The 55,190-nt window shown below is 62.7% G+C and carries 55 protein-coding genes (2 of these 55 running past the window's edge); 34 read left to right on the top strand and 21 right to left on the bottom strand.

Annotation, left to right across the window (positions count from 1 at the left end; translation table 11 throughout):
* The 4 genes in view from KUW17_RS11935 to KUW17_RS11920 are tightly spaced (each overlapping or abutting the next) and all read right to left on the bottom strand, a layout consistent with a single transcriptional unit that may run on beyond the window.
* Positions 1-367, bottom strand: the 5' end (the start) of a protein-coding gene (locus KUW17_RS11935; RefSeq protein ID WP_222479308.1) for a phospholipase D family protein. It extends 1,118 nt beyond the left edge of the window; only the first 367 of its 1,485 coding nucleotides appear in the window; its start codon is at positions 365-367; its stop codon lies beyond the left edge, outside the window.
* Complete coding sequence (locus KUW17_RS11930; protein ID WP_261397168.1) at positions 345-2,117, bottom strand: sensor histidine kinase; 1,773 nt, start codon at positions 2,115-2,117, stop codon at positions 345-347. The genes KUW17_RS11935 and KUW17_RS11930 overlap by 23 nt, the downstream gene beginning before the upstream one ends.
* Positions 2,114-2,671, bottom strand: coding sequence for an RNA polymerase sigma factor (locus tag KUW17_RS11925; RefSeq protein ID WP_222479306.1), 558 nt, complete (start codon positions 2,669-2,671; stop codon positions 2,114-2,116). The genes KUW17_RS11930 and KUW17_RS11925 overlap by 4 nt, the downstream gene beginning before the upstream one ends.
* Entirely contained in the window at positions 2,664-2,921 is a 258-nt protein-coding gene (locus KUW17_RS11920; protein ID WP_226428886.1) for a NepR family anti-sigma factor, read from the bottom strand. The genes KUW17_RS11925 and KUW17_RS11920 overlap by 8 nt, the downstream gene beginning before the upstream one ends.
* 28 nt (positions 2,922-2,949) lie before the next feature.
* Between KUW17_RS11920 and KUW17_RS11915 the strand changes: the two genes are divergently transcribed.
* Complete coding sequence (locus KUW17_RS11915; protein ID WP_222479304.1) at positions 2,950-3,765, top strand: response regulator; 816 nt, start codon at positions 2,950-2,952, stop codon at positions 3,763-3,765.
* A gap of 192 nt (positions 3,766-3,957) precedes the next feature.
* On the opposite strand, the gene KUW17_RS11910 is transcribed toward KUW17_RS11915, so the two are convergent.
* From KUW17_RS11910 to KUW17_RS11900, 3 genes are all read right to left on the bottom strand, one after another.
* The gene (locus tag KUW17_RS11910; RefSeq protein WP_222479302.1) at positions 3,958-4,455 is read right to left on the bottom strand and encodes a Dps family protein; all 498 of its coding nucleotides are present in this window, start codon (positions 4,453-4,455) and stop codon (positions 3,958-3,960) included.
* Between the two features lie 126 nt (positions 4,456-4,581).
* The gene (locus KUW17_RS11905; RefSeq protein WP_222479751.1) at positions 4,582-4,752 is read right to left on the bottom strand and encodes a DUF1328 family protein; all 171 of its coding nucleotides are present in this window, start codon (positions 4,750-4,752) and stop codon (positions 4,582-4,584) included.
* Between the two features lie 190 nt (positions 4,753-4,942).
* Entirely contained in the window at positions 4,943-5,674 is a 732-nt protein-coding gene (locus tag KUW17_RS11900) for a Crp/Fnr family transcriptional regulator (RefSeq protein ID WP_222479300.1), read from the bottom strand.
* 88 nt (positions 5,675-5,762) lie between these two features.
* Between KUW17_RS11900 and KUW17_RS11895 the strand changes: the two genes are divergently transcribed.
* The 3 genes from KUW17_RS11895 (at position 5,763) to KUW17_RS11885 (ending at position 7,863) form a co-directional block, all read left to right on the top strand.
* Complete coding sequence (locus KUW17_RS11895) at positions 5,763-6,182, top strand: hypothetical protein (RefSeq protein WP_222479298.1); 420 nt, start codon at positions 5,763-5,765, stop codon at positions 6,180-6,182.
* Positions 6,183-6,218: 36 nt separating this feature from the next.
* Positions 6,219-6,392 carry a DUF1328 domain-containing protein gene (locus KUW17_RS11890; protein ID WP_222479296.1) on the top strand — a complete coding sequence of 58 codons (174 nt, stop codon included), beginning with the start codon at positions 6,219-6,221 and terminating at the stop codon, positions 6,390-6,392.
* A 526-nt stretch (positions 6,393-6,918) separates the two neighbouring features.
* Positions 6,919-7,863, top strand: coding sequence for a radical SAM/SPASM domain-containing protein (locus KUW17_RS11885; protein ID WP_226428891.1), 945 nt, complete (start codon positions 6,919-6,921; stop codon positions 7,861-7,863).
* A 79-nt stretch (positions 7,864-7,942) separates the two neighbouring features.
* Here the strand turns inward: KUW17_RS11885 and KUW17_RS11880 are convergent, their stop codons facing one another.
* Entirely contained in the window at positions 7,943-8,740 is a 798-nt protein-coding gene (locus KUW17_RS11880) for a phytanoyl-CoA dioxygenase family protein (protein WP_222479292.1), read from the bottom strand.
* Between the two features lie 99 nt (positions 8,741-8,839).
* Here KUW17_RS11880 and KUW17_RS11875 point away from each other — a divergent pair, with 99 nt between their 5' ends.
* Complete coding sequence (locus KUW17_RS11875; RefSeq protein ID WP_222479291.1) at positions 8,840-9,772, top strand: LysR family transcriptional regulator; 933 nt, start codon at positions 8,840-8,842, stop codon at positions 9,770-9,772.
* Here KUW17_RS11875 and irrA read toward each other — a convergent pair.
* Positions 9,737-10,153: an iron response transcriptional regulator IrrA gene (gene irrA / locus KUW17_RS11870; protein ID WP_222479289.1), complete on the bottom strand. Its 417-nt coding sequence runs from the start codon at positions 10,151-10,153 to the stop codon at positions 9,737-9,739. The two genes, KUW17_RS11875 and irrA, sit on opposite strands and share 36 nt — an antisense overlap.
* Positions 10,154-10,368: 215 nt before the next feature.
* Here irrA and fabA point away from each other — a divergent pair, with 215 nt between their 5' ends.
* The 5 genes from fabA (at position 10,369) to KUW17_RS11845 (ending at position 14,334) form a co-directional block, all read left to right on the top strand.
* Positions 10,369-10,878: a bifunctional 3-hydroxydecanoyl-ACP dehydratase/trans-2-decenoyl-ACP isomerase gene (gene fabA / locus KUW17_RS11865; RefSeq protein WP_039158860.1), complete on the top strand. Its 510-nt coding sequence runs from the start codon at positions 10,369-10,371 to the stop codon at positions 10,876-10,878.
* A 45-nt stretch (positions 10,879-10,923) separates the two neighbouring features.
* Positions 10,924-12,153, top strand: coding sequence for a beta-ketoacyl-ACP synthase I (fabB, locus tag KUW17_RS11860; protein WP_222479287.1), 1,230 nt, complete (start codon positions 10,924-10,926; stop codon positions 12,151-12,153).
* A gap of 6 nt (positions 12,154-12,159) precedes the next feature.
* Positions 12,160-12,951, top strand: a complete 792-nt coding sequence (locus KUW17_RS11855; RefSeq protein ID WP_222479285.1) for an enoyl-ACP reductase — start codon at positions 12,160-12,162, stop codon at positions 12,949-12,951.
* A 130-nt stretch (positions 12,952-13,081) separates the two neighbouring features.
* Complete coding sequence (locus tag KUW17_RS11850) at positions 13,082-13,714, top strand: HD domain-containing protein (protein ID WP_222479283.1); 633 nt, start codon at positions 13,082-13,084, stop codon at positions 13,712-13,714.
* Positions 13,711-14,334, top strand: coding sequence for a TetR/AcrR family transcriptional regulator (locus KUW17_RS11845; protein WP_222479281.1), 624 nt, complete (start codon positions 13,711-13,713; stop codon positions 14,332-14,334). The genes KUW17_RS11850 and KUW17_RS11845 overlap by 4 nt, the downstream gene beginning before the upstream one ends.
* 129 nt (positions 14,335-14,463) lie before the next feature.
* Here KUW17_RS11845 and KUW17_RS11840 read toward each other — a convergent pair whose 3' ends face one another.
* A complete protein-coding gene (locus KUW17_RS11840) occupies positions 14,464-14,892 on the bottom strand; it encodes a peptidylprolyl isomerase (RefSeq protein ID WP_222479279.1) in 429 nt (142 codons plus the stop codon).
* A gap of 137 nt (positions 14,893-15,029) precedes the next feature.
* Here KUW17_RS11840 and KUW17_RS11835 point away from each other — a divergent pair, with 137 nt between their 5' ends.
* From KUW17_RS11835 to KUW17_RS11795, 9 genes are all read left to right on the top strand, one after another.
* Positions 15,030-15,716: a haloacid dehalogenase type II gene (locus tag KUW17_RS11835; protein ID WP_222479276.1), complete on the top strand. Its 687-nt coding sequence runs from the start codon at positions 15,030-15,032 to the stop codon at positions 15,714-15,716.
* Between the two features lie 7 nt (positions 15,717-15,723).
* Positions 15,724-16,554 carry an alpha/beta fold hydrolase gene (locus tag KUW17_RS11830; RefSeq protein ID WP_222479274.1) on the top strand — a complete coding sequence of 277 codons (831 nt, stop codon included), beginning with the start codon at positions 15,724-15,726 and terminating at the stop codon, positions 16,552-16,554.
* Entirely contained in the window at positions 16,551-17,528 is a 978-nt protein-coding gene (locus KUW17_RS11825) for a threonine/serine dehydratase (RefSeq protein ID WP_222479272.1), read from the top strand. Before KUW17_RS11830 ends, KUW17_RS11825 begins: the two co-directional genes overlap by 4 nt.
* Before the next feature lie 45 nt (positions 17,529-17,573).
* A complete protein-coding gene (locus KUW17_RS11820; RefSeq protein ID WP_222479270.1) occupies positions 17,574-18,770 on the top strand; it encodes an endonuclease/exonuclease/phosphatase family protein in 1,197 nt (398 codons plus the stop codon).
* Positions 18,771-18,840: 70 nt separating this feature from the next.
* Entirely contained in the window at positions 18,841-19,632 is a 792-nt protein-coding gene (gene pcaD / locus KUW17_RS11815; RefSeq protein WP_222479268.1) for a 3-oxoadipate enol-lactonase, read from the top strand.
* Positions 19,625-20,335, top strand: coding sequence for an alpha/beta fold hydrolase (locus tag KUW17_RS11810; protein ID WP_222479266.1), 711 nt, complete (start codon positions 19,625-19,627; stop codon positions 20,333-20,335). The genes pcaD and KUW17_RS11810 overlap by 8 nt, the downstream gene beginning before the upstream one ends.
* A complete protein-coding gene (locus tag KUW17_RS11805; RefSeq protein ID WP_222479264.1) occupies positions 20,335-21,672 on the top strand; it encodes a lyase family protein in 1,338 nt (445 codons plus the stop codon). The genes KUW17_RS11810 and KUW17_RS11805 overlap by 1 nt, the downstream gene beginning before the upstream one ends.
* Before the next feature lie 124 nt (positions 21,673-21,796).
* The gene (locus KUW17_RS11800) at positions 21,797-22,903 is read left to right on the top strand and encodes a Zn-dependent alcohol dehydrogenase (protein WP_222479262.1); all 1,107 of its coding nucleotides are present in this window, start codon (positions 21,797-21,799) and stop codon (positions 22,901-22,903) included.
* Positions 22,904-23,265: 362 nt separating this feature from the next.
* Positions 23,266-23,550 carry an ArsR/SmtB family transcription factor gene (locus tag KUW17_RS11795; protein ID WP_222479260.1) on the top strand — a complete coding sequence of 95 codons (285 nt, stop codon included), beginning with the start codon at positions 23,266-23,268 and terminating at the stop codon, positions 23,548-23,550.
* 86 nt (positions 23,551-23,636) lie between these two features.
* Here the strand turns inward: KUW17_RS11795 and KUW17_RS11790 are convergent, their stop codons facing one another.
* Both KUW17_RS11790 and KUW17_RS11785 read right to left on the bottom strand, forming a co-directional pair.
* On the bottom strand, positions 23,637-24,488 hold the full coding sequence (locus tag KUW17_RS11790; protein ID WP_222479258.1) for a fumarylacetoacetate hydrolase family protein: 852 nt from the start codon (positions 24,486-24,488) through the stop codon (positions 23,637-23,639).
* A gap of 27 nt (positions 24,489-24,515) precedes the next feature.
* Positions 24,516-27,473: an ABC transporter transmembrane domain-containing protein gene (locus KUW17_RS11785; RefSeq protein ID WP_222479749.1), complete on the bottom strand. Its 2,958-nt coding sequence runs from the start codon at positions 27,471-27,473 to the stop codon at positions 24,516-24,518.
* A gap of 233 nt (positions 27,474-27,706) precedes the next feature.
* On the opposite strand from KUW17_RS11785, the gene KUW17_RS11780 reads away from it, so the two are divergent.
* The gene (locus KUW17_RS11780) at positions 27,707-28,099 is read left to right on the top strand and encodes a DUF3307 domain-containing protein (protein ID WP_222479747.1); all 393 of its coding nucleotides are present in this window, start codon (positions 27,707-27,709) and stop codon (positions 28,097-28,099) included.
* Positions 28,100-28,117: 18 nt separating this feature from the next.
* Here KUW17_RS11780 and KUW17_RS11775 read toward each other — a convergent pair whose 3' ends face one another.
* Positions 28,118-28,576, bottom strand: a complete 459-nt coding sequence (locus tag KUW17_RS11775) for an Lrp/AsnC family transcriptional regulator (RefSeq protein ID WP_222479256.1) — start codon at positions 28,574-28,576, stop codon at positions 28,118-28,120.
* Positions 28,577-28,722: 146 nt separating this feature from the next.
* Here KUW17_RS11775 and KUW17_RS11770 point away from each other — a divergent pair, with 146 nt between their 5' ends.
* Complete coding sequence (locus tag KUW17_RS11770) at positions 28,723-32,145, top strand: indolepyruvate ferredoxin oxidoreductase family protein (RefSeq protein WP_222479254.1); 3,423 nt, start codon at positions 28,723-28,725, stop codon at positions 32,143-32,145.
* A 30-nt stretch (positions 32,146-32,175) separates the two neighbouring features.
* On the opposite strand, the gene KUW17_RS11765 is transcribed toward KUW17_RS11770, so the two are convergent.
* A complete protein-coding gene (locus KUW17_RS11765) occupies positions 32,176-32,841 on the bottom strand; it encodes a TetR/AcrR family transcriptional regulator (RefSeq protein WP_222479252.1) in 666 nt (221 codons plus the stop codon).
* A gap of 426 nt (positions 32,842-33,267) precedes the next feature.
* Here KUW17_RS11765 and KUW17_RS11760 point away from each other — a divergent pair, with 426 nt between their 5' ends.
* From KUW17_RS11760 to KUW17_RS11740, 5 genes are read left to right on the top strand one after another with little or no spacing between them, the layout of a single operon-like run.
* Positions 33,268-35,049 (top strand): ABC transporter ATP-binding protein, encoded by a 1,782-nt coding sequence (locus KUW17_RS11760; protein WP_222479250.1) that lies wholly within the window; start codon positions 33,268-33,270, stop codon positions 35,047-35,049.
* Positions 35,042-36,955: an ABC transporter substrate-binding protein gene (locus tag KUW17_RS11755; protein WP_222479248.1), complete on the top strand. Its 1,914-nt coding sequence runs from the start codon at positions 35,042-35,044 to the stop codon at positions 36,953-36,955. The genes KUW17_RS11760 and KUW17_RS11755 overlap by 8 nt, the downstream gene beginning before the upstream one ends.
* On the top strand, positions 36,955-37,983 hold the full coding sequence (locus KUW17_RS11750) for an ABC transporter permease (RefSeq protein WP_222479246.1): 1,029 nt from the start codon (positions 36,955-36,957) through the stop codon (positions 37,981-37,983). The genes KUW17_RS11755 and KUW17_RS11750 overlap by 1 nt, the downstream gene beginning before the upstream one ends.
* Positions 37,980-39,134, top strand: a complete 1,155-nt coding sequence (locus KUW17_RS11745) for an ABC transporter permease (RefSeq protein ID WP_222479244.1) — start codon at positions 37,980-37,982, stop codon at positions 39,132-39,134. Before KUW17_RS11750 ends, KUW17_RS11745 begins: the two co-directional genes overlap by 4 nt.
* Entirely contained in the window at positions 39,131-40,477 is a 1,347-nt protein-coding gene (locus tag KUW17_RS11740) for a CoA transferase (protein WP_222479242.1), read from the top strand. Before KUW17_RS11745 ends, KUW17_RS11740 begins: the two co-directional genes overlap by 4 nt.
* Positions 40,478-40,685: 208 nt before the next feature.
* Here KUW17_RS11740 and KUW17_RS11735 read toward each other — a convergent pair whose 3' ends face one another.
* Entirely contained in the window at positions 40,686-43,073 is a 2,388-nt protein-coding gene (locus KUW17_RS11735; RefSeq protein WP_222479240.1) for a mechanosensitive ion channel family protein, read from the bottom strand.
* 394 nt (positions 43,074-43,467) lie between these two features.
* Between KUW17_RS11735 and KUW17_RS11730 the strand changes: the two genes are divergently transcribed.
* From KUW17_RS11730 to KUW17_RS11700, 7 genes are read left to right on the top strand one after another with little or no spacing between them, the layout of a single operon-like run.
* Positions 43,468-44,694, top strand: a complete 1,227-nt coding sequence (locus KUW17_RS11730; protein ID WP_261397167.1) for a glycosyltransferase family protein — start codon at positions 43,468-43,470, stop codon at positions 44,692-44,694.
* Positions 44,691-45,935, top strand: a complete 1,245-nt coding sequence (locus KUW17_RS11725) for a glycosyltransferase family 4 protein (protein ID WP_222479238.1) — start codon at positions 44,691-44,693, stop codon at positions 45,933-45,935. The genes KUW17_RS11730 and KUW17_RS11725 overlap by 4 nt, the downstream gene beginning before the upstream one ends.
* Positions 45,936-45,940: 5 nt before the next feature.
* Positions 45,941-47,029: a glycosyltransferase family 4 protein gene (locus KUW17_RS11720; RefSeq protein WP_222479235.1), complete on the top strand. Its 1,089-nt coding sequence runs from the start codon at positions 45,941-45,943 to the stop codon at positions 47,027-47,029.
* Positions 47,026-47,613, top strand: coding sequence for a histidine phosphatase family protein (locus KUW17_RS11715; RefSeq protein ID WP_222479233.1), 588 nt, complete (start codon positions 47,026-47,028; stop codon positions 47,611-47,613). Before KUW17_RS11720 ends, KUW17_RS11715 begins: the two co-directional genes overlap by 4 nt.
* Positions 47,610-48,746 (top strand): glycosyltransferase family protein, encoded by a 1,137-nt coding sequence (locus KUW17_RS11710; protein WP_222479231.1) that lies wholly within the window; start codon positions 47,610-47,612, stop codon positions 48,744-48,746. Before KUW17_RS11715 ends, KUW17_RS11710 begins: the two co-directional genes overlap by 4 nt.
* On the top strand, positions 48,743-49,501 hold the full coding sequence (locus KUW17_RS11705) for a polysaccharide deacetylase family protein (RefSeq protein WP_222479228.1): 759 nt from the start codon (positions 48,743-48,745) through the stop codon (positions 49,499-49,501). Before KUW17_RS11710 ends, KUW17_RS11705 begins: the two co-directional genes overlap by 4 nt.
* On the top strand, positions 49,502-49,981 hold the full coding sequence (locus tag KUW17_RS11700; RefSeq protein WP_222479226.1) for a class I SAM-dependent methyltransferase: 480 nt from the start codon (positions 49,502-49,504) through the stop codon (positions 49,979-49,981).
* Between the two features lie 83 nt (positions 49,982-50,064).
* Here KUW17_RS11700 and KUW17_RS11695 read toward each other — a convergent pair whose 3' ends face one another.
* On the bottom strand, positions 50,065-51,207 hold the full coding sequence (locus KUW17_RS11695; RefSeq protein ID WP_222479224.1) for an alpha-D-ribose 1-methylphosphonate 5-triphosphate diphosphatase: 1,143 nt from the start codon (positions 51,205-51,207) through the stop codon (positions 50,065-50,067).
* 50 nt (positions 51,208-51,257) lie between these two features.
* Between KUW17_RS11695 and KUW17_RS11690 the strand changes: the two genes are divergently transcribed.
* Complete coding sequence (locus KUW17_RS11690; protein WP_222479222.1) at positions 51,258-51,941, top strand: DUF1045 domain-containing protein; 684 nt, start codon at positions 51,258-51,260, stop codon at positions 51,939-51,941.
* On the opposite strand, the gene phnN is transcribed toward KUW17_RS11690, so the two are convergent.
* The 5 genes in view from phnN to KUW17_RS11665 are tightly spaced (at most 10 nt apart) and all read right to left on the bottom strand, a layout consistent with a single transcriptional unit that may run on beyond the window.
* The gene (gene phnN, locus KUW17_RS11685) at positions 51,923-52,483 is read right to left on the bottom strand and encodes a phosphonate metabolism protein/1,5-bisphosphokinase (PRPP-forming) PhnN (RefSeq protein WP_222479220.1); all 561 of its coding nucleotides are present in this window, start codon (positions 52,481-52,483) and stop codon (positions 51,923-51,925) included. The two genes, KUW17_RS11690 and phnN, sit on opposite strands and share 19 nt — an antisense overlap.
* Positions 52,480-53,163: a phosphonate C-P lyase system protein PhnL gene (gene phnL, locus KUW17_RS11680; protein ID WP_222479217.1), complete on the bottom strand. Its 684-nt coding sequence runs from the start codon at positions 53,161-53,163 to the stop codon at positions 52,480-52,482. The genes phnN and phnL overlap by 4 nt, the downstream gene beginning before the upstream one ends.
* Positions 53,164-53,173: 10 nt before the next feature.
* Positions 53,174-53,968, bottom strand: coding sequence for a phosphonate C-P lyase system protein PhnK (gene phnK / locus KUW17_RS11675; RefSeq protein WP_222479214.1), 795 nt, complete (start codon positions 53,966-53,968; stop codon positions 53,174-53,176).
* Positions 53,955-54,353, bottom strand: coding sequence for a VOC family protein (locus KUW17_RS11670; RefSeq protein ID WP_222479211.1), 399 nt, complete (start codon positions 54,351-54,353; stop codon positions 53,955-53,957). The genes phnK and KUW17_RS11670 overlap by 14 nt, the downstream gene beginning before the upstream one ends.
* Positions 54,350-55,190, bottom strand: partial view of an alpha-D-ribose 1-methylphosphonate 5-phosphate C-P-lyase PhnJ gene (locus KUW17_RS11665; RefSeq protein WP_222479209.1) — the 3' portion only. 17 nt of this gene lie beyond the right edge of the window; 841 of the gene's 858 nt are visible here — the last part of the coding sequence; its start codon lies off the right edge, out of view — the gene reads right to left on this strand; its stop codon occupies positions 54,350-54,352. The genes KUW17_RS11670 and KUW17_RS11665 overlap by 4 nt, the downstream gene beginning before the upstream one ends.

The raw sequence follows: 55,190 nt of genomic DNA, 5'->3' as shown, positions 1-55,190 counted from the left end.
CAGTTACGGAAAGCCGCGCGGCTTCCTCGGGCGCAAGCCCGTCGCGGATTTCCCGGGCCTGATCCAATGTCCTTTGCGCCGCGGCGTGCAGAGGCGCGGCCATCACCGGGTCGAAGTCGCTCACCACCAGGCGGACATTCACGCCGCGGCGCAAGGCGGCGGCAATCAGATCCGCCCAGGTGTCACCGGTTTCGCGCGCCTCAGCGCTGAGCAGGCCGGTGGACAAGTCAAAGAGGCGGAAGCTCGCTGTAATCTCCGTCCTGGCCTGCAGAACCGCACGTTCAAAGGCTGGCCAGGCCTGCTCGGCCGTAACCAGAACTGCAAACTCCGGGCAGCCAAGGTCGTCACGCTGCGGATTCTGCTGCATCCTCGTCCTGTTCTTTCTGGGTTTCGTCCGGCGGCGCAGCTCCTGCAACGGCAGGGAAGCCCAGCCGGTAGACAAAGCTGTCCTCGGTCTCCAGCGTCCTGGCGTCCCCTTCGAGCTGGGCAGCAAAAGCCATCATCAGCCGTGCGCCGATCCCGCCTCCCGCAATATGCTCTTCTGGATGCTGCAAGGGCCGGCCCCTGGTATTTATGATTTCAAGCTCAAGCCAGTTTTCAGCTGTTTCGCGCAGGTTGACCTGTATCTCAGGGCGCCCGCCCTCCGGGATGCCGAGATGCTTGACCGCGTTTGTCATCGCCTCGGACACCAGCATCGACAGGGTAACGCCCTGATCTTGGGACAGCGGGATTTCCGCCAGATCGGTCTGGATTGCCACTTCCTGCCCCGCCCTGACGTTCATTGCGCCGATTTCGGAGATCAGTTCGCGGATGAGCTCGCGGCTGTCCACGGTGGTGATGTCGGGGTTGGTGTTCAAATGGCGGTGGATCGTGGCCAGGCCGCGCACCCGCCGCTGCAGCTGCGACAGCATCCGCCGGGCTTCGGGCGTGTGGGCGCTGCGGGCCTGCATGTTCATGATCGAGGCCACAAGCTGCAGGTTGTTTTTGACCCGGTGATGAACCTCGCGCAGCAGAATGGTCTTTTCTTCCAGATCCAGTTCGCGCCGCCGCTCAGCTTCGCTGAGGATGGCGACCATCCGGTTGAAGGACTGCTGCGCTTCCTCGAACTCGCGCGGGGGGTTCTTCAATTCCAGCTTCGGGTCTTCCCGCTCTCCCAGCGCGTAGCGCCGCATGGCCTTGCGCAGTGCACTAAGGGGCCGGATCACCAACTGCTGAAGGCCGAGGATCGCAACACAGACGCCCGCCAGCCACATCAGGACAGGAAAAGCCACAGTCATCAGGGACGCCGGATTTCTGGCCGCCAGAATGGCATCCTCCACCGGCCAGCTCCCGACGACAACCACCTGACCAGGGAGGATTTCAGTCACTGCAAAGAAGCGCTCGCTGCCGGAGCGGGCGTCCTCGAAGAACGTGTCCCCTACGCGGTTCACCAGATCCCGACGCGGCACCGACACCGGCAGCACCTCCGGCGCTTCGGGACCGGGCAAAGTGGCGGACAGAATTTCCCCCTGCGCATCAACCGTAACGAATTCAATGCCTTCGCCCCGGATGTCTGTGCCCGGCTGAATTGGCGTAACCTTGTGCGGAATCGCGATCGCAATGTAGCCCAGCAGTATCCCATCGCGCTGGACCGGGCTGGCAGCCAGAAGATAGGAGCGGCCCTCACCCAGGAGATCGCGCCCCAGGGCGAAGGACAGCTGCGACGTCTGCCGGACCTTCAGGTACAGCCAGTTGCCCGACATGTCCCGGGCCTGGCCGTCTGAAGCGCAATCCACCTGGCCATTCGGGGTGACGAAGGCGGCGAAAGTAAAGGGGTTCGGGCCCTCGGTGAAGGCTCTGAGCAGCGCGCTGCAGCCGCGGCTGTCTTCGGCCACCGGCAAAATGGCCGCCGCCAGCCCCTCGGTTGCCCCGCCTGCCCGCTGCAGCAGTTTCCTTTCCCGCGCCGCCGCCCGTTCAGTGCGGTCCAGCAAAGATGCATGCGACAGCCGGGTGGCTTCGTCGACGACGGCATTTGTCTGGTAGAGCGCAATCAGGCCAAGCGGCAGCAGGGCAAAGGTCATCAGCGCCGCAAGACGCAGAAACAACCCGCCTGCCAGCCGCCGCGGCATTGCGATCATGCAGCGCCTTGCTGGGCAACAATCCCAGCAGTAACGCTATCTGTCAGTTCCATCTGGCTCTGCTCGTCCAGATCCATCAGTTCTGTCAGGCGGGCACGCGCGCGGTTGACCCGGCTTTTGATTGTGCCGGTCTTCACGCCGCACATCTCTGCCGCCTCCTCATAGGAAAATCCGCCCGCCCCAACCAGCACCAGCGCCTCGCGCTGCTCGTCGTTCAGCTGCGCAAACGCAGAGCCGAAATCCCGCATGTGAAGCCGCCCGTCGTGCTCGGGTTTCTGCGCCAGTTTCTCGGAGAGGACACCGTCCGCATCCTCGACCTCGCGCTTGCGCTTGCGGCGCAGCGAGTAGAAGGTGTTGCGCAATATCGTGAACAGCCAAGCGCGCATGTTTGAGCCGGGCTCGAATTTATCGATGTTGGTCCATGCCTTGACCAGGGTGTCCTGCACCAGATCGTCCGCCGTGGCGCTGTTGCGTGTCAGGCTGACCGCAAAAGCGCGCAGAGCGCCAAGGTGATTGACCAAGTCGTCTCTCGGGTCGGCCTGAACATCAGTCATCGGAGGCGGCCTCCTCAGACTGCCCGGACGGTTTTTGCGTTTCCTGCTTTCTCAACTGCTCAAGCAGTTCGGTAAACCGGTCCGGCACCTGCTGGCTGGCTACCTCATTGAACGCCCGCTTCAGGTTCTCATCGATTTCGCGGTCGGCCTGCTCCTTGCGCGGCCGGGCACGTGGGGGCTGTGTCATGCAATCCATCATTTTTTTGCGCAGTTTCTGGAACCAAACGTCCCGGGGCGCGTATAGTTCCATGTATATTGCAAAAAAGGAACGTCGCAAAATGACCTCTCAACCGGGAGAACTGATCGCCAGCCAGATTGGAGCCAACCTGCCCTATCTGCGCCGGTACGCGCGGGCGCTGACAGGCAGCCAAAGCAGCGGCGACAAATATGCCCTGGCAGCGCTGGAGGCGATCCTGGCGGGCGAAGCCGAATATGACAGCAGCCTGTCGCCCAAAGTGGCACTGTTCCGGGTTTTCCACGCGATCTGGGCCTCGTCGGGCGGACCGGCAGGTGACTATGAGACGGATACCGGGCTTGCGGCCAAGGCGCAGAAGCACCTGCGGCAACTGACGCCGAACACCCGTGAGGCGTTGCTTCTGCACACCATTGAAGATTTCAGCGCAGCCGACACCGGCACCATCATGGAAGTAAGCGAGAGCGAGGCTTCCGAGCTGATTTCAATCGCTTATGATGAAATGTCACGTTCGACCGCGGGCAACATCATGATCATCGAGGACGAGGCCATCATCGCGATGGACCTGGAGGCTATTGTCACCGGAATGGGCCACAGCGTGACCGGCATCGCCCGCACCGAAGCCCGCGCCAAGGACCTTGCAGCTGATGCGCCGGCCGATTTGATACTGTCGGACATCCAGCTGGCCGACAATTCCAGCGGCATCGATGCGGTGAACGGCATTCTTGCCGAACACGGCGACCGCCCGGTGATCTTCATTACGGCCTATCCTGAGCGCCTGCTGACCGGCGAAGGGCCAGAGCCTGCCTTCCTGATCTCCAAACCCTACACCGAAGAGCAGGTTCGTTCCGCCGTAAGCCAGGCAATGTTTTTTTCCTCAACCGAAACACTGAAGGCCTGACAGCTGATCGGGTGAGACCTGTTTGCACAGCCCGGGCTGCATCTGCGGCCCGGGCTTTTTCCGTTCTACGGCGTGCTGAACGATTGCACACCTAATGCAAATAAGGCGCAGCTTTGGCTGGCGTCCCTCCAGGCGCTTGGCTGTCTTCCTGCCAGCCGGGAGCCCGGGAAGGAAGACAGCCGGCTTGGGGCGTCACGACTTGGCGATTGCCCGCAGCATCCATGCCGCCTGCTCGTGGAAGGCCGAGCGCGCGGTTGCCAGATCCTCGGTAACGATATCGCGGCGGCGCCCGGCGACCTCCGCAAGGGCGTGCAGCCTGTGGGCATTACGCTCGTGGCTTGCAGCCAAATCCTGGGCCATCTGCCCGGCGTTGAGATCACCGTCCGGGTCCTCGATTTTCGAGCGGTTCAGCACCTCGTCCATCCGTGACGGGGCCAGATGCCCCAGCGCGCGGATACGCTCGGCCAGCAGGTCGGCCGCCGTGAACATGTTCTCGTACTGCTCCTCTGTCAGCTTGTGCATCGAGTAGAACGCCGGGCCTTCCACATTCCAGTGGCAGGCGTGGGTTTTGAAGACAAGCCGGTATGTATCTGCAAGCACATCCGCCAAGCCCTCGGCAATTGCGCCGGTGTCCTTCACACCGGTTTCAACTTTGTCGGGGCTTGGAACGGCGGAAAGCGCGCCAGTCATGGGAAACTCCTTTTCTGGTCCATGGTTTGATGACTGGGAGTAAACACATGAGCGGGAAGAAAGTTCCGCTTCGCCTCCGCCGGGCTTGCAGGGAGCCGCGCGCCCGCGCCCCCGGCGGCCTGGGTGTCAGGAAGTGCCTTTGAGCAGGAGGCGCGCAATCAGAACTGCCGCGAACAGCAGCAGGAAAACGAAGAACAGGATTTGTGCGATTCCTGCGGAGGCCGAGGCAAAGCCGCCGAACCCGAAGGCGCCGGCGATGACAGCAACGGCCAGGAAAACGAGTGCCCAGTAAAGCATGGCGTATCCTTTCAGTTGCGTGGTGTAAGTATTCAACCCGCAGCCCCGGAAAATGTTCCATAGCTGTGGACTGCCTTGCCCCTCACTTGCCAGGGGGCTCGCTGCCGTGTCTCGGCGAGCGGCTTGGGCCAATGGTTTCGCAGGTGCAATTGCAGCACCCGCAGGCAAAAGGGATTTGGCTGGCCGCCCGTCAGATCAGCGGCCGCAAATCGGGAGCATCCAGGTCCACCAAGGCCATTTCGGCAAGCGCCGGCAAATTCCTGATTTTCAGCATGCCATTGGTCCATTCCGCCAGTTTGCTGCTGCGAAGGATTTTCAGCATCTTGTTGGTGTGCACCAGCGACAGGCCCAGAGCATCCGCAAGGTCCTGCTGACGGTAGGGCAGCGGCACAGCGTTCTTGACCTCCATGCCGACGGCCTGCAGCCGCTGATACATCCGCACCAAGGCCCACGCGATGCGCTGCCGGGCATCGCGCTGCCCCAGCGAGGCGATGGTTTCACCGAGGAAATGCTCCTCGACGGCAGCAATCCAGGTCAGGTCGTACGCCCGCTCCGGGTGCCGCTCGAACAGTTCGAACAGCGCCGCCCTGCGGAACACGCACAATGTCATGCTGGTGGTGGCTTCGACGGAATGTTTCATTTCGCCCATCAGCCCGGCCTGAAGCCCGGCGAAATCGCCCGGGAACAGGAAATTGATTACCTGCCGCCGCCCGTTTTCCAGTGTTTTGTAGCGCGTTCCCATCCCCTTCAGAACCGTGAAGAGCTGCGGGCTGTTGGATCCCTCAAGGAGGATCGTGGTTCCGGCATCTACAACCATTTCCCCGGTCTTGAATTCCTGGGTAAAGCCGACTTCCTCGCGCGACATTGGCGTGAAAATGGCCCGTTTGCGCAATGGGCAGTTCTGACAGGCGGTCGCAGACATGATCTTCCCCCTCCTCGGCTATGTCGCAGTTTAATGCATGAGGACCGGAAAAGTTCCAAAATACCGGGGTGCAGGGGGAGCATGTTCAATGGATACGTCCAACCGCGGAAGCGCGCATATCTACCTGATCGCCTCCAGGGACTATCTGGTCACATGCGATATTTGCGATGCGATTATCGATTACGACCCGTCCGCTGAGATCAGTGTGCAACAGGGCCACAAGGTCGCGCTGTCAGTTCTTGACGGCTACCAGCGTATAGCCGTGGCCTTCGTGGAAGCAGGTACGGAACTTGTGGCGCGCCTGAAGATCGACAGGAGGGTCCAAAGCCGGGGCGGCAGGCTCGTTCTGATGGGGAGCATGGCCGAAAATGAACTGGACGCGCGGTCGCCGCGGCTGCGCTGGCCGGTGCTTGCCAGGCCGGTTTCCACCCGGATGATCCTGGCCCATCTGCCCCCCCGCAACCATGGCGCAGGGAACCAAACAGGTTTTCCCGGGTTGGTTTTCTGACTGCTGTTTCTGGCAGCCCTGTCAAAGGAGAAAGACATGCTTGGTTGGGCACTTACGTTTTTGGTAATCGCTCTGGTTGCAGCGCTGCTCGGGTTTGGCGGCATCGCCGGCGCCTCTGCGGGGATTGCTAAGATCCTCTTTGTTATCTTCTTGATCCTGTTTGTCATCGCGATGGTTGCGCGTGCGATGAAAGGTAAGCCGCCGGTCTAAGGCGGCGCACGTACCGCGTTCAGCCGGCCTGCCGGCTTGGGAATGCGGTACCGGATGGCGGCCGGTCCGGGGGGGAAGGCCGCCATCCGGCGTTTCCGGGTTGCGCGCTGTTATCCGCTGTTGCGGCAGTGCGTGTTTCCCGCGGCAGTCATGCTTTGAGGAAGCGGAAAGCTTCCTGAAACACCATGCGCTGCGCCGGCCGCGCTGTCCGAGTATCGCAAAGGGGGACAAGACTGACGCGCAAGCCCGGCAAACGGCCAGGCCTTGCCGGCGCAGGAAATCCACCCGGCAATGATCCCTTGCAGCGCCCCCCCACGCTTTGGCCGGGCGGCGATCACGCACAACTAACGGGTTGTGACCGGTCAAATGCTTGCCAGCCAGCCGTTAGCGATTAAGGTTGACGGTGCAAGCACCACACGGAGACAGCCAAATGCAGGATCTCGCCCCAGCCCCTGATCTGAAACCGGAGTCTGCGCAGCCTGATCTACCTGCAAATCCTCCCGGTCTGCATGAACGGGCGCTTCACATGCTGGCACGGCTGCTGCCGCTGTCTTTCTTCCGGCGCCCGCCGAAGATCATCATCATCGACGCCACCAACAGCTGCAACTTGCGCTGCCCGGTTTGCCCGGTGACATTTGCGATGCAGCGCAAGCGCGGCATGATGAAGCCAGCTGTGTTCCGCAAGATCATCGACGATTTCAAAGACCAGCCGGAGAAACCGGCGATCTACTTCAGTTTTTCGGGTGAGCCGACGCTGCACAAGGACCTGCCCGATTTCATCGCTTATGCGCATGAGAACGGCCACGACACTTACCTGTCGACCAATGCCACCCGCCTGACCCCTGAGATGAGCGAACGGCTGGTCCGCTCCGGACTGGCGCGTGTCAATCTCTGCATGGACGGGTTCTCCAAGGAGGCGCAGGAGATTTACCGGGTCAACTCCGACTTCGGCAAGGTCAAAGCCAGCATCGAGGAGTTCCTGAACATCAAGAAGGAGCTGGGTTTCAAAACCCCTGTTACGGTGCTGCAGACGCTGCTGACCAGCTATTCCGAACCGCAGATGGATGAGATGGAAGCCTGGGCGCGCGAGGCGGGTTTTGACAGGGTGCGGTTCAAGACCTTCTCGATCGGCTCCTACACCTCCGCCGATCAGAAGCGCGAGTTCGCCCATTTCCTGCCGCGCCAGAAAAAGCTCCGCCGCCACCCGCGGCACACCAGCCACGCGCTGTGCACGGTGCCGCTGTTCCAGTCGGTGGTGTTCTGGAACGGCGATCTGGGCCTGTGCTGCATCGACTACGACCAGGTAATCCAGCTGCCCAACGTTGAGAAGGACGGTTTCCTCGCCGCCTACCGCTCAGACGAGGCCGCCCGCGCCCGCAAGCGCGGCTTCCTCAAGCAATTCGGCATCTGCAAGACCTGCTCCTTCTCAAACGCCGAAAATATGGGCATCCGGCGCGACCTGAAGGCATAGCCTGCCCGGCCCTACTTCTTTGCAAAAATGCTCTGGGGGGTGAAGGCCAAAGGCCTGAGGGGGCAACGCCCCCTCCCCTTTACCGCTGCAGCAGGATCGGGAACCAATCCTCGCGCAGGCGCTGGCCGGGCTGCATCTCATGGCCCGGGAACGGCGGCGAGGTGCGGCCGGGGCGTTCCACATAACGCGCATCATCCCCCACCAGACGCAGCGAAAAGGCGCGCCGGCGCGCGGCGGAGGTATTACCGCGGGCGCCGTGCAGGATCTTGTAGTTAAAGGCCACCGCGTCGCCCGGTTGCATCGGATACTCCAGCACGGTCATGCCTTCGGCATCCGGGTCCGGGACCGGCATGTACTGGCCTTCATCCGGGAAGAAGTCCTCCTCAGATACCCAGCGGGTCGGCAGCACTTCCTTCTCCCATTTGTGCGAGCCGGCCACACAGCGCAGGGTGGCTTCCTTCACCTCATCCAGCGGCGACCAGAAGCTGATGGTCTGTTCGCCTTCGACAAAATAGTAGGGGCCGTCCTGATGCCAGGGGGTCGGCATCGAGGTGCCCGGCTCCTTGACCAGCACATGGTCATGGAACATCTGCACCGAAGTGGATTTCATCAAGTCGGCGGCGACTTCGGCGACTGGGGAGTCTTCAATCGCCTGCTGGAACTCAGGAATGCGGGTCCAGTTGCAGTAGTCGTCGAAGAACCGCCCGGTCTGGCCCGCTTTTTCATTGTTCGAGGCATACGGCCCGGGGTTTTCCATATTCGCAGCAACGCCTGCACGCAGCAGCTCAACCTGGTCCGCGAACAGCCCGCGGATCAGGACCACGCCGTCGCGCTGGTATTGTTCGACATGCTCCGGGGTGATGAGGGGGTGGACCATTGCTGCCTCCGCTGCTGAATGATGCAATTCTGATGCGCCATTCCTGCCGCGGCCCGGGCATAGTTTCAAATCATATCTTTTTAAGATACCCTTCCACAAATGTTATATCTCACCCTGCGCCACTACGAATATATCTGCGCTGTGGCCCGGCACGGCAGCCTGTCAGCCGCGGCGGATGCCGTTCATGTAAGCCAGCCCGCGCTCTCCGCCGCGCTGAGCCGGATTGAAGATCATCTAGGCCACACCCTTTTCCTGCGCCGCCGCGGGGCGGCGCTGGCAATGACGCCGCAGGGCAGGCTGTTTGCAGAAAAAGCCCAGGCGCTGCTGGAACAGGCTGCCCTTCTGGAGGATCCCAAGGCTGCGGGCGCCGGGCAAAAGAGACTGGTGCTGGTCTGCTTTTCCGACCTTGCCCCCTTCCTGCTGGCGCCTGCCCTGAAAGCGCTGCGTCTGGCCATTCCAGAGGTGGAGATCAGCCACCGGGCCTGCGGTTTTGAGCCTCTGATCACGGCCCTGTCAGAGGGCGAGGCCGATCTGGCGGTCACCTATGATCTGGGGCTGGACGCGGGCTTCAGCCGGGCACAGCTGGACCGGTTGTCGCCACACGCGCTGGTGCCGCCGGACCATCCGCTGGCCGGCCGCGGCGGCATATCTCTGGCTGAGCTGGCACAGCACCCGCTGGTGCTGTCGCAGGAGGGGCTGTCGGTGCAACATATGCTGGGACTGTTCAAGGCGCACGGGCTGGTGCCGCGGATCGCTCACAGGGCAGATTCGCTGGAGCTCCTGCGCAGCCTGGCAGCCAATGGCGAGGGAGTTGGCATCAGCTACAGCCTGCCGCCCGGCGGCATGAGCTATGACGGCAAACCTTTGCGGACGGTCCGGGTGACCGATCCGGGGGCAGAGGAACCGGTGATTCTGGCAGCACATGCAGAGCTGCCAGAGACCTCTGCAGCCCATCAGGCCTACCGCATTCTGCAAAGGGAACTGGGCGCCGCCGGGTCAGACCTTGCGCAGGCGGATCACCACGTCGACTGAGGCGATCTCCATCCCCTCGGGTGCTTCCGGCAGCTTGTGAATCACCAGTTCCTGTGCAGGCGCATCGCTGACGCGGCCCTCATCCTCCCAGAAGAAATGGGGGTGGTCGTGGGTGTTGGTGTCGAAATAGCTTTTGGAGCCGTCCAGCGGGATCTCCTGCAGCACGCCTGCATCGCAGAAGGCGCGCAGCGTGTTGTACACGGTGGCCAGCGAAACCGCGGCCCCCTTTTTCTTGGCCGACTCGAACAGGCTTTCCGCCGTGATATGGCGGTGCTTGCCGTCGCCCACCAGCAATTCGGCAAGCGCAACCCGCTGCCGGGTGGGTCTCAGCCCGGCATCTGTCAGCCAGCGTGTGGCCACTTCTTCGCTGTTTGGCGTCATGAGCAGGTCCTGCTTCGCGTTGCTGACCGTATATATAGGAGCAACACCCGGGGTTTTTCAAATGAAATTCATTCGCAGCTGGCAGGCCGTTTCCGGTGCGCCTGTGGCACAATCAGCGCAGGAAGTGACGCGGGGTACCCTTGCAGGACCCTTTGACCGGGTGTTACAGGGAGCCAGATAAATATACACGAACCTCATGCAGGAGATGCGCCCGGATGGCCGATTACCCCAGCAGCTTTGACAAGGACGATTTGCTGAAATGCGCGCGGGGCGAGCTGTTCGGGCCCGGCAATGCACAGCTGCCGGCGCCGCCGATGCTGATGATGGACCGTATCACCGAGATTTCCGGTGACGGTGGCGAACATGGCAAGGGCCATGTGATTGCAGAATTCGACATCACCCCGGATCTGTGGTTCTTTGACTGCCACTTCCCCGGCAACCCGATCATGCCCGGCTGCCTGGGCCTGGACGGCCTGTGGCAGCTGACCGGCTTCAACCTGGGCTGGCGCGGCTGGCAGGGCCGCGGCTATGCGCTGGGTGTGGGTGAGGTGAAGCTCACCGGCATGGTGCGCCCGGACCGCAAGATGCTGACCTACCGCGTCAACTTCACCAAGGCGGTGCAGACCCGCCGCCTGACCATGGGCGTTGCCGATGGCATCGTGGAAGCAGACGGTGAAGTGATCTATCAGGTCAAGGATATGAAAGTGGCCCTGTCCGAAAGCTGATACGCTTTCCGGCAGGACAAAAGTCACAGGAACAGGAGTACGCACATGCGCCGCGTCGTCGTCACCGGTTTGGGGATTGTCTCCTCCATCGGGAACAATGCCGAAGAGGTCACCGCCTCATTGAAGGCCGGGAAATCCGGCATCGTTGCCAGCCCGGAAATGGCTGAGCACGGCTTCCGCAGCCAGGTGGCCGGCACGCTGAAGATCGACGTCGCCGAGCATGTGGACAAGCGCGCCCTGCGTTTCATGGGCCCCGGCGCGGCCTATGCCCATATCGCCATGAGCCAGGCAATTGCCGACGCGGGGCTGTCCGAAGATCTGGTGGTGAACGAGCGCACCGGCCTAGTGGCAGGCTCCGGCGGCCCGTCGACCTCGGCCATGCTGACTGCGCATCAGACAGTGCTGAAAACCGGCGCCACTAAGCGCATCGGCCCCTTTGCGGTGCCGAAGTGCATGTCCTCGACGATCTCCGCGAACCTCGCGACCGCGTTCAAGATCAAGGGCATCAACTACTCGATCACCTCCGCCTGCTCGACCTCGCTGCACTGCATCGGCAATGCCGCTGAACAGATCATGATGGGCAAGCAGGACGTGATGTTCGCCGGCGGCGGCGAGGAGCTGGACTGGACCCTCAGCTGCCTGTTCGACGCCATGGGCGCGATGTCCTCCAAGAAGAACGACGAGCCGGAGAAAGCCTCGCGCGCGTTCGACCAGGACCGCGACGGGTTCGTGATCTCCGGCGGCGGCGGCATCGTGGTGCTGGAAGAGCTGGAGCACGCGCTGGCCCGCGGCGCCAAGATCTATGCCGAGGTGACCGGCTTTGCCGCAACTTCCGACGGCCACGACATGGTGGCCCCGTCCGGCGAAGGCGGCGAGCGAGCAATGCGCCTGGCGCTGTCGACCCTGCCCGAAGGGCGCAAGGTGGATTACATCAACGCACACGGCACCTCGACCCCGGTCGGCGATGTCGGCGAAGTCGAAGCTGCCCGCCGGGTGTTTGGCGAGGGCAACGTGCCGCCGATCTCTTCGACCAAATCGATGACCGGCCACGCCCAGGGCGCTGCCGGTGCGCTGGAGGCAATCTTCTGCCTCCTGATGCTGGACAACGACTTTATTACCCCGTCGATCAATGTCGACACCCTCGCCGAAGGCATCCTGCCGGGTGAGATTGCCACCAGCCTGGTGGAAAACGCCGGCCTCGACTCGGTGATGACCAACAGCTTCGGCTTTGGCGGCACCAACGGCTCGATGGTTCTGAGCAAGTACAAGGGATAAGTGACGATGGCGGGACTGCTGACAGGCAAACGCGGCCTGATTATGGGCGTGGCCAATGACCGCTCCATCGCCTGGGGTATTGCCAAGGCCATGGCGGAAGCCGGGGCCGAACTGGCCTTTACCTACCAGGGTGAAGCCTTTGGCAAGCGGCTGGAGCCGCTGGCGCAGAGCGTCGGTTCGGATTTCATGGTCGACGTCGACGTGACCGACGATGCGTCGCTGGACGCAGCTTTCGAGCAGCTGGCAGGCCGCTGGCCCGCGATTGACTTTGTGGTCCATGCAATTGCCTATTCGGACAAGAACGAGTTGACCGGGCGCTTCCTGGATACCACGCGGGCGAACTTCAAGAACTCGCTGGATATTTCAGCCTATTCCTTCATCGAAGTGGCGCGCCGTGCCCACCCGCTGATGAAGGAGAACGGCGGCACCCTGCTGACCCTGACGTACCAGGGCTCGAACCAGGTGGTTCCGAACTACAACGTGATGGGTGTGGCCAAGGCGGCGCTGGAATCCGCGACCCGCTATCTGGCCAATGATCTGGGCCCGGAAGGCATCCGCGTGAACGCGATCTCTCCCGGTCCGATGAAGACCCTGGCCGGGGCCGCAATCGGCGGCGCGCGCAAGACCTTCAAACACACCGCACAGAATGCGCCGCTGCGCGACAACGCGACGCTGGAGGCGGTCGGCGGCACTGCAGTCTACCTGGCATCGGATGCCGGCGCCTGCACCACCGGCGAAATCATCCGGGTCGATGGCGGGTTCCACATCCTGGGCATGCCGCAGCCGGATCACCTGTGATCGGCTGCTTGTAAATTCAGAAAGTTGAGGCGCCCTTGCGGCGCCTTTTCTTTTGTCTGCACTTTGGCTTCTGTATTTTTATACCGAATCGCATAATAATAGAAAACATCGCACACACAGGAGGACTCAGATGCCGCTGTCAAACCTCGTTCCCGCGCCGGATACCGCACTCTGCGCAGCTGCCGCAGAAATGGCCCGCATGGCCAGCGAGCCTTTCCTCTACAACCATGTGAGCCGCTCCCATGCGTTCGGCGCGCTGATGGCTCGGAAGATGGGTATGACCTACGACCCGGAGCTGTTCTACATCGCCGCCATGCTGCATGATTTGGGCCTGACAGAAGCCTACAAGGGCGATGACCGGTTTGAAGTGGATGCCGCGGATGCCGCCGCGCGCTTTCTTGCGGCGCAGAATGTGGAGCAATCCCGCATCGATCGGGTTTGGGACGCCATTGCGCTGCACACCACGTTTTCCATCCCGCAAAAGAAATCGCCGGAAGCAGCCCTGGTGCAAATCGGTGCGGGCATCGACGTCGGTGTGATCCCGCATGACAAGATCACTCCGGAGGTGATGGAACAGGTGCTTGACGCCTACCCCCGCCTCGGCTTCAAACAGGCCATGGAACAGGCCCTGGCACGGATCTATGCGGAGAAACCGATGACGGCGATGCACAACTTCGGGGCAGATGTGGCGCGCCGGAATGTCCCGGGTTTCTACCAGCCGCATTTCTGCGACATGCTGCACGGCGCGGATTTCCCGGAATGAGTCGGGGCCGCGGGCGCCCGCGCAAGTTCGACGAAGGTGAAGTGCGGCAGGCCATCATGCGCTGCTTCTGGGCCAAGGGCTATACCGCGACCTCGCTTGACGACCTGGCCAAGGCGACCGGGCTGGTACGGCCCAGCCTTTATGCGGCCTTTGGCGGCAAAGAGGATATGTTTCTGGCAGCGATGGACGATTTTGCTTCCAGAACAAGGGACTATCTGACTGACAAAGTGCCTTCAGAGGCGTCCCCGGCCGCAGCCTTGCAGGCCGTATTTCTGGCGATGCTGGATCTTTACCAGACAGACGAAGGCGGCCGGGGCTGTCTGGTCTTTTCAACCGCAACAGCAGAAGCGCCCGCGCACCCGGAAATCCGGGACAAGCTTCAGGAACAGCTTGAGCGAAGCGACGTTCAATTCCGGCGCCTGCTTCAGCGCCACGCGCAAACGGCGGCACCGCAAAGCCTGGACGCGGCGGCAGCGCTTGCTGCGGCCACGCTGCACTCCATCGGCCTGCGCGCCCGGTCCGGTGTTCCGCGGCCCGCCTTGGAAGAGTTTGCCGCAAACGCCGCGCGCGGTATCGCGGCGCTTATTACCCGCTCTTCCGGAGAACAAAGCCCCGGCTGAGCCCGCGCAGCGCACCATGCCGACGCAGGTGGCCCTGCGCCGCAAGCGGCGCCGGGCCCAACCGGTGAGGATGCAATCAGCAGATTGCATCGCAATGGGCGGGAGCCCCCGCCCGCAGCGCAGTTCAGCTCAATTGACGGAAACCAGCTCGATGTCGAACACCAGATCCTTGCCCGCGAGGAAATGGTTGGCGTCCAGGGTCACGGTTTCGTCGCTGACTTCCACGACGGTCACCGGCAGCACCTGGCCATCGGGGCTTTGCATCTGCAACTGGGTGCCAAGATCCAGCGGGATGTCCGCAGGGATACCCTCGCGCGGGATTTCCTGACGGGCAGCGGGATTGATCGGGCCGTAAGCCTCGGTGCAGGGGATCTCGAGGACTTTCTTGTCCCCTACCGCCATGCCTTCGAGACCTGCATCCATTCCCGCGATCACGTGGCCCGCGCCTACGGTGAATTCCAGCGGATCCCGGCCCTCCGAGCTGTCAAAGACGGTGCCGTCTGTCAGCTTGCCTGTGTAGTGGATGCGCACGGTGTCGCCGTTCTTTACCCCGGTCATGAGACCTCCAATCGGTTGCGGGTTGATCAAGGGGGGCAGCCTAACGGCCGCAGACGCGATGTAAACCCGTATGGGTACAATTTCCTTCTTTGCCCGCTCTCTGCCTTCGTGCCAATCTCGCCGCAGGGGAGGACAGAATGCCGATCACCACCTGTATCTTCGACGCCTATGGAACGCTGTTCGATGTCGCCGCCGCCGCCCGGCAGGCCGCAAGTGAACCCGCGTTTCCGCACCTACAGGACAATTGGGCAGAGCTTGCCAGCCACTGGCGGCTGAAACAGCTGCAATACACCTGGCTGCGCGCTATCACCAATGCTCACGCTGATTTCTGGGACGTGACTCAGGACGGGCTCGACTGGGCGATGGAGGCGGCCGGACTGTCCGGCGACGTGGCGCTGCGCCAGCGGCTGCTGGATCTCTACTGGGAGCTGCAGGCCTATCCGGAAGTGCCCGCGATGCTGCGGGAATTGAAAGACGCGGGCATGAATACCGCGATCCTGTCGAATGGTTCCCCTGCCATGCTGGATGGCGCCGTGCAGTCGGCCGGGCTGGGCGATGTGCTGGATGATGTTCTTTCGGTGGAAAGCGTCGGCATCTTCAAACCCGATGCCCGCGTCTATGATCTGGTTGGCAAACGGTTCGGCTGCGCCAAGGAAGAGGTGCTGTTTGTCTCCTCCAACGGCTGGGACGCGGCTGGGGCCGCCGGCTATGGTTTTGTGACCGCCTGGGTGAACCGCGCGGGCGAGCCTGTGGACCGCCTGCCCTGGAAACCGGCGCACATCTTGCCGGATTTGACCACCATCCCGGACCTTGCCAAGGGCTGAACCGCAGATGCCTTTCTTTGACTCTTCGGACGGGCTGCGCCTGCATTACAAAGACACCGGCGAAGGCCTGCCGCTTTTGTGCCTGGCGGGCCTGACACGGGACGGCCGGGACTTCCGCTATTTTGCACCGCATGCCACGCGGTACCGGATGATTACCCTGGATGCCCGTGGACGCGGGCAGTCGGAGCACGACCCGGACTTCATGAACTACAATGTCCTGCGTGAGGCGCAGGATGTGCTGGAGCTGCTGGATCACCTGGGTGTCAGTCGGGCCGCCATCCTCGGCACCTCGCGCGGCGGGCTGGTGGCGATGACACTGGCGGCGATGTCCAAGGACAGGCTGTCGGCGGTGGTACTGAATGACGTCGGCCCGGAGATCCCGCCTGGCGGCATCGCCCGGATCATGGAGTATGTGGGCCGCCGCCCGGCAGCCAAATCTCATGCGCAGGCCGCGGAAACGCTGGAGCATCTTATGGCTCCTGCCTTTCCGGACGTGCCGGCGGGCCGGTGGCGCGAGGAAGTTGAAACTTTCTACGATCACACCCCGGACGGGCTTTCCCTGCGCTACGACACGCGCCTGCGCGACGCGCTGCTGGCGCAAGCTGATGCAGGCCCGCCGCCGGATCTGTGGCCGCTGTTCCTAGCGCTGGACGGCCTGCCCTGCGGCGTGATCCGCGGCGCGAATTCCGACATTCTGAGCGCAGAAACCTATGCGGAGATGCAACGCCGCCTGCCCACCTTGCAGGCAGCGGAAATTGCCAGCCGCGGCCATGTTCCCTTTTTGGACGAACCGGAAGCGCTCGCCCTCATCCATTCAGTTCTGGATCAGATCAAATGACCTCAATTGCCATGATCGAAGCAGCGGCGGAGCGGCTGAAGGGCCATGCCCGCTTAACCCCGCTGCTGTCCTCGCCGTTTCTCGACGAGATTGCCGGGCGGCGCCTGCTGGTGAAGGCGGAATGCCTGCAGCACACCGGGTCGTTCAAGTTCCGCGGCGGCTGGTCGGCGGTCTCGGCGCTGCCGGAACAGGACCGCATGCGCGGGGTGATCGCCTATTCCAGCGGCAACCATGCGCAGGGGGTGGCGGCTGCAGCCAAGGCGCATGGCGCGCCTGCGGTGATCGTGATGCCGGCGGATGCCCCGCAGCTGAAGATCCAGAACACCCGTGATCTGGGTGCCGAGGTCGTGCTATACGACCGCGTCGGCGGAGAGAGCCGTGAGGCCGTGGGAGCACAATTCGCTGAAGACCGCGGGCTGACGCTGATTAGGCCCTATGACGAGCCGCTGGTGATTGCCGGCCAGGGCACCTGCGGGCTGGAGATTGCGGAGCAGGCCGCAGCGGAAGGTGTCAGCACAGCAGAGGTGCTGGTCAACTGCGGCGGCGGCGGGCTGTCTTCTGGCATTGCGCTGGCGCTGGAAGCCCGCGCGCCAGGACTGCGGGTGCGGCCGGTGGAGCCGGAAGGTTTCGACGACGTGACCCGGTCGCTGGCGGCAGGCGAAATCCGGCAGAATCCCAGCCAGTCGGGCTGCATCTGCGATGCCATCCTGACACCGCAGCCGGGGGATATCACATTTCCGATCCTCAGCCGCCTGTGCGGTCCGGGACTGGTCATCACCGAGAAAGAGGCGCTGCGGGCAATGGCGCTGGCGTTCTTGCGGCTGAAGATCGTGCTGGAGCCCGGAGGCGCGGCCTCTCTGGCGGCGGCCCTTTTCCACCCGGATCAGATCGAAGGCGAGGCTGTGATCGCAGTGGCAACCGGCGGCAATGTGGATGCAGAGCTGTTCCGGGAGGCGCTCTCGCGTTATGCTTGAGACCTGGTCGCGCGATGGTCCGCGCGGCAGCCAGGGGGACACGTCATGACACGTTTCACCATCGCCTCGTTCAACGTCAAAAACCTGATCGGCCCGGAGCGGGAATTCTACCGCTTTCAAAGCTACACGCCGGAGGAGTACGCGTGGAAGGCCGACTGGATGGCCGACCAGCTGCTGACGCTGAATGCGGATATCGTCGGCTTCCAGGAAGTCTTTGAGGAAGCACCGCTGCGGCAGGTGATCGCCGAAGCCGACCGGCGCGGCGCGCTGGCCAATGCTGCCAGCATCCCCGATCCTGCCAAACGCTATCACCGCAAGGCAATTTTCCAGAAACTGGCCTACGGCTCCTATGCCGAGGCAGAGCTGGCTTTTGCCCCTAACCTCAATGACACCAGCGAGCCGGGCAAGCGGCGGCCAGGGCTGGCGGTGCTGTCGCGTTTCGGCTTTGAGGGAGACCCGGAAGTGATCCAGGACCTTGCCCAGCCGCTGGATATTCCGATGGCTTGCTTGGGTGAGGAGGAAGACGCGGGTTTTTACACGCTCCGCCGTCTGTCGCGCCCGATCCTCAAGGTGCAGGTCCCGGTCGGGGATCAGGTGATCAGTGTGTTCAACTGCCACCTGAAATCGAAACTTGGCGAATACATCAAGCCGCAGGGCGCCCCCTACCCGCCCGAGACCGTGCTGACGGCCTATGATGCTGCAGGCAGGGCGATGGGGTCGCTGCGCGCGGCGCTCAGGCGGATGGGCGAGGCCTGGGTGCTGCGCCGCGCGGTGCTGGACGAGCTGGAACAGGGCCGGCCGGTGATGGTGCTGGGAGACTTCAACGACGGTGAACACGCGGTCAGCAGCGAGATCATCTCCGGCGAGGTGCCGTTCAAGAACTATTCCTGGATGCTCCGCCATGATGCACAGCACCCGGGCGACCGCTACAGCGAGGCCGAAGACGCGCAGATCCGCGAGGCTGTAGACCGGGTGCGGTTGCGCTCGGCGGAAAAAATGTTCCTGCGGAAATCCCTGCGCGACGTGGTTTACACCACGGCCTTTGGCGGAGTTCACGAGAGCATCGACCAGATCTACATGTCGCGCCACTTCGACCCTGACTGGCACGGAGCGGTCGGCAAGATGCACTATTACAGCGTCTTCAACGACCATCTGACCGATGGCAGCCACCCGGAGGCGCCGTTCAACAAGCTTGCCTCGGACCATGGCCAGATCATGGCCCATATGGAACTGCACGGCTGAGCCCTGCCGATTGCTTTACCTCCCTGCCCCGGCACAGGTAGACTGCGGCGGAGCAGAAACGAGGTATCCCATGCAAATTGCAGATCTGGGCGATGTCCAGCTTCACTACCGCGTTGACGGTGACGCAGGCGGCGCCCCCATCGTGTTTGCCAACTCGCTCGGCACGGATCTGAGAGTCTGGGATGCTGTGGTGGAAAGGCTGCCCGCAGGATTGCGCATCATCCGCTACGACAAGCGCGGGCATGGGCTGTCCTCCTGCCCGCCTGCCCCCTATTCGATGGGTGCGCTTGTGCGGGATGCGGAGCGGCTGCTGGACCACCTGGACGTGCGCGACTGTATGTTCGTGGGCCTGTCGATCGGCGGCATGATCGCACAGGGGCTGGCAGTAAAGCGGCTGGACCAGATCCGTGCGCTGGTGCTGTCGAACACCGCCGCCAAGATCGGCACCGCCGAAATGTGGAAAGAACGGGTCCGGACCGTTCAAAGCGACGGCATTGAGGCACTGGCCGATGCGGTGATGGAGCGCTGGTTTGCCCGCGGCTTCCGGTCAGCGCCGGAGCTGCAGCTGTGGCGCAACATGCTGGTGCAGCAATCGCGCGATGGTTACGCAGGCTGCTGCGCTGCGATTGCGGGCACTGATTTCTATACCCCCACCAGCGGGCTGCGGCTGCCTTGCCTGGGCATCGCAGGATCCGAGGACGGCTCTACCCCGCCCGACCTGGTGCGTGAGACAGTGGACCTGATCCCAGGCAGCCAGTTCCACCTGATCCGGCGCGCGGGCCACATTCCCTGTGTCGAGCAGCCGGATGTATACACTGAGCGCCTGACGGCCTTCCTGAGGGAGACCGGGCACATTGGCTGAGTTTCTTCTTGTTCACGGTTCCTGCCACGGCCCATGGTGCTGGCGCGACACGGTCTCGGCGCTGGAGGCCCGCGGCCACACGGCCCGCACCATCACCCTGCCCGGCCATGCCGACGGGCGCGATCCGGCGTGGGTCACACTGGCCGAAACGGCGGAGGCAGTTGCCGCGGCTTCAACCCCGAACACCCTGATCGTCGGGCATTCCTGGGGCGGTTTTCCCATTTCTGCAGCCGCAGAGGCGCATCCAGAGCGATTGAGCGGGCTGATCTACCTTTGCGCCTATCTGCCGGTCAGCGGCATGTCCCTTATCGGCATGCGCAAGGCAGGCCCCCGGCAGACCCTGGAAGGCGCAACCCGGAAGAACGAGGCAGGCACCGCATACAGTCTGGTGCCGGAGACCACGCCGGACCTGTTCTATCACGACTGCCCGGCTGAAGCGGTGCGCTTTGCCATGGAAAACCTCTGTGCACAGCCAATCCTGCCGCAGGACACGCCGGTCCACCTGAGCGAACGGTTCGAGGGCGTTCCCAAGGCCTACATCCGCTGCACCGAAGACCGGGTCATTCCGCCGGAATACCAGGCTCAGATGGCGGCCCGCCTGCCGCCAGGGCGGGCACATGATATGAACACATCCCATTCGCCCTTCTTCGCCGACCCGGAAGGTCTGGCAGAGCTGATGGGGCAGATTGCAAAGGACTTCTGATGGCAGGTTCTGTCTTTGACAGCCAAATCTATGGCGGCCTATTCAGCAGCGGCGAGGCCAGCCGCCTGTTCTCGGACAGCGCCGAAGTGCGCGCCATGCTGCTGGTGGAGGGCGCGCTGGCCAAGGCGCAAGGCGAAGCAGGTGTGATCCCTCAGGAAAGCGCGTCTGCGATCGGGCGGGCCGTGGTCGAGATCGCCGTCGACCCGGGTGTTCTGAAACGGCCCGCGGGGCAGAACGGTGTGCCGGTTCCGGGGCTGGTGGCCGCATTCCGCGAAGAAATGAAGGCGCCCGAACATGCGCAATATGTGCATTGGGGTGCGACCTCGCAGGACATCATGGACAGCGCGCTGATGCTGCGGCTGCGCCAGGCGCTGGCGCTGGTTGAGGCGGATGTGAAAGCCGCGGTGCTATCGCTTGGCGGACTGGCCAGGGCGCATGCGGAGCTGCCGATGGCCGCCCGCACCTATGGGCAGCACGCAACGCCTACCAGCTTCGGCGCGGTGGCGGCGGCTTGGGGCACCCCGCTGCTGAACCTGCTGGAAGAACTGCCCGGCTTGCGGCACTCCTGCCTGATGGTGTCCCTGTCCGGCGCGGCGGGCACGTCCAGCGCGCTGGGAATGAAGGCGGCAGAGGTACGCGCCGCCATGGCAAGGGGGCTGGCCTTGCAGGATCCGGGGCGCAGCTGGCACACCGACCGCACACCGGTGCTGCGCATCGCGGACTGGATGCTCCGCGTGAACCTTGCCTTTGGCAAAATCGGCGAAGACTGCACTGCGCTGGCGCAAAGCGGGGTCCAGGAGATTTCGCTCGGTGGAGCCGGCGCCTCTTCCACCATGCCGCAAAAGCAGAACCCGGTGTCCCCCTCGGTGCTGGCGGCGCTGGCCCGGCAGGGCAGCGGCTTGTTCTCTGTCCTTCAGGGCGCCTCAATGCAGCAGCATCAGCGCGACGGTGCGGCCTGGTTCACCGAATGGATGTGCCTGCCGCAGATCGTTCTGGGCGCGGCAGCTGCCGCAAGAACAGGCAAGGAGCTCTGCGCGAGCATTGCACCGCGCGCTGAGGCCATGGCGGCTGCGCTGTCGTCCGGGCTGGGCCTGATCCACGCCGAAGCGCTGAGCTTTTCCCTGGCTGGACAAATGCCGCGGCCCGATGCCCAGGCGGCGGTCAAAGCCTTGTGTCAGGAGGCTCAGGCCTCGCAAACCCCGCTGCGGGATCTAGTGGCGCGGGACTATCCGGACCTGGATACGGATGCCTTGTTTGACCCCGCCAGGCAGATGGGCCATGCCCCATGGGAGGCCCTTCAGTTCAGCAAGAAATCCGACAGCCTGCGCAATCCCTGACAGGATTGCGCCCGGCAGCGCGCAGGGTGTCTTCCGTGACGTTACAACGCGTCCCGCCCTGCGCATTCCCGCTTGATGCAACCACCCCGGCGCGTCACCCTGACTGCAAACGGGGAGGATAATCATGCAAACCATCAAAGCCGCTGTCTGCCATGAATTCGGCGCCCCGCTGGTCATCGAGGACGTGCAGCTGGCGCCGCCCGGCACGGGTGAAGTCGAGGTCACGCTGGACGCAGTTGCAATCTGCCACAGCGACATTTCCTTTGCCGAAGGCGCCTGGGGCGGGCATCTGCCTGCGGTTTACGGCCACGAGGCCGCCGGGGTGATCACCGGGGTCGGCACAGGTGTGCAGGGTTTCAGCGCTGGCGATTCCGTTGTGGTCACACTGATCCGCAGCTGCGGCACCTGCCCGTCATGCGCAGGCGGCAGGCCGGTGATTTGCGAAACGCCCTATGACACAGTCAACGGTCCGTTGAAGACGGCCAGCGGCGAACCGCTGGACCAGGCGATGGCTTGCGGCGCCTTTGCCGAGAAGGTGGTGGTGGACCAGCGTCAGATCGTGAAGATCCCCGCAGAAATCGGCAAGGACGCGGCGGCGCTGATCTCCTGCGGGGTGATCACCGGTGTGGGGGCGGCAGTCAACGCGGCCCGGCTGCGTGCAGGCCAGGACGTGGTGGTCATCGGCGCAGGCGGCGTAGGCCTCAACGCCATTCAGGGCGCCCGTATTGCTGGCGCCCGCCGCATCGTCGCCGTCGACATGAATCCTGACAAACTGGAAACCGCCAAGGAGTTCGGTGCCACCCACGGGGTGCTTGCCACTGAAGACAAGCCATGGAAAGCCGCCCATAAGGCACTTGGAGGACGCGGCGCCGATGCGGTGCTGGTAACCGTCGGAGCCATTCCCGCCTATGATCAGGCGCCGCGGTATTTGGCCCGCGGCGGCAAGGCGGTGCTGATCGGCATGCCGCATTCCGGTGCCAAGGCCGCCTACGAACCCGTTGTTCTGGCCGCAGTGGGTCAGGGATTGATCGGTTCCAAGATGGGGGATGCTGTGATCCAGCGCGACATTCCGTGGATGGTGGATCTGTATCAGCAAGGCCGCCTGAAACTGGATGAACTGATCTCTGGCCGCTGGTCTCTGGAGCAGATCAATGAAGCGATTGCCGACACCAAGACTGGCAGCGCCAAGCGGAACGTGATTGTCTTCAACCGTGCCAGCACAGTGGAATAACCTCGCTTAGGGATAACGGAGCACCTCCAACCCGGGATGTTCCCACCGCCGCTCCACCTGGGCTTTGCCGCCACGCCCGGCTCACGGCAAACGCCAGGCCACTGGTGCGGGCGGCAGCCGACTTTGTCTAATGCGGATGTTCAAAACAATTGCCCCCGTTTCGTAACCTGCGTCAGATCTTACCGGAACCCTCTTCTGCTGTGCCATTGGCTATGGCAACCGGTGGCTCTCCGCCGATTCAAAGGCGCATTGCAACTGCGAGGTGACTTGGTTGCAGGAAGCAGGCAAGCTGCAGAAAAACAAAAACAGGACATTGAGCAGTGCCCCCGTCAAGAAGTGACGACAGCCCGCCGGAAGCGGACATGCAGGAGAGTGCGGCCGAGGCTGCTGCATTCCTGAAAACGCTTGCGCATGAAGGCCGCCTGATGATCCTCTGCCATCTGTGCGCGGGGGAACGTTCGGTTAGCGAATTGGAAGCTCTATTGAACATGCGCCAGGCAGCGGTAAGCCAGATGCTGGCCCGGCTGCGTGAAGAGGGGTTGGTTGCGACCCGGCGCGACGGCAAGACGGTTTTCTATTCTCTCAAGGACAGCAACACGGAAGAAATGATTGCCCTGCTCTACAAGCAGTTTTGCGGTGTCAGCTGAGCACCCGCTTCTGTGACCGCCGCCTGCTGGCAGCGGCCTGGCAACCGTTCTGATGCCATTGCAGGCAGGGACACTGGGCTAGCCGGTTATTCCTCGTCCGCCCGCACTCTTTGGGTCTGCACCCCCAGTCCCTCGATCTCCAGCCGCATCACATCGCCGGACTTCAGATACACAGGCTCCGGCTTGGCGCCCATGCCCACACCAGGCGGCGTTCCGGTTGCAATCACATCGCCTGGATGCAGTGTCATCAGCTGGCTAAGATGCGAAACAATCTGTGCCACGGTGAACACCATCCTGCTGGTATTGCCGGTCTGGCGCCGTGCGCCATTCACATCGCACGTCAGCCACAGGTTCTGCGGATCCGGCACTTCATCCCTGGTCACCAGCCAGGGTCCAAGAGGCCCGAAGGTGTCGCAGCTTTTGCCCTTGGTCCATTGCCCGGTCAGCTTGGTCTGAAAATCCCGTTCTGACACGTCGTTGATCACGCAATAGCCCGCGACATAATCCAGCGCTTCGGCCTCGGACACGTATTTGGCGGCCTTGCCGATAATCACGCCCAGCTCCACTTCCCAATCCGAGGAAACTGAGCCGCGGGGCAGAACGACGTCATCGTCCGGCCCGCAGATCGACGACGTGGCCTTGAGGAACAGAATCGGATGCTCCGGCAGGGCCATCCCCATTTCCTCAGCATGATCGGTGTAGTTCAGGCCGATGCCAAGGAACTTGCCGGGCTGCCCGACACAAGGCGCAAAGCTTGGTGCCCCCGCCGCCAGCGGCAGCGTCTTGGGATCCAAGGCCGACAGCCGGGCCAGGGTTTCATCACCCAGGACCGCGCCGGTGATGTCCGGCACATGGGCCGACAGATCCCTGACTGCGCCCGCGCTGTCCAGCATTCCCGGGCGCACCTCGGTGCCCGTGCGGTACCGCAGCAGTTTCATGTCGTTTTCTCCCGTTCGGTTTTGTGATCAGTTGGAAACGTAGCCTGCCACCACCTGCAGCAGCTTGAAAGCGGTCGACGCGTCGTTCTCCACAACCGCCAGGAACTCTTCCTCGCCGATCCGCAGGCATCGCAGATCGCTTGCTGCAACCATGCTGAGCGCGCGCGGCTCCTGCCGGATAAGCCCCAGTTCTCCGACTAGCCGGCCTGGGCCGACCTGGGCAATCAACCGGTCCTCCGCCCCTTCTTGCGGCAACAGAAGATCTGCCTCGCCCGACAAAATCATGTAGGCGCCGTCCGTGGCCTCGTCGTCCTTGAGGAAAACCACCTCGCCCGCCTTGGCCTCGTACCAGCGCGCGCCGAAAGCCAGGAGGCGCAGCTGGCGCCGGTTGAGACCGGAAAACAGCTCGGTCTGCTCCAGCGCCCGCAGCTTGCGGGCCAGATCCTGGCTGGCTGCACCTTCTTCCGCGGACACGGCCTGCGCCTCATCGCTGACCAGCCGGCCCTGGCGCAATTCAAAGAACACATCAAATACGTCCGGGTTCTGAAATCCGGGCGCCAGATAGATCAGCGTCGTGTCGGGCAGCAGCTTGCGCAGGTTCTTGTGCACCGCAACGCGGGTTTCCAGGTCATAGCTCGCCATCGCGGAATCCAGGATCAGGATATCCGGACGCTTGATCGTGGCGCGGCAGAAGGCCAGCGGTTCCGCGAAACTGGCTGCCAGCCCCTGCCCGCCCACTGCAATCGGCATGTCGAAAATCAGTTCCACCACCTGGTCGCGCAAGCCTTCGCGCACCATGAGGTCGGAGACCAGTTTGCGCACCTCATCACCCTTGGCACCTGCGGCATCGGATATCTTGCCGAAGAGAGCGTTTTCCAGAACCGTGAGGCTGGGGGTAATTGCGTCTTCCTGGAAAGGCGCAAAACCTGTGCCCAGCGTCTTCAAAAGCGCGTCCCCATGGCTGCGCCGGAAGCCGAGAATGCGCTCCTTCATGTCATCCTCAAATGCGGGCCCAATTTGCTCTGCGGAGATGGTGAAGGGCACGATCAGCAGCTGCGCCAGTTCTTCCCGGCTCAGCGCCGCCGCATCAGCGGTGCCGGAGCGGTCCACCAGCGCCAGCGCAGCCTCGTAGGCCGCAACGTCCAGGCCAAGCTTACGGAAAAGCGGGTGGCCGGTTCCATCCATGCCAAAGATCTGCCGCAGCATTTCAACCACATCACGGGTCAGCGCAACTAGGCTTTCGTCAAGGCCAAGTTGCTTCAGCTGGTCAAGGAAATCCCTTTGCTCGTTCAGCATCTCGCCGGTCAGGGCCTCCTGAGAGGCCGCAAACAAAAGGTTCTCGGCAACTGGGAGGGCCGGGTTGTAGCTCCCGTGCTCCAGGAAATGCACATGCACATCCAGCCCGGCATTTTCGATCGCCTCGCGTACCGTTGGACGCAGCCTCACCAGTTTCTCCGCCAGTTCCTGATGCGCGGCCTCCTCGAACCGCTGCTCGATACCGCGCCGGAACAGCGCAGTGTCAGAGCCGATCCCCTCCACCACTTTCAGCCACCAGCCGCGCAATTCAGCCTCGCTGGAAAACCCGGCCAGCTTGGGGTCCAGCCACGGCGCATCAAACGGGTCCGGGCTGTTGCCCGCCTGAATGGCGACCTCCAGCTGTTCCGGATCCCGCGCATCTCCCTGCGGGCGCATCCGCATCGGCATCATCACGTTGTCGCCAAAGGACCCCTGAAACAGCACCGGCCGCGACGTGGCATAGCCAATCCGCGCTGCCACTACTGCCTGATGCAGCCCGCTCATGTCCTGCTCTGCCACGGTCACAGTCCCCGAGGACGGCAGGATTTCCCGCGTCAGGAGCTCCGCCAGCGCCCTGCGGTCTTCTTCGGATGGCGCTGCGATCCCGACCACCTGCCCGGCCGGAAAGGTTGCGCTCAATTCCTCGAGCACCAGATTGCCGTCGGAGTCCCGCACAGTGACGGAATCAAGCACCACATCGCCGGAGAGATGCTGCAGCTCCTCCGGTTCACCGCTTAGCAGCTCTTCATCCACCATCCCCTGCGGCGCAAAGCGCTCCAGGATCACATCCCAGCGCAGGCTCATGTCCTGGGTCTGGTTGTAATATGCCAGCAGCTCCTTCCAGGGCGATGCCAGATCCTTGTAAGCGGCCAGGGCTGCCACCAGAGCGCCCAGCGAGACCTTGCCCTGCAGCACCAGATACCCGCCGACTGCATAAAAGAAGAAAGGAGTCAGCTGGGTGATGAAGTTATTGAGAAACTTCATGAAAAACTTTTTCTGGTAGATCAGGAAGCGGATTTCATAAAGCCGCCCCAGCCGGGCGGTGATGATCGCCATCCGGTAACGCCAGCCGCCATTGATCCGCAGCGTCGAAGCGCCGGCGGCGCTTTCCCCGATTTCTGTCGCCAGCGCCCGCACCTGCTTAATACGTTTCTTGTTCAGCTGGTTGATCTGCCGTTGCAGCATCGGGATAAGCCAGCCCTGCAGCGGAATCAGGGCAATCGCCGCCATCCCGAACCAGAAGTTCTGCAGAAACAGAAAGAACAGGATGGTCAGCATCTGCCCGGCCTGCAGCACCGGCTGGCTGACCGCGTCGCCCATCAGCCCGCCCATCGGTTCGGATTCCGAAGTGACCATCGACACCAGCTCACCCTGGCTGACCCGCTCGAAATAGGGCTGCGGGAAGCGCAGGACGCGGGCGATCAGCTGGTAGCGGAACCGGCGCAGCATCCGCTCCGCCAGCACACCCTTCATGGTGTTGATCCGCATCTTCAGCAGACCGTGGCACAGCACCGACAGAAGGAAAGCCCCGCAAAGGATCCACAGGAACGTCAGCTGGTCAAAACTCTGCCCCAGCACCGTAATCGTCGAGCTCTCGGCACCAATCGCATCGTTGATAATCCGCTTGGGCAGCTCCAGCGTCAGATACAGCAGCGGGAACAGGCAAGCAGTGACAACCAGCAGCACCAGCTGATCGCGTTTCGAGTATTTCCAGATGAAACGGAACAGAGAGCGTTCTATGGGAATGCTCCATAAATGGCAGCTACGGACAAGATACCCTATGGGTAGCGCGGTTTAGCTGCTGCAGGCAATGGGCAGTAACCCGCCCTGTCCCGTTGCGGCACTCTGCCGTCACAGCATTTGCCAGACGGCAAAAAATCCGTAAGGTTCCAGCCAACTATACTTTCAGGAGACTTATTGGTTTGCCGGAATACGTCGGATCCGTTCTGCTGCTGCTCTGCGCTTTGCAGGTCAAGCATTTGTTTGCCGACTTCTTCCTTCAGACCCCGAAGATGCTGTCGGGCCGCTGCGCCTATGCGCATATGGGCCGGGCGCAGCACGCCGGCGTGCATATTGCCGGCTCCGCTCTTATTTTCCTTCTGTTCGGGGCATCATTGACATTCATCCTGGTGCTGGCCGTGCTGGAATGGATTGTGCATTTCCACATTGATTTCGGTAAAGCCAGGTTTTCAGAACGCAAAAAGCTGAATCCGCAGCAGGCAATGTTCTGGCAGGCGATGGGCTCGGACCAGGCGCTGCACCAGCTGACCTACATAGCCATGGCCTGGGCCTGGGTAAAATACGCAGCTGCCTAAGCCCCTGCATGCGAGTTTTCATGGAACTACAGGTTTGTCCCGCTTGATCGTGCGCAGCACCACATTGGTTTGGGCACTTGCAACAGCAGGAAGCCGGAACAGGAAATTTTCCAGGAACCTGTTGTAGGCCTCCAGATCCGGCGCCAGAACCCGCAGGTGGTAATCGGCCTGCCCGGTGGTGGCATAGCACTCCTGCACCAGCGGGCTGGTTTCAACGGCGCGGATGAACTCCACCAGCTTGTCCGGATCATGGCGTGTCAGATGCACATGCACGATGGCTTGAAACCCCAGCCCCATTGCCGGTGCGTTCACCACGGCGCCGTAGCGTTCAATGATGCCCGCCTCCTCAAGCGCCCGCACCCTGCGCCAAAGAGCAGACGGAGACATGCCCACAGACTCAGCCAAATCGGCGTTGGAAATGCGGGAATCCTCCTGCAGCAGTGTCAAAATCCGGCGGTCGCGGTCGTCTACTTTCATTTTCCGGTCATTTTCTCCGAAAAGTCAGGAACTTCTGGATAACACAGCCACAACTCGCTGCAAAAGAAGTAAATCAGGCAAATCTTTTCAGCCTTCGTGGATTACTTTTCCGGAAAACACATATTCCGCGCAAGGATTCCGCCGCGATGACCAAGCTGAGCCACGATTTCCGCAGCTACAAGCTGGACGACCGTTATGACATGACCAAGGGCCGGGTGTTCCTGACTGGCACGCAGGCGCTGGCCCGCGTGATGCTGGACCAGGCCCGCCGCGACAAGGAAGCAGGCCTGAACACGGCCGGTTTTGTCTCCGGCTACCGCGGCTCGCCGCTGGGTGGGGTCGACCTGGAGTTCTGGCGCGCAAAGGAACGGATGCAGGCAAACCGCATCAAGTTCATGCCCGCCGTGAACGAAGACCTGGGCGCCACCGCGGTTTTGGGTGCCCAGCAGGCCATCCTGGACCCGCACTGCGAGGTCGAGGGCGTGTTCTCCATGTGGTACGGCAAGGGGCCCGGGGTTGACCGCTCCGGCGATGCCTTGAAGCATGGCAACGCCTACGGATCGTCAGCCAAGGGCGGTGTCCTTGTTGTTGCCGGCGACGACCACGGCTGTGTCAGCTCGTCGATGCCGCACCAGTCGGATGTGGCCTTCATGTCCTGGTTCATGCCGGTTCTGAACCCGGCGGATGTGTCCGAATACCTGACCTTCGGCGAATACGGCTTTGCCCTGTCCCGCTACTCAGGCACCTGGGTCGGCTTCAAAGCAGTGTCGGAAACCGTGGAGAGCGCGCGCTCAGTGGAACTGCAGCCGGACCGAGAGTTCATTTATCCGGAGCTGCCGGATTACCCTGGCGGGCTGCATATCCGCCGCGCCGACCTGCCCTCGCCCGAGATCGAAACCCGCATCCACGCCAAGCTGGACGCGGTGCGCGCCTTTGCCGAGGCAAACCCGATCGACAAGCGGATTTATGACATCAAGGACGCCCGCTTCGGCTTTGTCTCCACCGGCAAGGGGCATCTGGACCTGATGGAGGCTCTGCGGCTGCTAGGAATCGACGAGGCCGCCTGCCGCCGTCTGGGCATCGACATCTACAAGGTTGGGATGGTCTGGCCGCTGGACCGCACCGATGCGCTGAAGTTCGTGAAGGGCAAGCAGGAAGTGCTGGTTGTCGAAGAAAAACGGGGCATCATCGAAAGCCAGTTCAAAGAGAACTTCTATGACTGGCCCGGCAGCAAGCCGGAGAAGATGGTCGGCAAATACGACAGCCAGGGCGAGCCGCTGATCCCGTGGACCGGTGAGCTGAGCCCGCTGCTGCTGGCGCCCATCGTGGCGGCGCGGCTGGACAAGTTTTTCCCGGAAGAAAACCTGCCGGCCAAAGCCGCTGCGCTGACGGCTGAACCGCCGAAAGTGCTGAACGTGCCCGGCGCCACCCGCACGCCTTACTTCTGCTCCGGCTGCCCGCACAACACGTCTACCAAACTGCCGGAAGGCTCCAAGGCGTTTTCCGGCATCGGCTGCCATGTGATGGCCAGCTGGATGGACCGTGAAACCGCCGGCTATGCCCAGATGGGCGGTGAAGGCGTGCCGTGGACCGTTGCCTCGCAGTTCAATGGAAACAAGCATGTGTTTCAGAACCTCGGTGAAGGCACTTGGTATCACTCCGGTTCGCTGGCGATCCGCCAGGCGGTCGCGGCCGGCACCAACATCACCTACAAGATCCTGTATAACGACGCGGTGGCGATGACCGGCGGCCAGCCGGTGGACGGACCGGTCTCAGTCCATGGCATCGCCCAGACCTGCCGCGCCGAAGGCGTGCAGTGTATTGCCCTGATCTCAGACAACATCGGCAAGTTCAGCCATGGGGATTTCCCGAGCGGCACCACCTTCCATGACCGCGCGGAACTGGACACGGTCCAGCGTGAACTGCGCGAGATCCCCGGCGTCACCGTGCTGATCTACGAGCAGACCTGCGCCACCGAAAAACGCCGCCGCCGCAAGCGCGGCAAGATGGAGGACCCCAAGCGGTTTGCCTTCATCAACGATCTGGTCTGCGAGGGCTGCGGCGATTGCTCGGTTGAATCCAACTGCCTGAGCGTGGAGCCGAAGGAAACGCCGTTCGGTCGCAAACGCAAGATCAACCTCTCCACCTGCAACAAGGACTTCTCCTGCCTTAACGGCTTCTGCCCCAGCTTCGTCACCGTCGAGGGCGCAACCCGGCGCAAGAAGAAGCCCGCCGGGCTGGACGCCGCCAAACTGGCAGCCCAGCTGCCTGCCCCGGTCCTTCCCTCCCTGGCAGAGCCGTTTGACCTGCTCGTCACCGGGGTGGGCGGCACCGGCGTTGTCACCGTCGGGGCGCTGATCACTATGGCCGCGCATCTGGAGGGCAGGGGATCGAGCGTTCTGGACTTCACCGGTTTTGCCCAGAAGTTCGGCACAGTGCTGAGCTACATCAGGCTGTCTAAGTCCCCGGAGACGCTGAACCAGGTGCGGATCGACCAGGGTGGCGCAGATGCTGTCATCGGCTGCGATGTTGTCGTGAGCTCGGCGCCCAAGGCATCGGTTCACTACCGCCCCGGCACCAAGGTGGTGCTAAACCGGGCGGAAATGCCCACCGGCGATCTGGTTCTGCGCCGCGATGCCGACCTGATGGCAGGGGTGCGAGAACGGACCATCGCCGACGCTGTTGGTCCGGCCAACCTGTCCGGCTTCAACGCCAACGAGGCTGCCGAAACAATGCTGGGTGACGCAGTCCTCGCCAATGTCATGATGCTGGGCTTTGCCTGGCAAAAAGGGCTTGTGCCGGTCAGCGCCGGCGCATTGGACCAAGCGATCGAACTGAACGGTGTTGCGATCGAAAAAAACCGGCTCGCCTTTGCCATCGGCCGCGCCATGGCAGCAGACCCGAGGCTGGTCGAGGACATCTACAAGGAAACTCCCGACGAGGACGAAACGCTGCAAGAGCTGGTTCAGCGGCGAGCAACCTTCCTGACCGGATACCAGGATACCGAATATGCATCGCGGTATCAGGAAACGCTGGCACGGTTCCGCGACGCCCTGCCTGCTGACGCACAGGAGCAGCTGACCGCTGCGGCGGCCCGGTCGCTGTTCAAGCTGATGGCCTACAAGGACGAATTCGAGGTTGCCCGGCTGCTGACCAGTGAAAAATTCCGCCACCAGATCGAGGACGAATTCGAGGGTGATTACACGGTCAAATACCACCTCGCTCCGCCGCTGCTGAGCCGCAAAAAGGATTGCCGCGGCCGGCCGCTGAAACGCTCATTTGGCCCTTGGCTGCGCCCGGCTCTGAACCTGCTGGTCAAGGCACGCCGACTGCGCGGCACCGCCTTCAACATCTTTGGATACCACGAGGAAGCCCGCTTGCACCGCGATCTTCTGACGTGGTACGAGGCCGCGCTCAGCAAGGTTGCCCAGCGCTACACGCCTGGCACCCATGACGCCTGCATGGAAATCCTGCAAGCGCCGATGGAAATCCGCGGTTACGGCCCGGTGCGCCTGGAAGCCGCCAGGAAAGTCCGAAATGCAGCGGATGAGGCGCTGCTCAGCCTGTAAAACCAGCCATCACAAGCCGGCACTGGGGTATCAGATGTCCCAGTGCTGGCGCGTGAACTCAGTAAAGGCCTCGATCTCCTCAGCCAGCGGCTCGCGCCCGGTGAACACCTTGAGGTATTCGGGCGTCACTTCCAGCCGGTGGGCATGGCTTTCGTTCGGGTCCGCCATGTCATAGCCCAGCTGCATGTAATACAGCACCTTGGCGCGGGTCATGGCCTCTCGCTCGGGGTAGCCATAGCGGGCAAACATCGCTGTCAGCGCCTCAACCCGGCGCCGGTCGGAGCGGTCCAGCAGGCTGCGCACTTTGCCAGAGCGGCGCGACCAGTCCCGCACCGCAAAATCCAGGGCGGTGTTGAACAGGTTGGGATTGGTGATGCAGTGAAAGACGTTCAGAACCGCCCCGGTAATGGTTTCGGCCGACGCCTCGGCCTGACGCACCATGCCCGCGGTGTTGGTCTGCTCCCAGGTTTTCAGAAGCGCGTCCAACAGGTCCTGGCGCGACTTGAAGTACCAGTAGAACGAGGATCTCGAAACCTGCATCCGCTCTGCCAGCGCCAGCACCTTAACCTGTTCCACCCCGTCAGAGATCAGCACGTCCATCGCCACGTTCAGCCAGTCGTTGCGGGTGACTTTGATATTGCCGACCAGCGGCTCGGCCTCTGGATCATCCCGGTGCAGAACAGGTTTTTGCGCCATTTGCGGCCTTTCTGAGCGGTCTCGTTCCGGGCCATCCTATGCCGCAGCTGCCGCGCGCGCCAACCTGTCATTCCTGTCCGCCATGATTTGCGGTTGGAACTGAGTGGTTACAGCGACACACCGCAAATGCGGCCCCGAAGATCCGTCTGCTCAGGCAGCAAAAGCCTACCCTGACGTCATTGTGACCTCTTGCTTCCGTGTGCTGGCGCACCCGGCTGGACGTCCTCGCAAATACTTTTAAGGCTGGCTGCATGGCATTCCCCGCCCAAGGCCGCCTTCGGCCGCCTGGCCAATTTTCCCTTGCAAAGCCGGCATCTGGCCAAATGGGGTTTGACTAAACGGCCTCCGGCGCGCGAAGGTGATGAAAAAAACAGGGGAAAACACGATCTCATGAGCGCCTTGAACCAGCTGGGCGGGAAAAGCTGAATGCGTCCGCTGCTGTCCGTCGAAAACCTCAGCATCGGGTTTGGCAAAGGAGACTCTGTCGTCAAGGACGTGAGCTTTGCCGTCCAACCGGGGGAAACGCTTGCCCTGGTCGGGGAAAGCGGCTCGGGCAAGACGGTTTCCTGCCGGGCAGTTCTGCGCATTCTGCCAAAAGTGGCTCAATTGCGGTCCGGTCGCATCCTGCTGGAGACCCGCGGCAAGAAGCTGGACTTGGCATCGCTGGACGAACGCTTGATGCGGGATGTGCGCGGCAACACCATCTCGATGATTTTCCAGGAGCCGATGCGCTCGCTTTCGCCGCTGCACCGGATCGGCAACCAGGTGTCCGAGGTTCTGTGGCTGCATGGACGCAAATCCGAACGCGAGGCGCGCGATGTGGTTCTGGAGTGTTTTGAGCGGGTTGGATTTCCAGAACCGGAGCGCACCTACCGCTCCTACCCGTTTGAATTGTCCGGCGGAATGCGCCAGCGGGCGATGATCGCCATGGCGATGGTGGCCAAGCCGGACCTGCTGATTGCCGACGAGCCGACCACAGCGCTTGACGTGACCACCCAGGCGCAGGTGCTGGGGCTGATGAAAGACCTGCAGCGGGAAACCGGGATGGCAATGATCCTGGTGACCCATGATCTGGGCGTGGTGGCCAACATGGCCGAGCAGGTGGTGGTGATGCACAAGGGCCGGGTTATGGAGTCAGGGCGCGCCGAACCGATGCTGCGCGCGCCTGCGCATCCTTATACCAAGGCGCTGTTCGACGCCGCACCGGAAATCCCGGATGAGGCAGTGGTCGCGATTCCGCCTTCGCGCGAAGACCTGATCATGGAGATGAAATCTGTCTCCAAGACTTACACACTGCGGGCCGGCAAGGGCTGGCAGGCTCCCACGCTGATCCACGCCTGCCGCGAGATCGACCTGCGGGTGACCCGCGGGGAGACACTGGCAATTGTCGGCGAAAGCGGTTCGGGCAAGACCACCGCGGCCCGCATCGCGCTGGGGGCAGAGCCGCCCGACCCCGGCGGCGAGGTGCTGTTCCGGCCCGAGGCCAGCCAGCCCCCGGTTACAGTCCACGATATGGATAGGGAAACGCGTACAGCCTTTCAGCGGCAGGCCCAGATGGTGTTTCAGGACCCGTACTCTTCGCTGTCGCCGCGAATGCGCATTCAGGACACGCTGATGGAGCCGCTGGATATCCATCGCATCGGCACCCGCGCGGAGCGCCGCGACAAGGCCGCGGAAATGTTGCGTCTGGTGGGCTTGTCGCCTGATATGCTGAAGCGTTACCCGCACGCTTTTTCCGGCGGCCAGCGGCAGCGCCTGTCAATTGCGCGCGCCCTGATGCTGGACCCGGCGCTGATTGTCTGCGACGAACCGACCTCTGCGCTGGATGTCTCGGTACAGGAACAGATCCTGCGGCTGCTGGAGGACATCCGCGACCAGCACAACCTGTCCTACCTGTTCATTAGCCATGACCTTGCCGTGGTGGCCCGGATCGCCGATGAAGTTGCGGTGATGCGGCGCGGCCTGATCGTCGAGCAGGCGCCGCCGGAAACATTGTTCTATAATCCCCAGCATCCTTACACCAAGGCGCTGATTGCCGCCCAGCCGGAACCTGACATCGACCGCCCCATCGACCTGAAACTGGTGGCCCAGGGCGCAGGCGCGCCCGAGCGCTGGCCCGAGGCGTTCCGGTTCAATGGCGTCGATGCCCCGCCCCTGGTGAATTTGAAACACCTGGAACCCGGCCACAAGGTGCGCTGCCATGCTTGATGCCCTGAAATCCATACTCGCAGCCGCCCTCTGTCTTGCCCCTTTGCCTGCCATTGCAGAAATAACGGTGCAGGAAAGCAGTTTCTGGAAGTCCGAGGTCAAGGCGGGCTACTTGCCGCCTGCCGCCAAACGCCTTCCTGAAGTACCGCTGGTGGTTGATCTGGCCGCCAAGGGCCGGGAGTTCGGCCTTCAGGGCGGAACACTCAATACCATGGTCACGCGCTCCAAGGACATCCGGCAGATGGTGGTCTATGGATACGCGCGTCTGGCAGGTTACGATGAGAAGTATCAGCTAAGGCCTGACATTCTTCTGGGGTACGAAAACGAGGCGAACCGCCGCTACACGCTGAAGCTGCGTCCCGGGCACAAATGGTCCAACGGCGATCCGTTCACCTCTGACGATTTCCGGTACTGGTGGAACGATGTTGCCAACAACGAACTGCTGAGCCCGGCCGGCCCGCCGGATTTTCTGCGGGTGATGGGAAAGCTGCCGCGGGTCAGCTTCCCGGACGAAACCACGGTGATTTATGAATGGGACGACCCGAACCCCAGTTTCCTTCACATGCTGGCCCAGGCCCGCCCGCCCTTCATCTACCGGCCCGCCAAATACCTGAAGCAGTTTCACGCTGATTACGCCGACCCCGAGGTTTTGGAAGAAGAGGTCGATTACGCCCGCGTCAAAAGCTGGGCCGCGCTGCACAACAAGTACGACAACATGTACAAGTTCGATAACCACGAGCTTCCGACGCTGCAGCCCTGGATCAATGCCTCGCCTGGCAAGAAGATCCGCCATCAGTTCGTGCGCAACCCCTATTACCACCGGATCGACAGCCGCGGCGTTCAGCTGCCTTATATTGACACAGTTGAGATGGAAATCGTGACCGCCGGGCTGGTCGCCGCAAAGTCGAATGCAGGGGAAGCGGATCTGCAGGCCCGCGGGCTGGATTTCCGCGACATTCCGATACTGCGCAAGGGCGAAAAAGACAACTCGGGCTACAAGACTTACCTTTGGGGCAATGGCGCTGCATCGCAAATTGCCATTTACCCGAACCTGAATACCCAGGATCCGGTGTGGCGGGAGATCCTGCGCGATGTGCGGGTGCGGCGTGCCTTGTCGCTGGCTATCAACCGCCGCGCCATCAACCGGGCGCTCTATTTCAACCTTGCAAAACCCGGCGCCATGACGGTGCTGGAACAAAGCGAGCTGTTTGATCCAGCCCTGCGCGACGCCTGGGCGCAGTTTGACCCCGAACAGGCAAACCGCCTGCTGGACGAGGCCGGGCTGACGGAAAAGGACGGCTACGGCATCCGCTACCTTCCGGATGGACGTCTGATGGAACTGATTGTGGAAACCGCAGGCGAACGGCAGGAAGTGGAAAACGCCCTGCAGATCATCTCCGATGACTGGCGCGATGTCGGCGTCAAGCTGATCATGCGCCCGCTGGACCGCGACATCCTGAGAAACCGGGTCTTTTCCGGCAGCACCATGGCGTCGGCCTGGTTTGGCTGGGACAATGGCTTGCCTCAGTCTTATACATCTCCGGTTTACCTGGCCCCTACCGACCAAGTCTTTCTGTCCTGGCCGAAATGGGGCCAGTTCTATCAGACCGGCGGCAATGCAGGCGAACCGCCGGATATGGCACCCGCTCAGCAGCTGCTTACGCTTCTGCAGGACTGGGACATGGCCACGACAAAGGCCGAGCGCATCGCAGCCTGGCGCGCCATGCTGCAGATCCATGCCGAACAGGTCTATGCGATTGGCGTTGTGGCCGCCGCGCCGCAGCCTGTTGTCGTCAGCACCCGGCTGCGCAACGTGCCGGAACAGGCGATCTGGGCCTGGGACCCCGGCGCGCATTTCGGCGTTTACCGGCCGGATGAATTCTTCTTTGAGGATGGCCTGGACTGATGGAGATTCTGCGATACGCCATCTACCGCTTTGGCACCATGCTGATGACACTGCTGGTGGTGTCGGTGCTGATTTTCGTCATCATCAACCTGCCGCCCGGCGACTACCTGTCGAACCAGATTGCCGAACTGCAGGCAACCGGACAGTCCGCAGGCGTGGCCAAGGCGGAATTTCTGCGCAAGGAATACGCGCTCGATAAGCCGCTTTGGCAGCAATACATGATCTGGATGGGTTTCATGCCGGGGCCGCACGGGTTTTCCGGCATGATCCAGGGCAATTTCGGCTGGTCATTCGAGTTTGACAGCCCGGTGGCCGATATTGTCGGCGACAGCCTGTGGCTGACGGTGCTCGTGAACCTGGCCGCCGTGATCTTTGTCTATGCCGTCGCCCTGCCTTTGGGCGTTCTGGCGGCAGCCCGCGCGCGCACCTGGGTCGACTACACCACCGCTTTTGTCGGCTACCTGGGACTTGCCACACCGAACTTCCTGCTGGCGCTGATCCTGTTCTACTACGGCCACCGGTGGTTTGACCTGCCGATCGGGGGGCTGATGGCGCCTGAATTCGAAGGTGTGCCGATGAATTGGGACAAGGTGAAATCCATCCTGGTGCACCTCATTGTTCCAACCTTCGTGATTGGTACTGCCGGCGCCTCGGCGATGATGCAGCGGCTGCGGGCCAACATGCTGGATGAACTGGGCAAACCCTATGTGGAAACCGCCATCGCCAAGGGCATGGCGCCGTCCCGCATGCTGGCAAAGTACCCGCTACGGGTGGCCTTCAACCCCTTTGTTGCAGATATCGGCAACCTGCTGCCCTCGATGATTTCCGGCTCTGTCCTTGTGTCGGTGGTCCTGGGCCTGCAAACCATCGGCCCGACCCTGCTGACAGCGCTCAAGACACAGGACATGTTCCTGTCAGGTTTTGTATTGATGTTCGTTGCCCTTCTTACCCTGATCGGCACCATGATTTCGGATGTGCTGCTGGTGCTGCTTGACCCCAGAATCCGCTACGAGGGGCGTGACGCATGACCCATCTGCCCGACGGACGTTATGTCGACGATGAACCATTTGATCCGCAGGCCTCGCTGCTGGAACTGGAGCGCAAGGACCTCGACGCCCCGAATTGGCTGCTGGTCTGGCGCAAGTTCAAGACCCACAGACTGGGCCTTATCTCAGGTATCTTCCTGCTGATTGCCTACGGCCTGATCCCGTTTGCCGGTTTCATTGCCCCCTACGGGCCCAACCAGCGGTTTTCCGAGCATCTCTACTCGCCGCCCCAGTCGGTCAAGCTGTTTCATGAAGGCGAGTTTGTCGGCCCCTTCGTCTACCCGATGACCTCCGAAGCCAACCTGGAGACCTTCCAGTGGGAGTTCAAACCGGACACCTCGCGCCCGCTCAAGCTCAAGTTTTTCTGTGAAGGCAGCACCTACAACCTCGCGGGTTTCATCGAAAGCAACCGGCACCTGTTCTGCGCCAGCGAGGAAGCCACGATCTTCATCTTGGGCTCCGACCGTCTGGGCCGCGACATCTTCAGCCGCGTTTCCTACGGTGCACAGCTGTCTCTGACTGTTGGCCTGATCGGCATCACGGTCTCCTTTGTGCTTGGCATTTTCTTCGGCAGTGTCGCCGGCTATTTCGGCGGCCGGGTCGACTGGATGGTGAACCGCGTGATCGAGATCCTGCGATCATTGCCCGAGCTACCCCTGTGGCTCGCCCTGTCCGCTGCCGTGCCCTCGAACTGGTCTCCGGTTGCGGTCTTCTTCATCATCTCGATCATTCTCGGCATTCTCGACTGGCCCGGCCTTGCCCGCTCGGTCCGCGCCAAGTTTCTGTCCTTGCGGGAGGAAGAATACGTCCGGGCCGCAGAAATGATGGGCGCGACGTCCGGACGGGTGATCCGCAAACATCTTTTGCCCAACTTCATGTCGCATCTGATTGCCTCAGCCACGTTGTCAATCCCGGCAATGATCCTCGGGGAAACCGCGCTGTCCTTCCTCGGGCTCGGCCTGCGCGCACCTGCGGTCAGCTGGGGGGTGATGCTGAATGACGCGCAGAACCTGACCTCGGTGGAAATCTATCCCTGGCTGGCCATTCCGATGCTGCCGATTGTCATTGTCGTGCTCGCCTTCAACTTCCTTGGCGACGGGCTGCGCGACAGTCTGGATCCCTATCAGCAATGACCCTTCTCACATCCCTGCCCGCCGCGGATCAATTCCGCCTGACCGGCAGCGGACAATGGCGCAGCGTCTTTGCTGTCACCGAACTTGCCAATGCTTCCATAGGAGCAGTTGGTCTGGAGCTGGCACGGCTGATCAAGGCCCTGAACCTCTCGCCGGCCGCGCTTGACGTCACCGTGGATCAGCGGCTGGCCTCGCTCTGGTTCGGCTACAGTTTCCGCCCGAAGGGCTGGGAGCTGCCCGGCCTGTGGGATGAAATCGCTGGCGTCTATGAAACGCAGGACGGCTGGATCCGCCTGCATACCAACCTTCCGCATCACCGCCAGGCCGCACTGCAAGTGCTCGGTTGCGCCGCCACGCGGGAGGCCGTGGCTGCCGAAGTAAAGCACTGGCAGGCCGACCGCCTGGAAAGCGAAACCGTAGCCGCTGGCGGAGTGGCGGCCGCCATGCGCAGCCGTGCGGACTGGCTGGCGCACCCTCAAGGCCGTGCAGTGGCATCAGAACCGCTGATCCACTGGATTGCGCCCGCGCCTCTGCGGCTGCGGGAAAGATCTGAAGCGACGGCAGAGCGTCCGCTGGCTGGGTTGCGGGTGCTTGATCTGACCCGCGTCCTGGCTGGGCCTGTCTCCACCCGCACACTGGCCGGTTTTGGCGCCGACGTGCTGCGCATCGACCCGCCCGGCTGGGATGAGCCGGGGGTGATCACAGACATCTCGCTGGGCAAGCGCATGGCCGCGCTCAACCTGGCCAAAGGGGAAGACCGGCTGGTATTCGAAACCTTGCTTGCTCAGGCCGATGTGCTGGTACACGGCTACCGGCCCGGCGCACTGGACGGGCTAGGGTATGACGCAGGCACCCGGCGGCAGCTTGCGCCAAACGCGGTTGAGGTGACGCTGGACGCCTATGGCTGGACCGGCCCCTGGGCCACACGGCGCGGGTTCGACAGCCTGGTGCAGATGAGTGCTGGCATTGCAGATGCAGGCCGGGACTGGGCCGGGACCGGCAGGCCGCACCCACTGCCGGTACAAGCGCTGGATCATGCAACCGGATATCTGATGGCCGCCGCAGTGCTGTCAGCACTCGCTGCTGCGGCGCATGGGGAGGCAGTTCCGACGGCCCGCCTCTCGCTGGCACGCACGGCGGAATTGCTGGCCGGGATGGGCAAGTCTTCTGAAGGCCCGGACATCACCGGGCCGGAAGACAGCGACTGGTCACCGCGCCTTGAGACGAGCGGCTGGGGGCCTGGCCGCCGGCTTGCTGCGCCACTCACCCTGAACGGCACGGCAGTGCACTGGGAATTGCCTGCCACCCGCTGCGGCAGCGCCGCTGCCGCGTGGCCCGATTAACCGGCCGCACGCAAGCCGCCCCTGCCCCAGCCAATCTGCCTCGCCAAAAAACAAACCTGGAAAGTAGCGCCCACCAGTTTCCCGGCGTATTGCACGGCTATACGCCCCAAGACCGCGCCGCGCGCCAGCGCGGCGCCAGGCCCAACCCCAAGCCGAACGCGTCGGCGGTCAATCGCGTGGGCGGGAGGGCGCCCGCTGCCAAGCCCGCTCAGCGGTCGTCGCCGCCTGGCCCGCCCATGTCTTCCAGCATGTCTTCGTCAATGGCTGCCTGCACAGCTCCCAATGCGGCCTCCTTCTGTTTCGGTGTCACCTCTTCCTCCTGGTCCGGAGCCAGGCGCACCGTGACCTCGCGGTGGGCGAATTTGACACCTTCGCGCGCGAACAGCTCGCGGATTTCCTGATACACCCGCTTGCGGACGATCCACTGATCACCCGGCTTGGTCATGAATTTCACCCGGATGATCATTGCCGAGTCCTGCATCTCGATCACACCTTGCGACTTCAACGGCTGGATGAAGGTATGTCCGACAACCGGATCGTCCATCAGCTTTTGACCCAGCTTCTTGATCAGCTTTCTGACCTTCTCCACGTCTGTGTCATAGGTCACCCGCAACGGCAGTTTCATCATCACCCAGTCGCGGGAGTAATTGGTCAGCACCTTGATCTCGCCAAATGGGATGGTGTGCAGCGCGCCCAAATGATGGCGCAGCTGGAAGGAGCGGACTGAGATCTTTTCGACAGTACCTTTCACATCGCCGATGTCGATGTATTCGCCTTTGCGGAACGCATCATCAATCAGGAAGAATGCGCCCGAGAAGATATCCCGCACCAGCGTCTGCGAGCCAAACCCCACGGCCAGGCCAACCACACCTGCACCGGCAAAGAGCGGGCTGACGTTGATGCCCAGCTCCAGCAGTAGGATCAGGACGATCGACACCAGCACCACCGCCAGGATTGCACCGCGGAACAGCGGCAGCAGGGTCGCCAGCCGGCTGGCCCCGCCGGCACCGCCCTCATCGCCCAGCTCGGCCTCCGGAACATCGCCCACTTCTTCGTCGATCTTGCTGTCGATCCAGATCCGGAACAGGTGATAGACGATATAGCCGATAAACAGGATGACAGTCACATCCACCACCCGCTCTGCAGCAGTGGTCTTGAGCCAGCTGGCGTCCGGGTTCCAGACAATAACCAGAGAATAGGCTCCGACGACAAAGGCCAGGATGCCTGCAACCCTGCGGGCGAGATCTTCGTAAGTGCCGATCGGGTGTTTTACCTTGGGGAGGGCGGCTTCCTCACCCTCCTCTTCCTCCGCTTCCAAAGCAGCGCCGTCCGGCTGCGCTGTCTCAGTGTCAGCGCCCGCCCCGCCCGCTTCCGGTGCTGCGTCTTGCGCGGCTGAAGAGGTTTGAACAGCAAGGCTGCGGCGGAAATACCGTTCGATCACATAATTGATCGCCCCATAAACCACCAGGATCGTGGTCAGAACGAAGTAGCTGCCCGCCATCAGAGGGATCGACACCTCGTGCTCAAGCACCAGATCGAAGGCCAGCTTTAGCCAGCCGAAAACCATGTAGACCATCAGCACCGGCGCCCAGGCGACCGCGAGGAACCGCACCAGCCACGAACAGTCTTCGGGCGGGCGGCCAGCACGGATGGCATTGGAAATTGCCCGGCCGTTGACCAGCACCATCAGCAGATTACCCAGCGTCCCGACCAGCGCCAGAACGCCGTAGACCAGTGCATAGACGTTGTAGTTAAGACCGAAATCCCCGACCCAGGTTGCAAACAGCGTCGAGGAAATGTCGTAAGTCGCCAGCAAGGATGCCCAGATATAAAGCCGCTTGGCATCCCGGTCGGAAAATACCGGGATACGGTATTGTGCCAGGAAAGGTGACAGCACCATCCGCCACAGGTCCGATACGGTCCGTGCCAGGAAGTAGGCGGTGTAGATCGCCGTGACGGTAAACTCGATGGATGGATCGCCCGACGCACCGAAAATCAGATACGAAATCAAGGCTGCAAAGATCATCGCAAAGATCGTGGCCCCGATCCCCATCAGGAAGCGGAAGACCAGGAAAGGCATCTTTTCCTGATAACCTTCGGGAGTTTCCCGGATCCGAGCGACCACAAACCCTTTCGCGAAACGCTTGCCGTAGATTTCCACAGACAGCCAGCGCCCGATAAGCAGGAACAGGACACTCCAGCCCAGCACCTCGACGTAGGTCATGATGCGCCCGTCCGGACTGGTCTGGCGCAGGATGTATTGCATCTCAAAGACTGAATACGGCAGCGCCTCCAGCCGGCTGTTCAGTTCTGCCCGGAAGGCTGCGACCCTGGACTGGGCCTTCATCAGCGCTGACGGCTGCTCCATCGCGCCGGAGGCGGACGGGCCTTCCTGCTGCCCTGACTCCGGCGGCGCATTCAGTAACCGGCCGCTGCTGTCGACAACCAGCACGCTGACACCGCTTTCAGCGGCTTGCTCAATAGCCTGGGAGAGCGCCTCCGCGCCGCTTGCGTCACTTTCCTGCGCACTGGCGTGAGCCGTCAGCCCGAAGCCCAGCAGCAGACAGAAGAGAATCCGAAACAGTGAGTGCAGCATGTCGGGCTATCCTTATGGAAACTTGAGCCAAATTAACCACCTGCCGGGGCGTTGCGCAAATAGCGCGCGCGCAATTTACTGTGCACCTTGCAACAGGGCCGCATGATTGCATGCGCAAGGGGTCCAAGTTATACAAATTCAGATATCAGCCCTTCGGGCGGAAACCCGTGATGCTGCGGCCTGCCTGCAACCAGTCAGGACCGGAAGCGGCGAAAGCAAATACTGACCGTGCCCCTGCCGCCTACGGACAACGGGCACGCAAACTGAGGCGGAAGATGGCGGAGCATAGCAGCACGCGCCCGGAAACGAGCGGCAGCGCAGGCTGGCCTGCTTCTGGTGCCGCCGCGGCCTGCTTGCAGCCAGGCACAGGCCGGAAATCCAACCAGGCGATCCAATGACGGACACAGGCATCACCCACCGCACAGCGGAAACCGCCAGACGCGGTCCCCGGATCATGTTCTACAGCCATGACACCTTCGGGCTGGGGCACTTGCGCCGGTCGCGGGCGCTGGCTGGGGCAATCACGGCTGACAATCCCGATGCTTCTGCGCTGATCCTAACAGGCTCCCCCGTGGCTGGCAGGTTCTCCTTCCCGTCCCGGGTTGACCACGTGCGTCTGCCCGGCGTTATCAAACGGTCGGACGGTTCCTATGCCTCGCGCACGATGGGGATGAGCATAGAGGAAACCGCAGACCTGCGCGCGGCCCTGATCCGCTCAACCGTTGAGCAGTATGACCCTGACGTTCTCATCGCTGACAAGGAACCCACCGGCTTTCGCGGCGAGCTGATGCCAGCGCTTGATCTTCTGAAGTCGCGTGGACGATGCAAGACAGTGCTGGGCTTGCGCGACGTGCTGGATGACCCGGAGGTGCTGGCAGCAGAATGGGAGCGCAAACACGCGGTCGAGGCCACCCGCGACTTCTATGACGAAATCTGGGTCTATGGGCCTCGCTCGGTTTATGACCCCACCGCCGGGCTGCCCTTCACGCCCGAGATGCAGGCCCGGATCCATTGGACCGGCTATCTGCGCCGCGACCTTGGCCAAGTGGGCGAGCCGCCTGAGCAGCCCTACCTGCTGGTTACCCCCGGCGGCGGCGGCGATGGCGAGATGATGGTGGATCTGGTGCTGTCTGCCTATGAAGCGGATCCGGACCTGTCGCCCCGAGCAGTGCTGGTTTATGGTCCATTTCTGTCCGGCGAAACCCGTGAAGACTTTGAAGAGCGCGTTGCCCTGCTGGATGGCCGTGTCACCGCCGTTGGTTTTGAATCGCAAATCGAGACCCTGTTTGCCGGCGCCCAGGGCGTCGTCTGCATGGGCGGCTACAATACTTTCTGCGAAGTCCTTTCCTTTGACAAACCGGCAGTGATCGTGCCCCGCACCACCCCCAGGCTGGAGCAATGGATCCGGGCCAGCCGGGCCGAAGAGATCGGCCTCACGTCCATGCTGGATGAAACCCGCGACGGATGGACTGCGCCTTCTCTGGCCAGGGCGATCCGTGCATTGGCAACCCAGAAGCCGCCGTCTGCGGCAGGTTCCGAAGGGCTGCTCGATGGGCTCGACTACGTTACCCGCCGGGTAGCGGCGCTTTTGCAGGACGTGCGCAAAGAGGCCGCGGAATGACCTCTGCCCGTCCGCCTTTGGCAGTTGTTGTAAAGGGCTGGCCCCGGCTGTCCGAGACTTTCATCGCCCAGGAACTGGTCGCGCTGGAGGCTGCTGGCCACACTTTTGAGATCTGGTCATTGCGGCACCCAACAGACGTCAAACGGCACCCCTTGCACGCGCGGCTGCAGGCCAAGGTAAACTACCTGCCCGAATACCTTTATCAGGAACCCGAGCGGGTTTGGCGTGCACGCGCGCAGGCTCAGCAGCTTCCCGGCTACGCCGAGGCCTACCGCATCTGGCGCGCCGATCTGCGCCGCGATCTGACCCCTAACCGCATCCGCCGTTTCGGGCAGGCCTGTGTTTTGGCTGCCGAAATGCCCGCGGAGGTGCTGGGGCTTTATGCGCATTTCCTACATACCCCCTCCTCGGTGGCCCGATATGCCGCGATCATGCGTGGCCTGCCCTGGAGTTTTTCGGCGCACGCCAAGGATATCTGGACCTCACCCGGCTGGGAACTTCAGGAAAAGCTTTCCGCGGCTCATCACGGTGCGGCTTTCGGCGCCACCTGCACCGGGTTCGGGGCAAAGCACCTGCAACAGCTGGCCGACACGCCAGACCGGGTCGATCTGGTTTACCACGGTCTCGACCTGTCCCGCTTCCCCGCCCCGCCTGTGCGGCAGCAGCGTCTCGCTCAGGATCCGATACATTTCATGTCGGTTGGCCGCCTAGTCGAGAAAAAAGGCTTTGACCGGCTGATCGCTGCTCTCGCGCTGCTGCCTGCAGGTCTTGACTGGCATTGGACCCATATCGGCGGCGGCGGTCTGGGAGACCTTCTGCAAGGCATGGCCGAAGATGCAGGCATTGCCCGCCGCATCACCTGGCGAGGGGCCTGCGACCAGCCGGAAGTAATCGAGGAAATGCGCTCCTCTGACCTGTTTGTGCTGCCCAGCCGGGTGGCAGCGGACGGCGACCGCGACGGGCTGCCCAACGTGCTAATGGAGGCTGCTTCGCAGCGCCTGCCCATCCTGTCGACCCCGGTGTCCGCTATTCCGGAATTCATAACCCATGGCACCCATGGCCTGCTGAGCGAGGACAGCCCCGAAGCGCTGGCCGAAACCCTGCTTTTCGCCGCCCGGCAGCCGCAGCAACTGGCCGCAATGGCCGAGGCCGCGCTTGACCGTCTGCGCATGGATTTCGGCATGGATCCCGGCATTGCCCGGCTCTCGAAGCGGCTGAGCGCAATGCTGCACGGCGGCTGACGGCCATGCAGCCGAGAGCCGGAATGCGGGTTGCCTTCTACGCGCCGATGAAGCCGCCGCATCACCCGGTGCCCTCCGGCGATCGCGAAATTGCCCGCAACCTGATGGACCTGCTCCGCACGAGCGGGACCGGTGTGCAACTGGTTTCCGATCTCAGAATTTATGACAAACGCGGCGACCCGGCCTTGCAAACCGCACTGCGCAAGGCGGCTGATGCAGAGGCCGCCCGGCTGATCGCGCAGATGCCGGACGCGGACCTCTGGGTCACCTACCACAATTACTACAAAGCTCCGGATCTGATAGGCCCTGCCGTGGCCTTGGCCCGGGGCATCCCCTATGTGCAGATTGAATCCACCCGCGCCAAGAAGCGGCTGGCTGGGCCTTGGGGAGAGTTCGCAAAAGCGGCACACGCCGCCGCCGACCACGCGTCTGCGATATTTTACTTCACCCGGCATGACCGCTTTGCGCTGCAGCGTGACCGCTTCGGCAACCAGAAGATAGCCCACCTGCCACCCTTCCTCACGCTTGAGGATTTGCCTGCCGCATCCACCCTGGACGGCCCGATGCTGACCGCAGGCATGATGCGCGCGGGCGACAAATTCACGTCTTACAGCATCATCGCGGATACGCTTGCCCTGCTGCCCGGCGATTGGCGCCTCGAAATCGCCGGAGACGGTCCGGCCCGTGCCGACGTTGAGACGCTGATGGCGCCATTCGGTGACAAGGTCCGCTTCCTAGGCCAGCTGACGCGCGAGGAACTGGCTGCAGCCTATGCCAAAGCCAGCCTGTTCCTGTGGCCCGGCGTGAATGAAGCCTTTGGCATGGTCTACCTGGAAGCACAGGCCCACGGCCTGCCGATTGCCGCTCAGGACCGCCCCGGCGTTCGGGACGTTCTGCTGCCCCGGCCGTACCCGGCACCGGAAGATGGCGCACAGGCGCTTGCATCCTTTGCCAGTCGCCTGCTTGCAAACCGATCGCTCCGCGCCAAAACTGCCCGGGATGCCCGGGACTTCATATCGAACCAACACCTCGCCCCGGCCGCTGCCCGGCAGTTCTGGGAAACCGTTTTGCCGCTGATGGAGCCATCCGCATGATCCGCCTAGCCCTTTTGCGCCACGGGCATACCGCTTGGAACCGCGCCGGCCGCATCCAGGGCCGCAGCGACATCCCCCTGGACGACCAGGCCCGGGTGGAGCTTGGCGGTTGCTTCCTGCCCGCGGACTGGCAACAGGCGGAACTTTGGTCCAGTCCGTTAATGCGTGCGGTGGAAACTGCGGAACTGGTCGCTGACCGCGCGCCGCGAGCGGCACCCGAACTCATCGAGATGAACTGGGGCGCGTGGGAAGGACTGCACGGGCTGGACCTGAAAGCAGACCCCGGCAGCGGTTTCCGCGATATCGAAGAGTGGGGATGGGACTACCGCCCGCCCGGCGGCGAGACCCCTGCTGAGGTCTGGTCCCGCATTGAACTCTGGCTGGCCAGTTTGGAGCGGGACGCAGTGGCGGTTTGCCATATCGGCATCATGCGTATGATCCTGGCCCGCGCCTTTGGCTGGGGCTTCAACGGCCCCGCTCCCTTCCGCATCAAGCGCAACCGACTGTTTGTCGTCGAAGTTGACGGGCTAGACCTAACTCCATGGGCGGAGCCGGTCCGGTTGCTCCGCAGGGGTCCCTCATGAAGGTTATGATCGCCGTTACCCACCTGCTTGGCACCGGCCATCTGTCCCGCGCTCTGACGCTGGCGAGGGGCTTTATTAAGGCTGGTCACACCGTGCAGGTCGCATCCGGCGGTTTTCCGGCGCCGCAGCTCCATGCAGACGGGATCGGCCTGCTGCAGTTGCCCCCGCTGCGCTCCGACGGGGTAGACTTCACCCGGCTGCTGGCAGAGGACGGCTCCCTGGCGGGAGAAGCCTATCTGGCCCGACGTCAGACCGCCCTATGCCAAGCTCTTGAGGATATGCAGCCAGACGTGCTGATCACCGAGCTCTACCCGTTCGGCCGCCGCTCCCTGCGCAAGGAGTTTCTGACACTGCTGCAAACGGCCCATGCGCTGCCCCGGCGGCCGGTGATCCTGTCCTCCATCCGCGACATCCTCGCGCCGCCGTCCAAACCGGAGAAGGCTGAGAAGGCCGATGCAGTCATCGCTGGGTACTATGACGCGGTGCTGGTGCACTCCGACCCCGCCGCCACCCGGCTTGAGGCCAGCTGGCCAGTCTCAGAATTGCTTGCGGGAAAGCTGCGCTACACCGGCTATGTTGCACCGCCGGCGGCAGGCCCCCACCCGCATCAGGCAGGCAGCGGAGAAGTCCTGGTCAGCGCAGGCGGCGGCAGTGTCGGCACACCGCTTTATCAATGCGCACTGGACGCAGCCAGGCTGATGCCGGGTACCCCCTGGCGGCTTCTGGTCGGCGGTACGGATGCCAAAGCGCGGATTGCAGACTTTTCCAAGACTGGCTCTCCCGCGCTGCTGGAGCCTGCCCGCAAAGACTTCCGCCAGATGCTCTCGCACGCCGCGGCCTCCATCAGCATGTGCGGCTACAATACCGCGCTGGACCTGTTGCAAGCAGGGACGCCCTCGGTTCTGATCCCTTTTGACGCCGGAAACGAGAAAGAACAGGGGCTTCGCGCCGCCAGTCTCGCCCCTCTGAACGGCATCGAAGTGGTCAGAACTGCCGACCTGACCCCCGAAACGCTATGCGCTGCTGTCAAAGCGGTTTTGCACGCACCGCCGCGGGTTGCAGGCGGTTTCAGGTTTGACGGCGCCGCCCGGAGTGTGGAGATTGCCGCAGAACTTGCGGGAGGGCGGGGATGACACCAGACTGGAGCGCGCTGGACAGGGAATTGGCCCATTGGCAGAAGGGAAACCTGACGCTGCCGTTGTGGTGGCGGGACGACGACGCGATGTCCCAGTCCGCCGAATTGGAGCGATTGGCAGACCTCTCAGCGGAGCTTGACCTGCCGGTGCACCTAGCCGTGATCCCGCAGGGCGCCACCGCTGATCTGGCCCGTTTTGCCGCCGACAATCCGCAGTTGATCCCTGTGGTCCATGGCTGGGCGCATCAGAACCACGCCCCGGCAGGGGAAAAAAAGGCAGAGTTCGGTGCGCACCGCCCGCTGGAAGAGTTGCTGGAAGACGCTGAACATGGCCTGACCGCTTTGAAGGAGTTGTTCGGCAGCAGCCTTCGGCCGATGTTCGTGCCGCCCTGGAACCGGATCTCGCCGGAAATGCTGACCTGGCTGGCCGGTGCCGGCTTCACTGCAGTTTCCACATTTGCCCCGCGCAAGGCGGCCAAGCCTGCCTCCGGCCTTCTGCGCGTGAACACCCATCTGGACCCGATCGACTGGAAGGGCGGCCGCAGCCTGCTGCCTCCGGAACAGCTGATCGCACAAGTTGCGCGCCAGCTGCGCGACCGCCGCCTGGGAGAGGCGGACAACGCTGAGCCCTACGGGCTGCTGACCCACCATCTGGTGCATGACGAGGCTATCTGGTCCTTCATCAGTGCGCTGGCCAAACGCTTGCTGGATGGCCCTGGTGAAGCTTGGATTTATGATGAAAGGATGTCCTGAATGAGCCGCCTCGACTCAATGCTGCGCCGCCTGACTGCCCAGCGCGACGGGCTGAACTGGGCCGCAGAACAGATCAGCACAATGGACGGTGATGTTCTGGACATGGGGCTTGGCAACGGGCGCACCTACGACCACCTGCGCGAAGTCCTGGCAGCCCGCCGGATCTGGGTGATCGACCGGGTTCTGCAATGCCACCCCGCTTGCGTGCCGCCGGAGCAGGACTTCCTGCAAGGCGAAGCCCAGCCGATGCTTGAAAAGCTGGCCGCGGAAGGCCACAGGATCGCCCTGGCCCATTATGATTTCGGCTTTGGTGTCAAGGAAAGGGACGTTGCAGAAGCGGCTGCGCTCTCCCCCGCTATTGCCCAGGTTATGGCTCCTGGCGGCATCATTGTGTCCGGCCAGCCGCTGGCCGGGTTCGAGGAACTGGACGGCCCCGCGGGCATACCCCCGGGACGCTACATGTTCTACCGGGCCGGCTGATCCCGGACCCGCCCGGCCCCTGCGGCCGGGCAGTGCACGCTTGGACTGCAAGACAGCGGGCGCCTTTCACCCAGACCTCGCTGTCAGGCCACCCGCACCCCGCGCGACCAGACCCCTCGCAAAGCGGGCGTGCCTGCCTTGATGCCAAAGCGGATCAGGTCGGCGCGTTTGCCGGTTGCCAGCCGCCCCCGGTCATGCAGCCCTACCGCATCGGCCGGGCCATGAGTCACGGTGCCCAGCCCCCGCGCCATGTCGCCCCACAGCCGGCCGAGCTTGACCGCGGCCATCAACAGTGCCGCCGGGACGTAATCTGACGACAAGATATCCAGCAGTTCTAGGTCCGCCAGTTCCTGCGCCGCCACATTGCCGGAGTGCGAGCCGCCGCGGATCAAGTTGGGCGCGCCCATCATCACCTTGATGTTATGGGAGTGGCACGCCCTTGCGGCCTCCACGGTCGTCGGGAATTCCGCCAGGCGAATGCCGTGGGCTGCGGAAACTGCTACCTGCCCCGCGGTCGTATCATCATGACTCGCCAGGACCGCGCCGAACCGCTTCGCAGCCTTTACCGCCTCCGCCTCATGCAGATCTCCATAGGTCTCCCGCAGCTCCCTCAGGTGCGAGATATGCGCCTGGAAACCTGCATCATCAAACCCGTGCTTGCCTTTCACATAAGCTTCCAACTTGGAGATGTCGCGAAACTGCCGCTGCCCCGGTGTGTGGTCCATCAGGGAGACCAGCCCGACCCGGTCTGCCTCTCCAAAGGCGTCAAGTTCCGCAACCAGTGAGTCTGAACAGACTTCCGCCCGTAAATGCAGGAAGTGAGAAATTTTCAAAGCCTCTGCAGCCCGAAGTTCCAGCAGTTCGCTGGCCAGCCTGCGGGCATAAGCGCCATACCGGCTTTCTTTTCGGCTGATCGAGCCGACGCGCATGGCATCAAACACGGTAGTTATCCCGATTCCGGCTAGTTCGGCGTCATGCGCGATTATGGCGCTGGCATGCGGCCAGTCGACCCTGGGGCGCGGCTGGATGTGGCGTTCCAGGTTGTCGGTGTGCAGCTCCACCAGCCCCGGGCAGACATAATCTCCGCCGCAATCCACCGCGCCTGCCGGAACGGTGCCGCCATCCGCGATGTCTGCAATCGCGCCGCCCGCAATCTTCACACTGCCGGTCCGGGTCTCGCCCGGCAGCACCAGCGTGGCATTGGCAAGGATCAATTCATCTGTCATCTGAACTTCACATCTTTCAAGCTATGGAAGGCCACACCTAGGAGGCCAATGTGACATTCACGCGATATGCGATCTATTATGCCCCCCCCGCCGATGAGGCCTGGAGCCGCTTCGGCGCCAGCTGGCTGGGCTGGGACCTGGAGACGGGACGCAGCTTGCCCCACCCTGACATTGCGGAGCTGGATGTCGCGGCAATCACCGCCGTGCCGCGCAAATACGGGCTGCACGCGACACTGAAGCCGCCGATGCGTCTTGCCGAAGGGCAGACCCAGGCCGCGCTGGAGGCTGCCTGCGCAGAGCTGGCCGCGACGCAGAAACCTGTTATTCTGGAAGGCCTTCACCTGGCCCGTCTCGGCAGCTTTCTGGCTTTGCGCCCCACTGGAGACGAAACCGCCCTGAACGCGCTTGCCGCAGCCTGCGTGACAGAGCTCGACAGGTTCCGCGCACCCGCGTCCGAAGCTGAGCTGGATCGCCGCCGGACCGCCGGGCTGACGCCACAGCAGGATCACAACCTCAGCCGTTGGGGCTACCCCTACGTGCTCGAGCAGTTCCGCTTTCACATCACGCTCAGCGGCAAGCTGCCCAAGCAGGAATTGCCTGCGGTTGAAGACGCGCTCAGCACGCATCTGATCCCACTGCTGCCTGCGCCACTTGTGATCCGAGACCTGGCGCTGATGGGGGAAGCGCCGGATGGAAACTTCCACATTATCCACCGCTACGCGCTCTCGGGCTGAAGCGCGGTCAGCGCATCGTTCACTGCTGCGCTAAGCGCCCCGCTGTTGTCAATTTCATGGACACGGGCCAGTCCCTCCGGCAGCGGGTTTCCGGCCCGTTCGAGACGGCGCCGGACACTTTCGGTGTTCTCCCGGCCCCGGGCCGCAAGCCGTTCCGCCAGAACATCCGGCCGCGCGGTGACCGACAGCACGATGAGATCCTCGAAAACCTCTTGCGCTTGCAGCAGCACGGCACGCGAAAGGTTCACCAGCACGCCGGCAGATCCATGCCGCAGCGTGTCTATGTCTTGCGGAATACCGTAGTGAAGCCCATGCGCCTGCCAGTGCAGGGCAAAGACACCAGTCTCGGCCAGGGCGGAAAACTCAGCCTCAGTGACGGCCTGATAGTTCTCACCGCCAGCTTCTGGGGCACGGGTAATCACACGGCGCATCAGCCGCAGCTGCGGGCAGCATACCGCCAGCGCCGACATCAGGCTGTCCTTGCCGACCCCGGAAGGCCCGACCACGGCAATAACTGGCCCTTTCACAGGTGCCGCACTCATGCCGCGGCTCCGCGAGAGAAGCTGGAGACATCCACAAACCGGTCGCAGACTCGTTCGCGCGCCGCTGCGTCGTGGAAAATGCCGATGATCGCGGCCCCGCGCGCCTTGGCGTCTTCGATCAGTCCCAGAACTGTTGCGCGGTTCTGGGCATCCAGGCTCGCCGTCGGCTCGTCCAGCAGCATCGCAGGATAGGCATAGGCAAAGCCGCGGGCAATATTCACCCGCTGCTGCTCCCCGCCTGAAAATGTCGTCGGGCTGAGGCTCCACAGACGTTCGGGGATATTGAGCCGCGCCAGCAGAGAGGCCGCCTTGTCGCGCGCGGCTTCCGCCGGCGTGCCGGCAGCAAGCAGCGGCTCGGCCACCACGTCCAGCGCCGGCACCCTTGGAACCACCCGCAGGAACTGGCTGACATAGCCCAGCGTTTCGCGGCGCAGCGCCAGAATTTCGCGCGGCTCTGCCTTGGCGACATCGACGCCGCCAACCACCACGCTGCCGGAAGCCGCCAGATAGTTGCCGTAGATCACCCGCATCAGGGTGGACTTGCCTGCCCCCGAATCCCCGGTCAGACCAACACACTCGCCAAGTTTCACACTTAGCGAGGCGTTTTCCATCACCGGTATCACCGCACTGCCCTGGTTGTGCAGGGTGAAGCTCTTGCTCACACCGTTCAGTTCAATCATCGCCTTGCCCTCAGACTTGCAGCACGCTGGAAACCAGCAGCTGTGTGTAGGCGTGCTGGGGATCGTCCAGCACTTGATCCGTCAGTCCGGTTTCAATCACATGGCCGTCCTTCATCACCATCAGCCGGTCGGCCAGCAACCGCACCACCGCCAGGTCGTGGGTCACAATGATCGCGCTCAGCCCCATTTCCCGCACCAGCCCGCGCAGCAGGTCCAGCAGCTTGGCCTGAACAGACACGTCCAGACCTCCGGTGGGTTCATCCATGAACACCAGCCGCGGGCCGGTCACCAGGTTGCGGGCAATTTGCAGCCGCTGCTGCATGCCGCCGGAAAAAGCCGAGGGGCGGTCATCAATCCGGCATTCCCTGATCTCGACCCGGCCCAGCCAATCAGCGGCACGTTCGCGGATCGAACCATAGTGGCGATCGCCCACGGCCATCAGCCGCTCGCCGATGTTGCCGCCCGCGCTGACAGACATCCGCAATCCGTCGCGGGCGTGCTGATGCACGAAGGCCCAGTCGGTGCGGCTCAGCATCCGCCGTTCGGGTTCTGACATGGTGACGGTATCCACCGGCCCCTCCGCGCGGGTGTCAAAGATCACTTCGCCCCGGTCCGGGACCAGATGGCCCGCAAGGCTGTTCAACAGGGTCGACTTTCCGGAACCGCTCTCGCCGACGATCCCCATGACTTCGCCGGGGTACAGATCAAAGCTCACATCAGAGCAGCCGATCCGCGCGCCATAAAGTTTGCTGACATTCCTCACTTGCAGCAGCGGGACTGCCAGGTTGCCGTCATCTCGGGTCATAGGAAAACTCCAGCCGGGTGCCGCCCGGTTCCAGGATCATGAAATGCTTCTTGGGGCCGCTGCCGGACAGCTCCGGCGCAAACTCGACGGTCACACCGGGCCAGGCTTTTATCTGTTGAAACAACCGCAAAAGCGCGTTCTCGTCCGCGACTTTCAGCGCGGTATGGTGCAGGCCTATGTTGGCCTTGCGGTCAAAGCCTGCTCCTTCTTCCACCCGTTGCCAGAGCGTGATCTTGGCGTGCCCGTTGGTCACGTAGGCAGAAGGATATCCCGGATTGCCGCCGAATTTCTCCCACCCCAGGCAGCCTGTGAAAAAGCCAAGGCTGGCCTCCAGATCTCCGACGGTCAGACCCAGGTGATCAATGCCCAATACTTCCGAGCTCATGCTGCCAGTTCTCCCATACGGCCGATGTGGCCGGCATCGCGCCGCGAGCGGCAATAGTCCGTATCCGAACAAACAAACATCCGGCTCCCGGCGTCATCCAGGATCACCTCGTCCAGATAGCTGTCCTCTGCCCCGCACAAGTCGCAGGGATGATCCGCCTTGCTGGCCTCAAACGGGTAATCCTCGAAATCCAGTGAAACCACTTTAGTATAGGGCGGAAGCGCATAGATGCGCTGCTCCCGGCCTGCGCCGAACAGCTGGATGGCCGCCATCTCCATCTTGGGGTTGTCGAACTTCGGGATCGGCGACGGATCCATCACATAGCGCCCCTCCACCTTCACCGGGTAGGCATAGGCGGTGGCAATCGCACCGTGCTGCGAAATGTCCTCGTAAAGCTTCACATGCATCAGCCCGTATTCCTGCAGCGCATGCATCTTGCGGGTTTCGGTCTCCCGCGGCTCCAGAAAGCGCAGCGGCTCCGGGATCGGCACCTGATAGACCAGGATCTGGTCCTCCGATAAGGCCGCCTCCGGGATCCGGTGGCGTGTCTGGATGACGCTGGCCTTCTCCGTTACCTCAGTGGTCGATACCCCCGCGGTCTTTTCAAAGAACTTGCGGATGGAGACCGCATTGGTGGTATCGTCTGCGCCCTGATCGATCACTTTCAGCGTGTCATCCGGGGTCAGTGTTGCGGCAGAGACCTGCACGCCACCAGTACCCCAGCCATAGGGCATCGGCATCTCGCGGCTGGCAAAGGGCACCTGATAGCCGGGCACAGCGAGGCCCTTGAGGATCGCCCGGCGGATCATCCGCTTGGTCTGTTCGTCCAGATAGGCG

Source organism: Leisingera aquaemixtae (assembly GCF_019801145.1).
Classification (GTDB): domain Bacteria; phylum Pseudomonadota; class Alphaproteobacteria; order Rhodobacterales; family Rhodobacteraceae; genus Leisingera; species Leisingera aquaemixtae_A.
This window is presented reverse-complemented; position numbering and strand designations above follow the sequence as displayed.

Bases quoted from the DNA above. Each gene is read 5' to 3' on its own strand.
- KUW17_RS11930 (WP_261397168.1), bottom strand. From the start codon at position 2,117: ATGATCGCAATGCCGCGGCGGCTGGCAGGCGGGTTGTTTCTGCGTCTT.
- KUW17_RS11925 (WP_222479306.1), bottom strand. From the start codon at position 2,671: ATGACTGATGTTCAGGCCGACCCGAGAGACGACTTGGTCAATCACCTT.
- KUW17_RS11920 (WP_226428886.1), bottom strand. From the start codon at position 2,921: ATGGAACTATACGCGCCCCGGGACGTTTGGTTCCAGAAACTGCGCAAA.
- KUW17_RS11915 (WP_222479304.1), top strand. From the start codon at position 2,950: ATGACCTCTCAACCGGGAGAACTGATCGCCAGCCAGATTGGAGCCAAC.
- KUW17_RS11910 (WP_222479302.1), bottom strand. From the start codon at position 4,455: ATGACTGGCGCGCTTTCCGCCGTTCCAAGCCCCGACAAAGTTGAAACC.
- KUW17_RS11905 (WP_222479751.1), bottom strand. From the start codon at position 4,752: ATGCTTTACTGGGCACTCGTTTTCCTGGCCGTTGCTGTCATCGCCGGC.
- KUW17_RS11900 (WP_222479300.1), bottom strand. From the start codon at position 5,674: ATGTCTGCGACCGCCTGTCAGAACTGCCCATTGCGCAAACGGGCCATT.
- KUW17_RS11895 (WP_222479298.1), top strand. From the start codon at position 5,763: ATGGATACGTCCAACCGCGGAAGCGCGCATATCTACCTGATCGCCTCC.
- KUW17_RS11890 (WP_222479296.1), top strand. From the start codon at position 6,219: ATGCTTGGTTGGGCACTTACGTTTTTGGTAATCGCTCTGGTTGCAGCG.
- KUW17_RS11885 (WP_226428891.1), top strand. From the start codon at position 6,919: ATGCTGGCACGGCTGCTGCCGCTGTCTTTCTTCCGGCGCCCGCCGAAG.
- KUW17_RS11880 (WP_222479292.1), bottom strand. From the start codon at position 8,740: ATGGTCCACCCCCTCATCACCCCGGAGCATGTCGAACAATACCAGCGC.
- KUW17_RS11875 (WP_222479291.1), top strand. From the start codon at position 8,840: ATGTTATATCTCACCCTGCGCCACTACGAATATATCTGCGCTGTGGCC.
- irrA (WP_222479289.1), bottom strand. From the start codon at position 10,153: ATGACGCCAAACAGCGAAGAAGTGGCCACACGCTGGCTGACAGATGCC.
- fabA (WP_039158860.1), top strand. From the start codon at position 10,369: ATGGCCGATTACCCCAGCAGCTTTGACAAGGACGATTTGCTGAAATGC.
- fabB (WP_222479287.1), top strand. From the start codon at position 10,924: ATGCGCCGCGTCGTCGTCACCGGTTTGGGGATTGTCTCCTCCATCGGG.
- KUW17_RS11855 (WP_222479285.1), top strand. From the start codon at position 12,160: ATGGCGGGACTGCTGACAGGCAAACGCGGCCTGATTATGGGCGTGGCC.
- KUW17_RS11850 (WP_222479283.1), top strand. From the start codon at position 13,082: ATGCCGCTGTCAAACCTCGTTCCCGCGCCGGATACCGCACTCTGCGCA.
- KUW17_RS11845 (WP_222479281.1), top strand. From the start codon at position 13,711: ATGAGTCGGGGCCGCGGGCGCCCGCGCAAGTTCGACGAAGGTGAAGTG.
- KUW17_RS11840 (WP_222479279.1), bottom strand. From the start codon at position 14,892: ATGACCGGGGTAAAGAACGGCGACACCGTGCGCATCCACTACACAGGC.
- KUW17_RS11835 (WP_222479276.1), top strand. From the start codon at position 15,030: ATGCCGATCACCACCTGTATCTTCGACGCCTATGGAACGCTGTTCGAT.
- KUW17_RS11830 (WP_222479274.1), top strand. From the start codon at position 15,724: ATGCCTTTCTTTGACTCTTCGGACGGGCTGCGCCTGCATTACAAAGAC.
- KUW17_RS11825 (WP_222479272.1), top strand. From the start codon at position 16,551: ATGACCTCAATTGCCATGATCGAAGCAGCGGCGGAGCGGCTGAAGGGC.
- KUW17_RS11820 (WP_222479270.1), top strand. From the start codon at position 17,574: ATGACACGTTTCACCATCGCCTCGTTCAACGTCAAAAACCTGATCGGC.
- pcaD (WP_222479268.1), top strand. From the start codon at position 18,841: ATGCAAATTGCAGATCTGGGCGATGTCCAGCTTCACTACCGCGTTGAC.
- KUW17_RS11805 (WP_222479264.1), top strand. From the start codon at position 20,335: ATGGCAGGTTCTGTCTTTGACAGCCAAATCTATGGCGGCCTATTCAGC.
- KUW17_RS11800 (WP_222479262.1), top strand. From the start codon at position 21,797: ATGCAAACCATCAAAGCCGCTGTCTGCCATGAATTCGGCGCCCCGCTG.
- KUW17_RS11795 (WP_222479260.1), top strand. From the start codon at position 23,266: ATGCAGGAGAGTGCGGCCGAGGCTGCTGCATTCCTGAAAACGCTTGCG.
- KUW17_RS11790 (WP_222479258.1), bottom strand. From the start codon at position 24,488: ATGAAACTGCTGCGGTACCGCACGGGCACCGAGGTGCGCCCGGGAATG.
- KUW17_RS11775 (WP_222479256.1), bottom strand. From the start codon at position 28,576: ATGAAAGTAGACGACCGCGACCGCCGGATTTTGACACTGCTGCAGGAG.
- KUW17_RS11770 (WP_222479254.1), top strand. From the start codon at position 28,723: ATGACCAAGCTGAGCCACGATTTCCGCAGCTACAAGCTGGACGACCGT.
- KUW17_RS11765 (WP_222479252.1), bottom strand. From the start codon at position 32,841: ATGGCGCAAAAACCTGTTCTGCACCGGGATGATCCAGAGGCCGAGCCG.
- KUW17_RS11760 (WP_222479250.1), top strand. From the start codon at position 33,268: ATGCGTCCGCTGCTGTCCGTCGAAAACCTCAGCATCGGGTTTGGCAAA.
- KUW17_RS11755 (WP_222479248.1), top strand. From the start codon at position 35,042: ATGCTTGATGCCCTGAAATCCATACTCGCAGCCGCCCTCTGTCTTGCC.
- KUW17_RS11750 (WP_222479246.1), top strand. From the start codon at position 36,955: ATGGAGATTCTGCGATACGCCATCTACCGCTTTGGCACCATGCTGATG.
- KUW17_RS11745 (WP_222479244.1), top strand. From the start codon at position 37,980: ATGACCCATCTGCCCGACGGACGTTATGTCGACGATGAACCATTTGAT.
- KUW17_RS11740 (WP_222479242.1), top strand. From the start codon at position 39,131: ATGACCCTTCTCACATCCCTGCCCGCCGCGGATCAATTCCGCCTGACC.
- KUW17_RS11735 (WP_222479240.1), bottom strand. From the start codon at position 43,073: ATGCTGCACTCACTGTTTCGGATTCTCTTCTGTCTGCTGCTGGGCTTC.
- KUW17_RS11730 (WP_261397167.1), top strand. From the start codon at position 43,468: ATGACGGACACAGGCATCACCCACCGCACAGCGGAAACCGCCAGACGC.
- KUW17_RS11725 (WP_222479238.1), top strand. From the start codon at position 44,691: ATGACCTCTGCCCGTCCGCCTTTGGCAGTTGTTGTAAAGGGCTGGCCC.
- KUW17_RS11720 (WP_222479235.1), top strand. From the start codon at position 45,941: ATGCAGCCGAGAGCCGGAATGCGGGTTGCCTTCTACGCGCCGATGAAG.
- KUW17_RS11715 (WP_222479233.1), top strand. From the start codon at position 47,026: ATGATCCGCCTAGCCCTTTTGCGCCACGGGCATACCGCTTGGAACCGC.
- KUW17_RS11710 (WP_222479231.1), top strand. From the start codon at position 47,610: ATGAAGGTTATGATCGCCGTTACCCACCTGCTTGGCACCGGCCATCTG.
- KUW17_RS11705 (WP_222479228.1), top strand. From the start codon at position 48,743: ATGACACCAGACTGGAGCGCGCTGGACAGGGAATTGGCCCATTGGCAG.
- KUW17_RS11700 (WP_222479226.1), top strand. From the start codon at position 49,502: ATGAGCCGCCTCGACTCAATGCTGCGCCGCCTGACTGCCCAGCGCGAC.
- KUW17_RS11695 (WP_222479224.1), bottom strand. From the start codon at position 51,207: ATGACAGATGAATTGATCCTTGCCAATGCCACGCTGGTGCTGCCGGGC.
- phnN (WP_222479220.1), bottom strand. From the start codon at position 52,483: ATGAGTGCGGCACCTGTGAAAGGGCCAGTTATTGCCGTGGTCGGGCCT.
- phnL (WP_222479217.1), bottom strand. From the start codon at position 53,163: ATGATTGAACTGAACGGTGTGAGCAAGAGCTTCACCCTGCACAACCAG.
- phnK (WP_222479214.1), bottom strand. From the start codon at position 53,968: ATGACCCGAGATGACGGCAACCTGGCAGTCCCGCTGCTGCAAGTGAGG.
- KUW17_RS11670 (WP_222479211.1), bottom strand. From the start codon at position 54,353: ATGAGCTCGGAAGTATTGGGCATTGATCACCTGGGTCTGACCGTCGGA.